General features: G+C 29.9%; 66 protein-coding genes and 1 tRNA gene (2 of these 67 only partly in view). 53 read left to right on the forward strand and 14 right to left on the reverse strand.

Features of this window, described 5'->3' with window-relative positions; genetic code table 11:
- The 34 genes from rplJ to ACTTAY_RS02270 form a co-directional block, all read left to right on the forward strand.
- Positions 1-357, forward strand: the 3' portion of a protein-coding gene (gene rplJ / locus ACTTAY_RS02105) for a 50S ribosomal protein L10 (RefSeq protein WP_428081222.1). 162 nt of this gene lie to the left of the window's left edge; only the last 357 of its 519 coding nucleotides appear in the window; the start codon falls outside the window, past its left edge; the stop codon is at positions 355-357.
- 6 nt (positions 358-363) lie between these two features.
- Entirely contained in the window at positions 364-729 is a 366-nt protein-coding gene (gene rplL, locus ACTTAY_RS02110; protein WP_262589092.1) for a 50S ribosomal protein L7/L12, read from the forward strand.
- 56 nt (positions 730-785) lie between these two features.
- Positions 786-4,871 carry a DNA-directed RNA polymerase subunit beta gene (rpoB, locus tag ACTTAY_RS02115; protein WP_440672189.1) on the forward strand — a complete coding sequence of 1,362 codons (4,086 nt, stop codon included), beginning with the start codon at positions 786-788 and terminating at the stop codon, positions 4,869-4,871.
- Positions 4,871-9,043, forward strand: a complete 4,173-nt coding sequence (rpoC, locus tag ACTTAY_RS02120; protein ID WP_440672190.1) for a DNA-directed RNA polymerase subunit beta' — start codon at positions 4,871-4,873, stop codon at positions 9,041-9,043. The genes rpoB and rpoC overlap by 1 nt, the downstream gene beginning before the upstream one ends.
- Positions 9,044-9,212: 169 nt before the next feature.
- The gene (gene rpsL / locus ACTTAY_RS02125; protein WP_075506813.1) at positions 9,213-9,584 is read left to right on the forward strand and encodes a 30S ribosomal protein S12; all 372 of its coding nucleotides are present in this window, start codon (positions 9,213-9,215) and stop codon (positions 9,582-9,584) included.
- The gene (gene rpsG / locus ACTTAY_RS02130; protein ID WP_075506812.1) at positions 9,584-10,054 is read left to right on the forward strand and encodes a 30S ribosomal protein S7; all 471 of its coding nucleotides are present in this window, start codon (positions 9,584-9,586) and stop codon (positions 10,052-10,054) included. The genes rpsL and rpsG overlap by 1 nt, the downstream gene beginning before the upstream one ends.
- A gap of 6 nt (positions 10,055-10,060) precedes the next feature.
- Entirely contained in the window at positions 10,061-12,139 is a 2,079-nt protein-coding gene (gene fusA, locus ACTTAY_RS02135; protein ID WP_440672191.1) for an elongation factor G, read from the forward strand.
- The gene (gene rpsJ, locus ACTTAY_RS02140; protein WP_023853699.1) at positions 12,139-12,447 is read left to right on the forward strand and encodes a 30S ribosomal protein S10; all 309 of its coding nucleotides are present in this window, start codon (positions 12,139-12,141) and stop codon (positions 12,445-12,447) included. The genes fusA and rpsJ overlap by 1 nt, the downstream gene beginning before the upstream one ends.
- A 2-nt stretch (positions 12,448-12,449) precedes the next feature.
- Complete coding sequence (gene rplC, locus ACTTAY_RS02145) at positions 12,450-13,160, forward strand: 50S ribosomal protein L3 (protein WP_440614291.1); 711 nt, start codon at positions 12,450-12,452, stop codon at positions 13,158-13,160.
- Entirely contained in the window at positions 13,160-13,783 is a 624-nt protein-coding gene (gene rplD / locus ACTTAY_RS02150; RefSeq protein ID WP_262589100.1) for a 50S ribosomal protein L4, read from the forward strand. Before rplC ends, rplD begins: the two co-directional genes overlap by 1 nt.
- Position 13,784: 1 nt before the next feature.
- Complete coding sequence (gene rplW, locus ACTTAY_RS02155) at positions 13,785-14,078, forward strand: 50S ribosomal protein L23 (protein WP_262589101.1); 294 nt, start codon at positions 13,785-13,787, stop codon at positions 14,076-14,078.
- 4 nt (positions 14,079-14,082) lie between these two features.
- Positions 14,083-14,922: a 50S ribosomal protein L2 gene (rplB, locus tag ACTTAY_RS02160; RefSeq protein WP_075506807.1), complete on the forward strand. Its 840-nt coding sequence runs from the start codon at positions 14,083-14,085 to the stop codon at positions 14,920-14,922.
- Positions 14,922-15,212, forward strand: coding sequence for a 30S ribosomal protein S19 (gene rpsS / locus ACTTAY_RS02165; protein WP_075506806.1), 291 nt, complete (start codon positions 14,922-14,924; stop codon positions 15,210-15,212). The genes rplB and rpsS overlap by 1 nt, the downstream gene beginning before the upstream one ends.
- A gap of 2 nt (positions 15,213-15,214) precedes the next feature.
- Positions 15,215-15,613, forward strand: coding sequence for a 50S ribosomal protein L22 (gene rplV, locus ACTTAY_RS02170; RefSeq protein ID WP_440672192.1), 399 nt, complete (start codon positions 15,215-15,217; stop codon positions 15,611-15,613).
- Complete coding sequence (gene rpsC / locus ACTTAY_RS02175) at positions 15,597-16,277, forward strand: 30S ribosomal protein S3 (RefSeq protein ID WP_075506804.1); 681 nt, start codon at positions 15,597-15,599, stop codon at positions 16,275-16,277. The genes rplV and rpsC overlap by 17 nt, the downstream gene beginning before the upstream one ends.
- Positions 16,277-16,687, forward strand: coding sequence for a 50S ribosomal protein L16 (rplP, locus tag ACTTAY_RS02180; protein WP_075506803.1), 411 nt, complete (start codon positions 16,277-16,279; stop codon positions 16,685-16,687). Before rpsC ends, rplP begins: the two co-directional genes overlap by 1 nt.
- Positions 16,688-16,879, forward strand: a complete 192-nt coding sequence (rpmC, locus tag ACTTAY_RS02185) for a 50S ribosomal protein L29 (RefSeq protein WP_440672193.1) — start codon at positions 16,688-16,690, stop codon at positions 16,877-16,879. It abuts the gene before it with no gap.
- Positions 16,872-17,108 (forward strand): 30S ribosomal protein S17, encoded by a 237-nt coding sequence (gene rpsQ, locus ACTTAY_RS02190; RefSeq protein ID WP_428080011.1) that lies wholly within the window; start codon positions 16,872-16,874, stop codon positions 17,106-17,108. The genes rpmC and rpsQ overlap by 8 nt, the downstream gene beginning before the upstream one ends.
- The gene (gene rplN, locus ACTTAY_RS02195) at positions 17,108-17,476 is read left to right on the forward strand and encodes a 50S ribosomal protein L14 (protein ID WP_008544079.1); all 369 of its coding nucleotides are present in this window, start codon (positions 17,108-17,110) and stop codon (positions 17,474-17,476) included. Before rpsQ ends, rplN begins: the two co-directional genes overlap by 1 nt.
- Before the next feature lies 1 nt (position 17,477).
- Positions 17,478-17,723 carry a 50S ribosomal protein L24 gene (gene rplX / locus ACTTAY_RS02200; protein WP_262589105.1) on the forward strand — a complete coding sequence of 82 codons (246 nt, stop codon included), beginning with the start codon at positions 17,478-17,480 and terminating at the stop codon, positions 17,721-17,723.
- Positions 17,723-18,277, forward strand: a complete 555-nt coding sequence (gene rplE / locus ACTTAY_RS02205) for a 50S ribosomal protein L5 (RefSeq protein WP_440672194.1) — start codon at positions 17,723-17,725, stop codon at positions 18,275-18,277. Before rplX ends, rplE begins: the two co-directional genes overlap by 1 nt.
- A gap of 2 nt (positions 18,278-18,279) precedes the next feature.
- The gene (rpsN, locus tag ACTTAY_RS02210; RefSeq protein WP_075506797.1) at positions 18,280-18,585 is read left to right on the forward strand and encodes a 30S ribosomal protein S14; all 306 of its coding nucleotides are present in this window, start codon (positions 18,280-18,282) and stop codon (positions 18,583-18,585) included.
- An 11-nt stretch (positions 18,586-18,596) separates the two neighbouring features.
- A complete protein-coding gene (gene rpsH, locus ACTTAY_RS02215) occupies positions 18,597-18,992 on the forward strand; it encodes a 30S ribosomal protein S8 (RefSeq protein WP_428080012.1) in 396 nt (131 codons plus the stop codon).
- Positions 18,992-19,531: a 50S ribosomal protein L6 gene (gene rplF / locus ACTTAY_RS02220; protein WP_262589108.1), complete on the forward strand. Its 540-nt coding sequence runs from the start codon at positions 18,992-18,994 to the stop codon at positions 19,529-19,531. The genes rpsH and rplF overlap by 1 nt, the downstream gene beginning before the upstream one ends.
- Entirely contained in the window at positions 19,531-19,887 is a 357-nt protein-coding gene (rplR, locus tag ACTTAY_RS02225; RefSeq protein ID WP_440614295.1) for a 50S ribosomal protein L18, read from the forward strand. Before rplF ends, rplR begins: the two co-directional genes overlap by 1 nt.
- A 2-nt stretch (positions 19,888-19,889) precedes the next feature.
- Complete coding sequence (gene rpsE / locus ACTTAY_RS02230) at positions 19,890-20,405, forward strand: 30S ribosomal protein S5 (RefSeq protein WP_440672195.1); 516 nt, start codon at positions 19,890-19,892, stop codon at positions 20,403-20,405.
- Positions 20,405-20,857: a 50S ribosomal protein L15 gene (gene rplO, locus ACTTAY_RS02235; RefSeq protein ID WP_440672196.1), complete on the forward strand. Its 453-nt coding sequence runs from the start codon at positions 20,405-20,407 to the stop codon at positions 20,855-20,857. The genes rpsE and rplO overlap by 1 nt, the downstream gene beginning before the upstream one ends.
- A gap of 9 nt (positions 20,858-20,866) precedes the next feature.
- Entirely contained in the window at positions 20,867-22,147 is a 1,281-nt protein-coding gene (gene secY / locus ACTTAY_RS02240; protein ID WP_075506791.1) for a preprotein translocase subunit SecY, read from the forward strand.
- The gene (locus tag ACTTAY_RS02245; RefSeq protein WP_440648593.1) at positions 22,148-22,711 is read left to right on the forward strand and encodes an adenylate kinase; all 564 of its coding nucleotides are present in this window, start codon (positions 22,148-22,150) and stop codon (positions 22,709-22,711) included.
- A 55-nt stretch (positions 22,712-22,766) separates the two neighbouring features.
- A complete protein-coding gene (gene rpsM / locus ACTTAY_RS02250) occupies positions 22,767-23,150 on the forward strand; it encodes a 30S ribosomal protein S13 (RefSeq protein ID WP_075506789.1) in 384 nt (127 codons plus the stop codon).
- 2 nt (positions 23,151-23,152) lie between these two features.
- Positions 23,153-23,602: a 30S ribosomal protein S11 gene (rpsK, locus tag ACTTAY_RS02255; RefSeq protein ID WP_075506788.1), complete on the forward strand. Its 450-nt coding sequence runs from the start codon at positions 23,153-23,155 to the stop codon at positions 23,600-23,602.
- Positions 23,602-24,630 carry a DNA-directed RNA polymerase subunit alpha gene (locus tag ACTTAY_RS02260; RefSeq protein ID WP_075506787.1) on the forward strand — a complete coding sequence of 343 codons (1,029 nt, stop codon included), beginning with the start codon at positions 23,602-23,604 and terminating at the stop codon, positions 24,628-24,630. The genes rpsK and ACTTAY_RS02260 overlap by 1 nt, the downstream gene beginning before the upstream one ends.
- Complete coding sequence (gene rplQ / locus ACTTAY_RS02265) at positions 24,630-25,073, forward strand: 50S ribosomal protein L17 (protein ID WP_440672197.1); 444 nt, start codon at positions 24,630-24,632, stop codon at positions 25,071-25,073. The genes ACTTAY_RS02260 and rplQ overlap by 1 nt, the downstream gene beginning before the upstream one ends.
- Before the next feature lie 10 nt (positions 25,074-25,083).
- The gene (locus ACTTAY_RS02270; RefSeq protein ID WP_440651479.1) at positions 25,084-26,001 is read left to right on the forward strand and encodes an RluA family pseudouridine synthase; all 918 of its coding nucleotides are present in this window, start codon (positions 25,084-25,086) and stop codon (positions 25,999-26,001) included.
- Here the strand turns inward: ACTTAY_RS02270 and lipB are convergent.
- Positions 25,979-26,596: a lipoyl(octanoyl) transferase LipB gene (gene lipB, locus ACTTAY_RS02275; RefSeq protein WP_440672198.1), complete on the reverse strand. Its 618-nt coding sequence runs from the start codon at positions 26,594-26,596 to the stop codon at positions 25,979-25,981. The genes ACTTAY_RS02270 and lipB overlap by 23 nt on opposite strands.
- A 61-nt stretch (positions 26,597-26,657) precedes the next feature.
- Between lipB and mgtE the strand changes: the two genes are divergently transcribed.
- Entirely contained in the window at positions 26,658-28,031 is a 1,374-nt protein-coding gene (gene mgtE, locus ACTTAY_RS02280) for a magnesium transporter (RefSeq protein ID WP_440672199.1), read from the forward strand.
- Here mgtE and panC read toward each other — a convergent pair.
- Complete coding sequence (gene panC, locus ACTTAY_RS02285) at positions 28,028-28,873, reverse strand: pantoate--beta-alanine ligase (protein WP_440672200.1); 846 nt, start codon at positions 28,871-28,873, stop codon at positions 28,028-28,030. The genes mgtE and panC overlap by 4 nt on opposite strands.
- A gap of 4 nt (positions 28,874-28,877) precedes the next feature.
- Between panC and ACTTAY_RS02290 the strand changes: the two genes are divergently transcribed.
- Both ACTTAY_RS02290 and ACTTAY_RS02295 read left to right on the forward strand, forming a co-directional pair.
- Complete coding sequence (locus tag ACTTAY_RS02290) at positions 28,878-29,693, forward strand: sugar phosphate nucleotidyltransferase (protein WP_440672201.1); 816 nt, start codon at positions 28,878-28,880, stop codon at positions 29,691-29,693.
- Entirely contained in the window at positions 29,690-30,985 is a 1,296-nt protein-coding gene (locus ACTTAY_RS02295) for a UDP-glucose dehydrogenase family protein (RefSeq protein ID WP_440672202.1), read from the forward strand. The genes ACTTAY_RS02290 and ACTTAY_RS02295 overlap by 4 nt, the downstream gene beginning before the upstream one ends.
- Before the next feature lies 1 nt (position 30,986).
- Here the strand turns inward: ACTTAY_RS02295 and ACTTAY_RS02300 are convergent, their stop codons facing one another.
- From ACTTAY_RS02300 to ruvX, 7 genes are read right to left on the reverse strand one after another with little or no spacing between them, the layout of a single operon-like run.
- On the reverse strand, positions 30,987-31,448 hold the full coding sequence (locus ACTTAY_RS02300) for a RidA family protein (protein ID WP_440672203.1): 462 nt from the start codon (positions 31,446-31,448) through the stop codon (positions 30,987-30,989).
- 3 nt (positions 31,449-31,451) lie between these two features.
- Positions 31,452-31,739: a hypothetical protein gene (locus ACTTAY_RS02305; protein ID WP_440672204.1), complete on the reverse strand. Its 288-nt coding sequence runs from the start codon at positions 31,737-31,739 to the stop codon at positions 31,452-31,454.
- The gene (gene topA, locus ACTTAY_RS02310; protein WP_440672205.1) at positions 31,736-34,321 is read right to left on the reverse strand and encodes a type I DNA topoisomerase; all 2,586 of its coding nucleotides are present in this window, start codon (positions 34,319-34,321) and stop codon (positions 31,736-31,738) included. The genes ACTTAY_RS02305 and topA overlap by 4 nt, the downstream gene beginning before the upstream one ends.
- Positions 34,322-34,358: 37 nt before the next feature.
- Complete coding sequence (plsY, locus tag ACTTAY_RS02315) at positions 34,359-34,937, reverse strand: glycerol-3-phosphate 1-O-acyltransferase PlsY (RefSeq protein WP_440672206.1); 579 nt, start codon at positions 34,935-34,937, stop codon at positions 34,359-34,361.
- Between the two features lie 2 nt (positions 34,938-34,939).
- A complete protein-coding gene (pyrC, locus tag ACTTAY_RS02320) occupies positions 34,940-36,226 on the reverse strand; it encodes a dihydroorotase (protein WP_440672207.1) in 1,287 nt (428 codons plus the stop codon).
- Positions 36,227-37,165 carry an aspartate carbamoyltransferase catalytic subunit gene (locus tag ACTTAY_RS02325; protein ID WP_440672208.1) on the reverse strand — a complete coding sequence of 313 codons (939 nt, stop codon included), beginning with the start codon at positions 37,163-37,165 and terminating at the stop codon, positions 36,227-36,229. It abuts the gene before it with no gap.
- A 42-nt stretch (positions 37,166-37,207) separates the two neighbouring features.
- Complete coding sequence (ruvX, locus tag ACTTAY_RS02330; protein WP_440672209.1) at positions 37,208-37,663, reverse strand: Holliday junction resolvase RuvX; 456 nt, start codon at positions 37,661-37,663, stop codon at positions 37,208-37,210.
- Between the two features lie 50 nt (positions 37,664-37,713).
- On the opposite strand from ruvX, the gene gatC reads away from it, so the two are divergent.
- From gatC to ACTTAY_RS02365, 7 genes are read left to right on the forward strand one after another with little or no spacing between them, the layout of a single operon-like run.
- Positions 37,714-38,001 (forward strand): Asp-tRNA(Asn)/Glu-tRNA(Gln) amidotransferase subunit GatC, encoded by a 288-nt coding sequence (gene gatC, locus ACTTAY_RS02335; protein ID WP_075506772.1) that lies wholly within the window; start codon positions 37,714-37,716, stop codon positions 37,999-38,001.
- Positions 38,001-39,458, forward strand: coding sequence for an Asp-tRNA(Asn)/Glu-tRNA(Gln) amidotransferase subunit GatA (gene gatA, locus ACTTAY_RS02340; protein ID WP_440672210.1), 1,458 nt, complete (start codon positions 38,001-38,003; stop codon positions 39,456-39,458). Before gatC ends, gatA begins: the two co-directional genes overlap by 1 nt.
- A complete protein-coding gene (gatB, locus tag ACTTAY_RS02345) occupies positions 39,455-40,918 on the forward strand; it encodes an Asp-tRNA(Asn)/Glu-tRNA(Gln) amidotransferase subunit GatB (protein ID WP_440672211.1) in 1,464 nt (487 codons plus the stop codon). Before gatA ends, gatB begins: the two co-directional genes overlap by 4 nt.
- 4 nt (positions 40,919-40,922) lie before the next feature.
- Entirely contained in the window at positions 40,923-41,573 is a 651-nt protein-coding gene (locus ACTTAY_RS02350; protein WP_440672212.1) for an O-methyltransferase, read from the forward strand.
- On the forward strand, positions 41,573-42,478 hold the full coding sequence (gene trhO / locus ACTTAY_RS02355) for an oxygen-dependent tRNA uridine(34) hydroxylase TrhO (RefSeq protein WP_440672213.1): 906 nt from the start codon (positions 41,573-41,575) through the stop codon (positions 42,476-42,478). The genes ACTTAY_RS02350 and trhO overlap by 1 nt, the downstream gene beginning before the upstream one ends.
- A gap of 20 nt (positions 42,479-42,498) precedes the next feature.
- Positions 42,499-43,836, forward strand: a complete 1,338-nt coding sequence (locus tag ACTTAY_RS02360) for an MATE family efflux transporter (protein ID WP_440672214.1) — start codon at positions 42,499-42,501, stop codon at positions 43,834-43,836.
- A complete protein-coding gene (locus ACTTAY_RS02365) occupies positions 43,836-44,363 on the forward strand; it encodes a thermonuclease family protein (RefSeq protein WP_440672215.1) in 528 nt (175 codons plus the stop codon). Before ACTTAY_RS02360 ends, ACTTAY_RS02365 begins: the two co-directional genes overlap by 1 nt.
- Positions 44,364-44,366: 3 nt before the next feature.
- Here ACTTAY_RS02365 and ACTTAY_RS02370 read toward each other — a convergent pair whose 3' ends face one another.
- From ACTTAY_RS02370 to ACTTAY_RS02385, 4 genes are read right to left on the reverse strand one after another with little or no spacing between them, the layout of a single operon-like run.
- Positions 44,367-44,930, reverse strand: coding sequence for a sarcosine oxidase subunit gamma (locus ACTTAY_RS02370; protein WP_440672216.1), 564 nt, complete (start codon positions 44,928-44,930; stop codon positions 44,367-44,369).
- Positions 44,923-47,928 carry a sarcosine oxidase subunit alpha family protein gene (locus ACTTAY_RS02375; protein ID WP_440672217.1) on the reverse strand — a complete coding sequence of 1,002 codons (3,006 nt, stop codon included), beginning with the start codon at positions 47,926-47,928 and terminating at the stop codon, positions 44,923-44,925. Before ACTTAY_RS02375 ends, ACTTAY_RS02370 begins: the two co-directional genes overlap by 8 nt.
- 5 nt (positions 47,929-47,933) lie before the next feature.
- On the reverse strand, positions 47,934-48,209 hold the full coding sequence (locus tag ACTTAY_RS02380; RefSeq protein ID WP_440672218.1) for a sarcosine oxidase subunit delta: 276 nt from the start codon (positions 48,207-48,209) through the stop codon (positions 47,934-47,936).
- Positions 48,209-49,462 carry a sarcosine oxidase subunit beta family protein gene (locus tag ACTTAY_RS02385; RefSeq protein WP_440634575.1) on the reverse strand — a complete coding sequence of 418 codons (1,254 nt, stop codon included), beginning with the start codon at positions 49,460-49,462 and terminating at the stop codon, positions 48,209-48,211. Before ACTTAY_RS02385 ends, ACTTAY_RS02380 begins: the two co-directional genes overlap by 1 nt.
- A gap of 67 nt (positions 49,463-49,529) precedes the next feature.
- Between ACTTAY_RS02385 and ACTTAY_RS02390 the strand changes: the two genes are divergently transcribed.
- Positions 49,530-49,621, forward strand: a tRNA-Ser gene (locus ACTTAY_RS02390).
- Here the strand turns inward: ACTTAY_RS02390 and ACTTAY_RS02395 are convergent.
- Positions 49,622-51,808, reverse strand: coding sequence for a lytic transglycosylase domain-containing protein (locus ACTTAY_RS02395; protein WP_440672219.1), 2,187 nt, complete (start codon positions 51,806-51,808; stop codon positions 49,622-49,624). It lies immediately after the preceding tRNA gene.
- A gap of 43 nt (positions 51,809-51,851) precedes the next feature.
- Here ACTTAY_RS02395 and dapA point away from each other — a divergent pair, with 43 nt between their 5' ends.
- The 8 genes in view from dapA to lepB are tightly spaced (at most 20 nt apart) and all read left to right on the forward strand, a layout consistent with a single transcriptional unit that may run on beyond the window.
- On the forward strand, positions 51,852-52,727 hold the full coding sequence (dapA, locus tag ACTTAY_RS02400; RefSeq protein ID WP_075506760.1) for a 4-hydroxy-tetrahydrodipicolinate synthase: 876 nt from the start codon (positions 51,852-51,854) through the stop codon (positions 52,725-52,727).
- On the forward strand, positions 52,727-53,197 hold the full coding sequence (gene smpB, locus ACTTAY_RS02405) for an SsrA-binding protein SmpB (protein WP_075506759.1): 471 nt from the start codon (positions 52,727-52,729) through the stop codon (positions 53,195-53,197). The genes dapA and smpB overlap by 1 nt, the downstream gene beginning before the upstream one ends.
- Entirely contained in the window at positions 53,163-53,681 is a 519-nt protein-coding gene (gene folK, locus ACTTAY_RS02410; RefSeq protein ID WP_440672220.1) for a 2-amino-4-hydroxy-6-hydroxymethyldihydropteridine diphosphokinase, read from the forward strand. The genes smpB and folK overlap by 35 nt, the downstream gene beginning before the upstream one ends.
- 20 nt (positions 53,682-53,701) lie before the next feature.
- On the forward strand, positions 53,702-55,447 hold the full coding sequence (locus tag ACTTAY_RS02415) for a RelA/SpoT family protein (protein WP_440672221.1): 1,746 nt from the start codon (positions 53,702-53,704) through the stop codon (positions 55,445-55,447).
- A complete protein-coding gene (pyrE, locus tag ACTTAY_RS02420; protein WP_440672222.1) occupies positions 55,404-55,991 on the forward strand; it encodes an orotate phosphoribosyltransferase in 588 nt (195 codons plus the stop codon). Before ACTTAY_RS02415 ends, pyrE begins: the two co-directional genes overlap by 44 nt.
- Positions 55,988-56,707, forward strand: a complete 720-nt coding sequence (locus tag ACTTAY_RS02425; RefSeq protein ID WP_440672223.1) for a pyridoxine 5'-phosphate synthase — start codon at positions 55,988-55,990, stop codon at positions 56,705-56,707. Before pyrE ends, ACTTAY_RS02425 begins: the two co-directional genes overlap by 4 nt.
- Entirely contained in the window at positions 56,707-57,090 is a 384-nt protein-coding gene (gene acpS, locus ACTTAY_RS02430; RefSeq protein WP_440672224.1) for a holo-ACP synthase, read from the forward strand. Before ACTTAY_RS02425 ends, acpS begins: the two co-directional genes overlap by 1 nt.
- A protein-coding gene (gene lepB, locus ACTTAY_RS02435; protein WP_440672225.1) for a signal peptidase I crosses the window boundary here: on the forward strand, positions 57,090-57,214 show its beginning. Its footprint extends 613 nt past the window's final position; the window shows 125 of its 738 coding nt (coding positions 1-125); it begins with the start codon at positions 57,090-57,092; its stop codon lies beyond the right edge, outside the window. The genes acpS and lepB overlap by 1 nt, the downstream gene beginning before the upstream one ends.

Below are 57,214 nucleotides of genomic sequence, written 5' to 3' on the forward strand. Positions count from 1 at the left end.
AACAGAATTACAAAATTAGCGTTAGAAAAGACTAAGTGTAAAGATTTATCTAATCTTTTCACAGGTCCAACGGCAGTTGCATTTGGTGAAGATGCAATAATGTCTGCAAGAATATTATCTAAATTTGCTAAAGATAATGAGAATCTTAAATTAATTGGTGGAATAATGGATGATGAGGTCTTGGATCAGGCCGGTGTCCAAAATGTTGCTAGTTTACCTACACTAGATGAAGCAAGAGCCAATATTGTAGGTATTTTAAACGCTCCAGCATCAAAATTAATTAGTATTTTGCTTGCACATTCGGAAAAAATGAGTAGTTTGTCCGCAGAAAATTCTGAAACACAACCCAAAGAGTAGAAAAATATGCCTGACCTAAATAAAATTATTGAAGACTTATCAAGTTTGACTGTCGCTGAAGCAGCCGAACTTTCAAAACAATTAGAAGAAAAGTGGGGTGTAACTCCAATGGCAGCAGCAGCTCCAGCAGCAGCAGGTGGTGCAGCTCCAGCAGAAGAAAAAGATGATTTCACTATCATGTTAGTTTCTGCAGGTGATAAAAAAATTAATGTTATCAAAGAAGTAAGAGCAGCTACTTCATTAGGTTTAAAAGAAGCAAAAGATCTTGTAGAGGGAGCACCAAAAGAAGTTAAATCTGGTGTTAACAAAAAAGATGCCGAAGAGATCAAGGCTAAGTTAGAAGCTGCTGGCGCAAAAGTAGAACTTAAATAAATTAATTAGAAAGAATTCAAATACTGATTATTTTTAATCAGTGTTAATAAATATAGATGCAATTATCTTTTACTGAAAAGAAAAACATTAGAAAAAGTTTTGGTAAACTAAAAGAAAGCTTATCAATTCCAAATCTTATTGAAGTTCAAAAAAATTCTTACAAAGAATTAACAGAATTCTATGCTGAAACCGAATTAACAAAAGGTTTTGATAGAGTTTTTAAAAGTATTTTTCCAATTGAAGATTTAAATGACAAAGCAACTCTTGAATATGTTTCATACAGGTTAGAAAAACCTAAATTTGATGTTGAAGAATGTATAACAAGAGGTCTAACTTATTCTTCAGCTCTTAAATGTACTTTAAGATTAGTTGTTTACGAAATAGATCAAGAAAACAACACTAAAGATATTTTATCAGCAAAAGAACAAGAAGTTTACATGGGTGAAGTACCTATGATGACTAATAGTGGAACGTTTATTACCAATGGTGTTCAACGTGTTGTTGTAAACCAAATGCATAGAAGTCCAGGAGTTTTCTTTGACCATGATAAAGGAAAAACTCATGCAAGTGGAAAATTATTATTTAATTGTAGAGTGATACCTAACAGGGGATCATGGTTAGATTTTGAATATGATGTTAAAGATTTTTTATATTTTAAAATTGATAGAAAGAAAAAAATATTTGCTTCAACGTTACTTTTAGCTTTAGGTTTTTCTAAATCAGAAATTGTTGATGAGTTTTATGATAGTGAGCAATATACTTTTGATCCTAAGACAGAAAAATGGAAAACTAAATTTAATCCTGAGAATTACAAGGCTAAAAATTTTTCTGAAGAAGTAATTGATGCAAAAACTGGTGAAGTAGTAATCAAATTAGGTGATAAAATTAATTTTTTAAATGCTAAAAAATTAGCTAATGACGGACTTAAAGATATTTTAGTTTCAAGAGAATCTCTTTATGGAAAATTCTTACATAGAGATGTTAAAGTAAGTGATGAAGAAGAAGGTACTTTTAAAATTGGTACCGAACTTAATGATACAATTATTCAACAAATACTGGATGCAAATGTTCACTCTTTACAAATATCCGTAACAAATTCCATAAATAAAGGACCATATTTATTAACAACAGTTTTAGCTGACAAAAATAACTCTAAAGATGAAGCTATAACTGAAATATATAAAATGCTAAGACCTGGAGAGCCACCTACAATAGAGATAGCCACTCAAATATTTAACAATCTTTTCTTTAGCTCAGACAGATACGATCTATCTGATGTTGGTAGAGTGAAAATGAATTCAAGACTAAACCAAGAGTGTTCTGATAAAATTACGATCTTAAGAAATGATGACATCATTGCAATTATTCACAAAATGTTAGATTTGCGTGATGGTAAGGATGATGTTGATGACATTGATCATTTAGGAAATAGAAGAGTACGTTCTGTAGGTGAGTTAGTTGAAAACCAAGCAAGAATTGGTGTTTACAGAATGGAAAGGGCTATTAAAGAAAAAATGACTACTCTAGATGTTGAGTCTGCGATGCCACAAGACTTAATTAACGCAAAACCACTAACTGTTTCATTGAAAGATTTTTTTGCTAGCTCTCAACTTTCACAGTTTATGGATCAAACGAACCCATTATCTGAAATTACACATAAAAGAAGAGTTTCTGCTCTTGGACCAGGTGGACTAACTAGAGAAAGAGCAGGATTTGAAGTTCGAGACGTTCACCCAACCCATTATGGAAGAATTTGTCCAATTGAGACTCCAGAGGGACCAAACATCGGTTTGATAAATAGTTTATCAACTTATGCAAAAATAAATAAATATGGCTTTATTGAAAGCCCATATAAGAAGGTAAAAGATGGGGTTGTGCAAGATAAAGTTGAGTATTTATCTGCAATGGAAGAAACCAAATTTACAATTGCTCAAGCAAATACAAAGTTAGATAAAAATGGAAAGATAGTTGAGGAACTTGTTTCTTGCAGACAAAATTTAAACTTCCTTTTATCAAAACCAGATGCAATTGATTATATCGACGTTTCACCAAAACAACTTGTTTCTGTTGCAGCATCTTTAATACCTTTCTTGGAAAATGATGATGCTAACAGAGCTCTAATGGGTTCTAACATGATGAGACAAGCAGTTCCTCTTTTAAAACCAGAATCTCCATTGGTTGGTACTGGAATTGAAAGTGATGTGGCTTTAGACTCTGGTGTAACTATTGTTGCTAAGAGAGATGGAGTTGTTGATAAAATTGACGGTAAGAGAATTGTTATTAAAGTTACAGAAGAAACTGATTTTAGTGAATCAGGTGTAGATATTTATAATTTACAAAAATTTAAAAGATCAAACCAAAATACGTGTATTAACCAAAGACCACTTGTTAGAGTTGGTGATAAAGTTAAATCCGGTGATATTATTGCAGATGGTCCTTCAACAAAATTAGGTGAATTAGCACTTGGAAAAAATGTAACAGTAGCATTTATGCCATGGCAAGGTTACAACTTTGAAGACTCAATTTTGATTTCAGAAAGATGTGTAACTGACGATGTATTTACTTCAGTACATATTGAAGAATATGAAATAATGGCAAGAGACACAAAACTTGGAGAAGAAGAAATTACCAGAGATATTCCTAATGTTAACGAGGAAGCTTTAAAAAATCTTGATGAATCAGGAATAGTTTACATTGGAGCTGAAGTAAACGCTGGCGATATTTTAGTTGGAAAAGTTACACCAAAAGGTGATTCAGCATCAGGACCAGAAGAAAAACTATTAAGATCAATTTTTGGAGAAAAAGCTATTGATGTTACTGATACATCTTTGAGAATGTCACGAGGTGCTAGTGGTACAGTTGTCGATGTAAGAGTATTTAACAGACATGGTATTGAAAAAGACGAAAGATCAATAACTATTGAAAGAGCTGAAATTGAACAAGTTCAGCAAGATAAATTAGTAGAGGAAGAAATTTTAGAGAGAAGTATTAAACAAAGAGCTTCACAAATTTTATCAGGATCATCATTAACTAAAAAAGTAAAAGATTTATCTGAAGGAACAAAACTTGATTTTGATGCAATTAATAATCTATCTATAAATGATGTATTTAAAATAACAGTTGGAAATGTAAATGATGAAGCGACTTTGGCACAACTTAAAGATCAATACAACAAAGCAAAACAAGACATTACAGAAAGATTTGAAGATAAAGTTTTAAAAATTAGAAGTGGTGATGATTTATTACCAAGTGTTATGAAAATGGTAAAAGTTTTTGTAGCTATTAAGAGAAGATTAAGACCAGGTGATAAAATGTCAGGAAGACATGGTAATAAGGGCGTCGTTAGTAAAATAGTACCAGTTGAAGATATGCCATACAGAGAAGATGGTAGACCAGTTGATATTGTTTTAAACCCTCTAGGTGTTCCAAGTAGGATGAATGTAGGTCAAATTTTAGAAACTCACCTTGGTTGGGCTTGTAAAGAATTTGGTGAACAGATTAAAAATTTAGTTAACGAAAATAATAAAAAGATCGAAAGAACTGAAAAAATAGAAAAATTTTTAAAATCTGTTTATGGAGAAGATACTTTCAATGAAAAAGTAGACAAATTAAGTAAGAACGAATTTAAAGACCTGTGTGAAAATTTACAAAATGGGATTGCAATATCCACTCCTGTTTTTGATGGCGCTAAAGAGAAAAATGTAACTGACATGTTAGAGTTAGCGAACTTACCAGGATCTGGACAAACTTATTTATGGGATGGAAGAACTGGAGAAAAATTTGATAGACCAGTTACAGTTGGAATAATTTATATGCTGAAACTTCATCATTTAGTTGAAGATAAAATTCATGCAAGATCTACAGGTCCTTACAGTTTGGTTACACAACAACCTCTTGGTGGTAAAGCACAATTAGGTGGTCAAAGATTTGGAGAAATGGAAGTATGGGCTCTTGAAGCTTACGGAGCTTCTTATACTTTGCAAGAAATTTTGACTGTAAAATCTGATGATGTTGCAGGAAGAGTTAAAGTTTACGAAACTATAGTTAAAGGTGAAGAAAATTTCGAGTCTGGTATTCCAGAGTCATTTAACGTCTTAGTTAAAGAAATTAAATCATTAGCATTAAACGTGGAGCTTAATTAATGAAAAAAGAATTAACTGATTTATTTAAAGGAAGCGAAATTTCAGAAGCGCAAAATTTTAATAGTATTAAAATTTCTTTAGCTAGTCCTGAGAAAATTAAATCTTGGACATTTGGTGAAATTAAAAAACCAGAAACTATAAATTATAGAACATTTAGACCAGAGAAAGATGGTCTATTCTGTGCAAGAATTTTTGGACCAATCAAAGATTATGAATGTTTGTGCGGAAAGTATAAACGAATGAAATTTAGAGGTATTATTTGTGAAAAATGTGGAGTTGAGGTAACAAAATCTAATGTAAGAAGAGAGAGAATGGGCCACATTAATCTCGCAACTCCTGTGGCACATATTTGGTTTTTGAAATCATTACCAAGTAGAATTGCACTTGCGGTAGATATGAAATTGAAAGAAATCGAGAGAGTTCTTTATTTTGAAAACTTTATAGTAATCGAACCGGGATTAACTGGTTTGCAAAAAAACCAACTTTTAAATGAAGAAGAATTAGCAAAATATCAAGATGAATTTGGAGAAGAAAGCTTCACTGCAGGTATTGGAGCAGAAGCTGTTCTTGAGATGTTAAAAAATCTTGACTTAGAATTAGAGAGAAAAAATCTTGTTAGCTTTATTAAAGAGACTAAATCTAAAGTTAATGAAGAAAGAGCAATTAAGAGATTAAAATTAATAGAGTCATTTATCGAAACTGGTCAAAAACCAGAATGGATGATTATGACTGTGGTTCCTGTTATTCCACCTGAATTAAGACCATTGGTTCCGCTAGATGGTGGTAGATTTGCTACTTCAGATCTTAACGATTTATATAGAAGAGTTATTAACAGAAATAATAGATTAAAAAGATTAATGGATCTTAAAGCTCCAGACATCATTGTTAGAAATGAAAAAAGAATGCTTCAAGAATCTGTTGATGCTCTTTTCGATAATGGAAGAAGAGGTCGTGTTATTACTGGAACAGGTAAAAGACCACTTAAATCACTTGCAGAAATGCTTAAAGGTAAGCAGGGTAGATTTAGACAAAACTTATTAGGAAAAAGGGTAGATTACTCTGGAAGATCAGTAATTGTTGTAGGTCCAGATTTAAAATTACATGAGTGTGGATTACCAAAAAAAATGGCTTTGGAGTTATTTAAACCATTTTTATACGCAAGATTAAACAAATTAGGTTTAGCATCGACAATTAAACAAGCTAAAAAATTAGTAGAGAAAGAAACTAATGCTGTATGGGATGCACTAGAGTTAATCGTAAGAGAGCACCCTGTTTTATTAAATAGAGCACCAACACTTCATAGACTTGGTGTTCAAGCTTTTGAACCAAAATTAATTGAAGGTGATGCAATTGAGCTACACCCTTTAACTTGTGCGGCTTTCAATGCTGATTTTGATGGTGACCAAATGGCTGTTCATGTACCTTTAAGTTTGGAAGCTCAGTTGGAAGCAAGAATATTAATGCTATCAACAAACAACATTCTATCTCCTTCAAATGGTAAACCAATAATCGTTCCAAGTCAGGATATGATTTTAGGAATATATTATCTTTCTCAGGAACCAGTATCGGATAAACCATCTGGATATTTTACTAATTCTGATCAAATAGAGTTTGCATTATCTTCAGGTGAAATTAACGTTCATAGCACTATTATTTCAAGATATGAAACTGTTGATGAACAAGGAAATAAGAAGATTGAAAAATACACATCAACTGCAGGAAGATTTTTATTAGCCAACCTATTACCAAAAAATAGCAATATTAAATTTTCATTAGTTGATAGATTGCTACCAAAAAAAGTTGTTTCTGAAATAATTGATATTGTTTTCAGATTCTGTGGTCAGAAAACGACAGTTATTTTCTGTGATAAACTTAAAGATTTAGGATTTAAGCATGCATTTAAAGCAGGAATTTCATTTGGAAAAGATGATTTAATTATTCCTGAAAATAAAACTCAATTAATTGATGATACTAAAAAATTAATTGCTGATTATGAAACTCAATATGCTGAAGGTTTGATTACAAGAGGCGAGAAGTACAACAAGGTTGTCGACGCATGGTCTAAATGTACTGATAAAGTTGCTGGTGAAATGATGAAAAGAATTTCTGCAACTGAAAAAACAGAAGAGGGCTTAAAAATAAACTCTGTATTTATGATGGCTGATAGCGGTGCCAGAGGTTCAGCAGCGCAAATGAAACAATTAGCTGGTATGAGAGGATTAATTGCAAAACCTTCAGGTGAAATTATTGAAAGTCCAATTATCTCTAACTTTAAAGAAGGTTTAACAGCTTTAGAGTATTTTAATTCTACACACGGAGCAAGAAAAGGATTAGCAGATACTGCGCTTAAAACAGCAAGCTCTGGTTATTTAACAAGAAGATTGTGTGATGTTGCTCAAGATTTAACAGTAACAAAAATTAAATGTGAAGAACCAGGTTTTATTGAACTATCAGAGATCTTAGAGGGTGGTAATGTAGTTGTTAGTTTAGCAGAAAGAGCACTAGGTAGAGTTACAGCTGCTGAAGTGAAAAATCCTTTAAGTGGTGAGGTAATAATCAAAAAGTCTGAAATGATCGATGAGGCAGGCTGTGATAAAATTGATGCAGCAGGTGTTAAATCTATAAAAGTTTATTCAGTAATGACTTGTAGTTCTAAAGAGGGTGTTTGTGCTACTTGTTACGGAAGAGATTTATCTAGAGGTAAAATGGTGCATGTGGGTGAAGCAATTGGTATGATTTCAGCTCAATCTATTGGAGAACCAGGTACGCAGTTAACGATGAGAACATTCCACGTTGGGGGAACAGCTTCGGTTAAACAAGATAACCAAATTATCAGCAAAAGCGATGGAACATTAAAAATTATTAATTCAAATATTCTAGAAGATTCTAAAAAGAATTTAATTGTTATGGGAAGAAATACTCAACTTTCTATTGAGGATGATAAAGGAGTTCAAATAGCAGTATATAAAGTTGCTTATGGATCAAGATTATTTTTTAATAATGGAGATAAAGTTAAAGCAAATACAAAAATTTGTGAGTGGGATCCATATACAACTCCAGTTATTGCTGAAAAGAGTGGTATTGCAAGTTATGTTGATTTGATAGATGGTGTTTCAATTCAAGAAACTACTGATGATGCAACTGGTATTTCATCAAAATCTGTGATTGATTGGAGAGGTCAATCTAAGAGTACAGATTTAAAACCAAGGATTACTTTAAGAGATGAAAAAGGAAATGTAATTAAAAAAGCTGATGACAATGAAGCTAGATATTACTTAGTACCAGATTCGATTTTATCAATTAAAGATGGTCAAAAAGTTTATGCTGGCGATGTTATTGCAAGATTACCTAAAGAAACAACAAAAACTAAAGATATTACCGGAGGTCTTCCAAGAGTAGCTGAACTTTTCGAAGCTAGAAAAGCTAAGGACAGTGCTATTATTGCTGAAAACGATGGAAGTGTTGTTTTTGGAAAAGAAGTTAGAGGTAAACAAAGAATTTCGATTGTTCCTGAAGACGGATCAGAACCATCAAATTATTTAATTCCAAAAGGAAAACACATTAACTTTAATCCTGGTGAAAAAATTCAAAAAGGTGAATATCTTTTAGATGGACAGCCATTACCGCATGATATTTTAAGAATTTTAGGCATTAAAGAATTAACAGAATATTTTGTTAATCAAGTTCAAGAAGTATATCGATTACAAGGTGTAATAATTAACGATAAACATATTGAAACAATTTTAAGACAAATGCTTAAGAAAGTTGAAGTTAAGGTATCTGGAGATTCAAGCTATTTACCGGGTGAAGTAGTTGATAGAATCAAGTTTGATAATACTAATGAAAAATTAGTTGCTGAAGGCAAAACTCCTGCAGTTGGAGAAAGAGTTTTAATGGGTATTACTAAAGCTTCACTTCAAACAGAATCATTCATTTCTGCTGCATCTTTCCAAGAGACAACAAGAGTATTAACAGACGCTGCAATTAAAGGGAAAGTTGATCCGTTAAACGGTTTAAAAGAGAACGTAATAGTTGGAAGATTAGTTCCTGCTGGAACGGGTAATATCAAGAACAGATGGAACAACAAGGCCTTAGAAGATGATAATAGCTTCTTAGCAGAACAAGATAAACTTGAAGCTTCTGAGCCTGAAGAAACACAAGTAAATCAATAAAAAAATCACCTAAAAATTGCAGTTTTAGTTTGACAATAGCTGATTAATAAGTATTTTGGCGATGTTTTTGGTTGGAATGTAGTGCTCTTGAGGTACTAAACGCTGCCACAAAATAACCTGTCAGTTATTTTCATCTCAAAAATAAATTAATTAATTTTAAAAATAAATTATGCCAACTATTAATCAGTTGTTAAGAAAAAAAAGAGTTAAACAAGTTTCTAGGAACAAAGTTCCTGCTTTACAGAAGCAACCTTTGAAAAGAGGTGTTTGTGTTAAAGTTTATACAACTACTCCAAAAAAACCAAACTCTGCATTAAGAAAAGTTGCTAGAGTTAGATTGTCAAACGGTTTTGAAGTAACTGCTTATATTCCAGGCGAAGGTCATAACTTACAAGAACACTCAGTAGTACTAATTAGAGGTGGAAGGGTTAAAGATTTACCTGGTGTTAGATATCATATCTTAAGAGGAAATTTAGATACACAAGGTGTTGCAAATAGAAAACAGAGAAGATCTTTATACGGAACAAAAAAAGGTAAATAATGTCTAGAAAAAAAACTCAACCCAAAAAAAATGTAGTTCCTGATCCAAAATTTAATTCAACTATAATTCCAAAATTAATAAATAACATCATGTATGATGGTAAAAGAGGAATTGCTGCAAAAATAGTTTATGAAGCAATAGAGAAAATTAAAACAAAAACTAAAGACGAGCCTATAAATATTTTCAATGAAGCGATTAACAATATCAAACCAACAGTAGAAGTTAGATCACGAAGAGTAGGTGGTGCAACTTACCAAGTGCCTGTTGAGGTAAAAAGTAAAAGAGCCCAAGCGCTTGCAATAAGATGGTTAGTTGATTCAGCTAGAAAAAGAAAAGATAAACACATGGCAGATAAAATTTTTAACGAACTGTATGATGCTTATGAAAAAAAAGGTGCTGCAGTAAAAAAACGAGAGGATGTTCATAAAATGGCAGAGTCTAATAAGGCATTTGCTCATTTTAGATGGTAAAAAATTATGGCTAGAACTCATACATTAGATAAATATAGAAACATTGGGATCATGGCCCACATAGACGCTGGTAAAACAACTACTACAGAAAGAATTTTATATTATACAGGAAAAAGTCATAAAATTGGTGAAGTACATGATGGTGCTGCAACAATGGATTGGATGGAGCAAGAACAAGAGAGAGGTATCACAATTACTTCTGCAGCAACAACTTGTTTCTGGAATGACCACAGAGTTAATATAATTGATACTCCGGGCCACGTCGATTTTACAATTGAAGTAGAAAGATCTTTAAAAGTACTAGACGGTGCTGTGGCTGTATTTGATGGAGTTGCTGGTGTGGAGCCTCAATCTGAGACAGTATGGAGACAGGCAGACAAATACAAAGTTCCGAGAATTTGTTTTGTAAATAAACTTGATAGAACTGGTGCTGATTTCTTTAGATGTGTTGATATGATCAGAGATAGATTGGGTGCTAAACCATTAGTTTTACAAGTACCTATTGGAATTGAAGCTTCATTAACTGGTGTTGTTGATCTAGTTAAAATGAAAGCCCAAGTATGGAAAAATGAAGCACTAGGCGCAGAGTGGGAATATAAAGATATACCTGATGATTTAAAAGAAATTTCAGAAAAATACAGAACCGAACTAATTGAGTCTGCAGTTGAGCAAGACGAAAAGTTAATGGAAGCGTATTTAAACGGCGATGAAATTAAAGAGAAAGATTTAGTTAAATGTATCAGAAAAGGAACTTTAAATTTTAGCTTTGTTCCTGTTTTAACTGGTTCAGCTTTTAAAAATAAAGGTGTTCAACCTTTATTAGATGCTGTTATTAATTACCTTCCAAGTCCAGTAGATATTGGGTCTATTAAGGGAACTAAAGTTGGTTCAGATGATGAAATTGAAATGAAGTTTGAGGATGGATCATCTTTTTCAGGTTTAGCATTTAAAGTTGCAAATGATCCTTTTGTTGGTTCATTAACATTTGTTAGAATTTATTCTGGTACAATTAAATCTGGTACAGCTGTGTACAATTCTTCATCAGATAAAGAAGAAAGAGTTGGTCGTATGCTTTTAATGCATGCAAACTCTAGAGAAGATATTAAAGAAGCAAATGCAGGTGATATTGTTTCTTTGGCAGGTTTAAAAAATACTATGACAGGTCATACTTTGTGTGACAAAGAAAATCCTGTTTTATTAGAGCCAATGGAATTCCCTGAACCAGTAATTGAAATTGCTGTTGAGCCTAAAACAAAAGGTGACCAAGAAAAAATGGGTGAAGCTTTAGCAAGATTAGCTAAAGAAGATCCATCATTTAGAGTATCATCTGACGAGGAATCTGGTCAAACAATCATCAAAGGTATGGGTGAGTTACACTTAGATATTATTGTTGATCGTATGAAAAGAGAATTTAAAGTTGAAGCAAATGTTGGAGCTCCACAAGTTGCTTACAGGGAGACAATAGAAAAATCAGCTGAATTTGAATATATACATAAAAAACAAAGTGGTGGTGCTGGTCAATTTGCTAAAGTAAAATTATTTGTTGAACCTCAAGAACCAGGTAAGGGTAGAGAGGTTGAAAGTGCCATTAAAGGTGGAGCTATTCCAAAAGAATTTATCCCTGGTGTTGAAAAAGGTATTGAGACAGTTTCTGATAGTGGAATATTAGCAGGTTTTCCTATGATTGATTACAAAGTAACGATTGTTGATGGTTTGCATCATGATGTAGACTCAAGTGTTCTAGCATTTGAACTAGCCAGCAGAGCATGTTTTAAAGAAGCTTGCACTCAAGGTGGATTAAAGCTTTTAGAGCCCATTATGAGAGTGGAAGTTGTTACTCCAGAAGATTATATGGGTGATGTAATTGGTGATCTAAACAGTAGAAGAGGCCAAATTAGCACTCAAGAGCAAAGAGGTAATGCAACTGTAATCACGGCAATGGTTCCTTTAGCAAATATGTTTGGCTACATAAACAATCTAAGATCAATGTCTCAAGGAAGAGCGCAATATTCAATGTTTTTTGATCATTATTCTAAAGTTCCACAAAACGTTCAAGATGAAGTAACTAAAAAGGTAGCAGGTTAATGGAAAAACAAAATATTAGAATTAAACTAAGAGCATACGATAATAAAGTTTTGGATGCTTCTACCGAAGAAATAGTTAATACAGTTAAAAGAACTGGAGCTACTATAAAAGGTCCAATACCACTTCCTACTAGAATTGAAAGATATACAGTTTTAAGATCTCCACACATTGATAAAAAAAGTAGAGAGCAATTTGAGTCTAGAACTCACAAAAGATTAATAGATATTATAGAACCAACACCACAAACAGTAGAAGCTTTAATGAAATTAGACTTAGCTTCAGGTGTAGATGTGGAGATAAAAATTTAATTATGAGCGAGATAGCTTTATTAGGTAAGAAAATTGGCATGACTAGAGAATTTTATAAATCTGGTCAGTTGGTGCCTGTTACAGTTCTTAAAGTTGAAAAAGCTAGAGTTATTCAAGTAATTGAAGAAGAAAAAAGAGGTTACAAAGCTGTTCAACTTGGATATGGAAAAATTAAAAATTCAAAATTAACAAAAGCAATGAAAGGTGTTTTTGCAAAGAAAAACACTGAAGCTAAGAAAAAATTAAAAGAATTTAGAGTAAACGATACTTCTGCTTACAAAGAAGGAAATGAATTTGGTTTAGAAATTTTCAAAGATATAAAATTTGTAGACACAAGATCAAAAACGATTGGTAAAGGTTTTGCTGGTGCAATGAAGAGACATAATTTTGGAGGCTTAAGAGCTAGCCACGGTGTTTCTATTTCTCATAGAGCTCATGGTTCAACAGGACATAGTCAAGATCCAGGTAAAGTTTTTAAAGGAAAAAAAATGGCTGGTCATATGGGTGATAAGTTAAGAACAATGCAAAATATCGAAATAATAAAAACAGATTTAGAAAATGAGTTACTTTATTTAAAGGGATCCATTCCAGGATCAAAAAATGCTGAAGTGATGGTTAAAAAATCAGTAAAAAATATAAACAAAATGACAATCAGTGAAAAGCAAGCTGCTGCTGAGGAAGCAAAAAAAACACCAGATAAAAAGAAAAAATAATGAAATTAGATAAAATTAGCATAGACGGAAAAAAAGATACTATTGAAGTCTTAGATAAAATATTTTCTGCAAAAATTAATCAAAAGTTAGTTGCTAGTGTTTTATACAAAACAAATGCCAACTACAAAGGTAGACACGCTAAAACTAAACAACAAAATGAAGTAAAAGGTCCAACATCAAAAATTTATGCACAAAAAGGAACTGGTGGAGCAAGACACGCTAGTAGAAAAGCTCCTATTTTTGTTGGTGGTGGTATAGCTCATGGTCCAAAAGGTGAATTAGCTTACAAAAAAAGAAAGTTAAATAAAAATGAAAAGAAACAAAGTGTTGCTTCTTTAATTACTGAAAAAAATAATAATAAGAATTTATTAATTTTAAATGATTTTAATTCTGAAATTAAAAAAACAAAAGAAATGAATTCAATAATTAATAAACTAGAGATTTCTAATTCATTAATTATACTTGATAAAAACTCTAAAGATAAGATAGAAAAATCTGTAAGAAATATTCCTAACGTAAAAGTTACTGACGTAAATCATTTTAGTGCTTACGATATTATAAAATTTAAGAAAGTAGTTTTTACTGAAAGCTCAGTAAAAGAATTGGAGAAAAGGTATTCTTAATATGGATAAAATTCATTTATACGACAAAATTCTTTTTCCAGTTGTTACTGAGAAATCAACAAATCTATCAGAATTGAACAAAATTACCTTTAAGGTTCCTGATGGTGCTAATAAAAAAAACCTAAAAAAAAATATTGAAAAAATTTTTAAAGTTAATGTCACTAAAATTAACATCATCAATAAACAAAATAGAACTAAACTCACTAGAGGTAAAAAAGTCAAAGTTTCAGGATACAAAAAAGCAATTATAACTCTAAAAAAAGGTCAAAGCATTGATCTAACAACAGGAATTTAAGAAAATGGCATTAAAAACTTTTAAACCATACACAAAATCTACCAGAGGTACTATTTTAGTAGATAGAACAGGTCTATGGAAAGGCAAACCTTTTAAAACTCTTGTTTCTCCAAAAAATGCTATGAAGGGTCGAAATAATAATGGACACATCACTTCAATTAACAGAGCAGGTGGTCATAAGAAGATGTATAGACATGTTGATTTTTATAGAAAAAAATTTGACATGGAGGCTACAGTTGAAAGAATAGAATATGATCCGAATAGATCTTGCTACATAATGTTGGTTAAATTTGAGGATGGAACACATTCGTATTTTTTAGCTCCTCAAAAAATTAAAGTCGGAGATAAGATTGAGAGTGGATCGAAAAAAGAAATTAAAATTGGAAATTGCATGCCGTTACAAGATATACCTGTTGGTATCAATATTCATAACGTTGAAATTCAACCAGGTGGTGGAGGTAAAATAGCTAGAGCCGCTGGTTCTTCAGTTACAATTAGTGGATTAGATGGAAATTATAGTTTAATTAAATTAGCGTCAGGTGAAGTACGTAAAATAGACTCTAGAGCTTTAGCTACTATTGGAATTTTAAGTAATCCTGATCAAAAAAATATTAAAATTGGAAAAGCTGGTAGATCAAGATGGTTAGGAAGAAGACCTCATACTAGAGGTGTTGTTAAAAATCCAGTTGATCACCCACATGGAGGTGGTGAAGGTAAGTCAGCAGGAGGAAGGCATCCAGTGTCTCCAACAGGACAATCAGCAAAAGGTTTAAAAACTAGAGATAATAAGAGAACAGATAAATTTATAGTTAAGAGAAGAAATAAAAGGAAGGATACTAAGTAATGGCTAGAGCTGTATGGAAAGGACCATTTGTTGAAGAAAGCTTGATGAAAAAAGTAGACAAGTACAAAGATGATCCAAAGAAAATTCCAATTAAAACTTGGTCTAGAAAATCTACTATTCTTCCAGATTTTGTAGGGGTAGCTTTTCAAATATATAATGGTAAAAAATTTATTCCAATAACAGTATCAGAGGATATGGTTGGTCATAAATTAGGAGAGTTTGCTCCAACAAGAACTTTTTTTGGACACACACCAGCCGATAAGAAAGCTAAACCAGCAGAGAAAAAATAATTATGGGAAAGAATAAGAAAATTGATAAAAACAACAATAAGACTGTAAAGTCTATAAACAATGGAATTAGATCTAGCGTAAGAAAGATTAATCCAATTCTAAAAAGTATTGTTGGTAAAAAGGTTGATGTAGCTATTAGAGACCTGCAGTTTTCAGAAAAAAGAGTTACAAGAGATATTAGAAAGACAATTAGCTCAGCTGTTGCAAACGCTGAAAATAACTTTCAATATGATATTGACAATTTAATTGTCAAAGAAGCGTATTGTGGAAAAAAAATTGTTATGAAAAGATTTAGACCAAGAGCAAAAGGTAGAGCGGCACCAATTTTAAAACCTTGGTCAACAGTAACTATAATTTTATCAGAGGCAAAACAAATGGAGAAACATGGGACAAAAGGTTAATCCTGTAGGTTTTAGATTAGGTGTAAACAGAGGTTGGGACTCTGTTTGGTATGCTAAGAAAAAAGATTTTGGCAACTATCTAATTGAAGATTTTAAAATAAGAGAATACATCAAGAAGAATGTAATTAATTCAGGTGTATCTAAAGTGATGATAGAGAGAACGTCAAACAAATGTTACGTTACAATTTACACATCTAGACCTGGATTTGTAATTGGTAAAAAAGGTAGTGATATTGATAAAATTAAAAATAACTTATCAAAATTTACGACAAATGAAGTCAACTTAAATATCAAAGAGGTTAAAAAACCTGAAACAAATGCATATTTAGTTGCTGAAAACATTGCACAACAGTTAGTAAAAAGGATTTCATACAGAAGAGCCATGAAAAGAGCTATGCAATCATGTATTAGACTAGGTGCAAAAGGCATTAAAGTTTCGGTAAGTGGAAGATTAGGTGGTAATGAGATCGCTAGAACTGAATGGTTAAGAGATGGTAGTATACCATCACACACTTTAAGAGCAGATATAGATTATGCAGAAGCGGAAGCTCTTACAACATATGGAATTATTGGAATTAAGGTTTGGATCTATAAGGGTGAAGTTTTTGCAAGAGAATTTAGCCAGGAAACAAACAAAGTCACTCCAAAGGAAGGTAAACAATAATGCTTCAGCCTGTAAGAACTAAATGGAGAAAAGCTCATAAAGGAAGAATTCATGGTAATGCTACTAGAGCAAGTACTATTAATTACGGTGCATATGCCTTGAAAGCATTACAGCCTGAAAGAGTTACTGGAAAACAAATTGAAGCTGCTAGGGTTGCTTTAACTAGACATATGAAAAGACAAGGCAGAGTATGGACAAGAGTTTTTCCAAATATTCCAGTTTCTAAAAAACCAATAGAAGTTAGAATGGGTAAAGGAAAAGGATCACCAGAATATTTTGCTTGTAGAGTAAAACCTGGAAGAATTTTATTTGAAGTTGATGGTGTTTCTGAACAAATTGCCAAAGAGGCACTTTACAAAGCTTCAGCAAAGCTACCAATAAAAACAAAGACAATAAAGAGATTTGCATAAATGAAAAAACAAGAAATTAAAAAATTAAGCAAAGATGAAGTTATCAAAAATATTGATAAGCTTAAAAAAGACTTATTTAATTTTCGATTTCAAAAAATGAATTCTCAAATAACTAATCCTGCAAAAATTAGAGAAACAAGAAAAACAATTGCAAGATTGAAAACAATTTTAAAAGGAAAATCAAATGCCTAAAAAAATATTAACAGGAGTGGTGATAAGCGACAAACCTAATAAAACAATTACAGTTATGGTAGAGAGAAAATATTCACACCCTGTATTAAAAAAAGTCATTAGAGTCAGAAAAAATTACAATGCTCATGATGAAAATAATACATTTAAAACAGGTGATAAAGTTTCAATTATTGAAAGCAAACCATTTTCAAAAAATAAAAAATTTCAAGTTATGGAGAATAATAAATAATGATTGGTGTACAGACAGAATTACAAGTTGCTGACAACACTGGTGCAAAAAGAATAGAGTGCATCAAAGTATTGGGTGGATCTAAGAGAAGATATGCCAGCATTGGAGATACAATTGTAATTGCTGTGAAAGAGGCTATCCCTAAGGGCAAAGTAAAGAAAGGAACCGTTCATAAAGCTGTAGTAGTAAGAGTTAAAAAAGGAATTCATAGAAACGATGGATCAAAAGTAAAATTTGATAATAATGCAGCAGTATTAGTTGACGATAAGGGTGAACCAGTTGGTACTAGAATATTTGGCCCTGTTACCAGAGAATTAAGAAGTAGAGGGCAAATGAAAATAATTTCATTAGCGCCGGAGGTTTTATAAGATGATTAAAAAAGGTCTAAAAGTAAGAGTGCTAACTGGAAAAGACAAAAAAAAAGAGGGTGAAGTTATCGAAATCGACAGAGCAAATAATAGAGCCAAAGTAAAAGAAATTAATATGGTTAAAAAACACGTTAAAACAACAAAAGAGAAAAAAGGTGGTATTTTTTCAAAAGAAGGTTTTATTCATTTATCAAATTTAAAATTAATAGATGAAAAAGCAGAAAAGAAAAAAGAGGCTAAGAAATAATGACTCCAAGATTAAAAGAAATTTTTAATAAAGAAATACAACCAGCTTTAAAAGACCAATTTGGCTTCAAAAATATTTACATGGCGCCAAGAATTGAAAAAATTGTTTTAAATATGGGTCTTGGTTTAGATGGTTCAGACTCTAAAATTCTTAAATCGTGTGAAGAGGATATGGCTAAGATAACAGGCCAAAAACCTGTAACTACAAAATTTAAAAAATCTGTAGCTAATTTTAAGACAAGAAAAGGATCTAATGCAGGCTTAAAAGTAACTTTAAGAAAAAATAAAATGTATGAATTTTTAGATAGATTAGTAAATATTGCTCTTCCTAGAATTAAAGATTTTAGAGGATTGTCGGCAAAAGGTTTTGATAAATTCGGAAATTATACTTTTGGCATAAAGGAACACATCATTTTTCCAGAAGTTAGTTTTGATAGAGCTGATAAAGTTAGAGGCTTAGATATCGTTATTGTTATAAAAGCTATTAACAAAGAGCACAGCTTTGCATTGTTAGAAAAAATGAATTTTCCGTTTATTAAAAAAGGAGACAATTAAAAATGGCTAAACTTAGTGCTGTAAATAAAAACAAAAAAAGAATTAAACTTTCAGACAAGATGTTCAAGAAAAGACAAAATTTAAAAAAAATAATAATGGATAAAAAACTTCCATTAGAGGAAAGATTTAAGGCGCAGCAGAAATTATCAAAATTGCCAAGAAATTCAGCTAAAACAAGAGTGATGAATAGATGTGAGATAACAGGTAGACCACATGGTGTTTATAGAAAATTGAAAATATCTAGAATTGCTCTTCGACAATTAGGTTTACAAGGAAAAATACCTGGCTTAGTTAAGTCGAGCTGGTAGGAAGGAAAATTATGAGTTTAAGTGACCCAATAGGAGATATGATAGCTAGAGTTAAGAACGCTCAAGCAAGAAATCATAAAAAAGTAGATCTGCCATCATCAAACTTTAAATCAAAAATTGCAGATATACTAAAAAATGAAGGTTTTATAAAAGATTTTAAAATTAGTTCAGAGGATAATAAACCAACATTGTCTTTAGAACTTAAATATCATTCTGGTAACCCAGTAATTAGTGCATTTGAAAGAGTTTCTAAACCAGGAAGAAGAATTTTTTCTAGTGCTGAAGGTTTACCTAAAATTAATAACGGTCTAGGTATTGCAATAGTTTCTACACCAAAAGGTGTAATGACTGATATTGACGCCAGAAAACAACGTGTTGGTGGTGAAATTATTTGTAAGGTATTTTAATGTCTAAAATTGGAAAAATAAATATATCAATCCCAGAAAAGGTTAAAGTTGCTTTAGCTGGCAACATTATAAATATAGAAGGGCCACTAGGAAAGAAATCAATAAATATTGATTTAGATATGTTTAATTTGGATATCAAAGAAGGAAAAGAGATTTCAATTAAACCAAAAAAAATTGACCAAAATTCAAAAAGACTTTGGGGCATGAACAGAAGTTTAATTAATAATGCCGTGATTGGCTCGAGTACTGGCTACGAAAAAGTGTTAGAGCTTGTAGGTGTTGGTTATAGAGCGGCATTAAAAGGAAATCAGCTAAATTTACAATTAGGCTACAGTCATGATATTGATTTTGACATTCCAGAAGGAATTAAAATTGCTGTAGAAAAACAAACTACACTTAAGATCACTGGATCTGACAAACAATTAGTTGGTGAAGTTGCATCAAAAATTAAAACATTTAGAAAAATTGAGCCATATAAGGGTAAAGGTGTTAGAGAAAAAGGCCAATATGTTCTTAAAAAAGAAGGTAAGAAAAAATAATGAAACTAAACACTAGTATTAGAAAAAGATTTAGAGTTAGCAACAAAGTAAAAAAAGTTGCTCCAAAAGATAGATTTAGATTAAGTATTTCAAGATCTGCCAAAAATATTTCAGCTCAAATCATTGATGATACAAAAAAAGTAACTTTGTTATCAGCTTCATCCATTGAGAAAGATGTAAAATCATCTGATAAAATTAACAAAACAGAGCTTTCAAAATTAGTTGCCCAAAAGCTTGCAAAAAAAGCTCAGGAAAAAAATATTACAAAAATTTATTTTGATAGAGGATCTTATAAATATCATGGTAGAATTAAAGCATTTGCAGACACGTTAAGAGAAAATGGGATGGAATTTTAATTATGGAAAATAACAAAGACAAAAAAACAGACGATATTTTAGAAAAGTTAGTTCATATCAACAGAATTACAAAAGTTGTAAAAGGTGGAAGAAGATTTGGTTTTTCAGCTCTTGTAGTAGTAGGCAATCAGGCTGGAAAAATTGGAATAGCACACGCGAAAGCAAAACAAGTTCCAGATGCAATTAAAAAAGCTAATGAAATGGCGAGAAGAAAATTAACACATATACCTTTGAGAGAAGGAAGAACAATTCATCATGATGTAAAAGCTAAAGATGGCTCTGGTAGAATAGTTTTAAGAGCAGCATCAAAAGGTACAGGTATTATTGCAGGTGGTCCAGTTAGAGCAGTATGCGAGGTATTGGGTGTAAGAGATATTGTTGCTAAATCAATGGGCACATCAAATGCACACAATGTGATTAGAGCTACTATGAAAGCTTTAATGAAACAAAATTCACCAAAACAAATTTCAGCAATAAGAAATAAAAAAATATCAGAAATTATTGAAAAAAGAGGATAATGATTACATTAAATACAAGACAGAAAATTAATAAACCTAAAATTAGAGTAGGAAGAGGTATTGGTTCTGGAAAAGGTAAGACATCTGGGAGAGGTGTTAAAGGTCAAAAATCTAGATCTGGTGTTGCAATAAAAAGTTTTGAAGGTGGTCAAATGCCTTTATACAGAAGATTACCTAAAAGAGGTTTTAATCCAATTTCAAAAGAAAACATTGCAATTTTAAACTTGGAAAAAATTCAGTCTTATATTGATAAAAAAAATATTAATCCAAATGAAGTGCTTAATTCTTCATCTCTAAAAAAATTAAAATTAATAAACAAAAACTCTACAAAATTAAAAATATTAGGTACTGGAGAGTTAAAAGATAAAATTAATATTGAGGCTGACTTGGCATCAAAATCAGCAATAGAAAAACTAGAAAAAATTGGTGGATCTATTCAATTAAAAAAATAATTTGTTTAAATGAGCGCATCATCTTCAACAAATGATCTAAGAAATAGAATAATTTTTACCATAGCAATCCTTGCGGTATATAGATTTGGTACGTTTGTTCCTTTACCAGGAATTGACCCAGAACAATTAAAAATCATGATGGACGGTAATCAAAAAGGGTTACTTGGTATGTTCAATGTTTTTGCTGGCGGTGCCGTCAGTAGAATGGCAATTTTTGCTCTTGGTATAATGCCATACATATCATCAGCTATTATAGTTCAGTTGTTAACAGGGGTTTCTGATTATTTTAAGAATTTAAAGGCTCAGGGAGAAACTGGCAGAGCAAAGATTACTCAAATTACAAGATATGGAACAGTTTTACTCGCTACAGTTCAAGGTTATGGTTTATCGGTAGGTTTAGAGTCTTCTGCCGATTTAGTAATTAATCCAGGAGCATTTTTTAAAATTACAACAGTAACAACTATTGTTGCTGGTACAATTTTTCTTATGTGGTTAGGAGAACAAATCACTCAAAGAGGAATTGGAAATGGAATTTCTTTAATTATTTTTGCAGGTATCGTTGCAGAAATACCTAGAGCTTTAGTTACAACTTTTGAATTAGGTAGAACAGGTGCTGTATCAACTTTCATGATCTTAGCAATTTTTGTTCTTTTAATATTAACTATTTTATTTGTTGTTTTTATGGAGAGAGCTTTAAGAAAAATTCTTATCAATTATCCTAAAAGACAAATGGGAAACAAAATGTACGGTGGAGAGTCTTCTCATTTGCCACTGAAAATTAATCAAGCAGGAGTAATACCAGCAATTTTTGCGTCTGCTTTATTATTATTACCAGTTACTTTTTCTAATTTTTCTTTTTCGAACAATGAAACTTTTTTAAATTTAAGTTCTTATTTCACTCAAGGTCAGCCTTTGTACATGTTGCTATATGCATCTGGTATAATATTTTTCACATTTTTCTATACTTCAATTACATTTAACCCAACTGAAACTGCAGAAAACTTAAGAAAATATGGTGGCTTTGTACCAGGAATTAGACCTGGTGAGAGTACAGCATTATATATTGAAAATATTTTAACTAAACTTACTACAATAGGTGCTCTATATTTGACACTTGTATGTTTAATGCCAGAATTTTTAATAGCTAATTACCCAATTCCTTTTTATTTGGGTGGTGCATCTATTCTTATTGTTGTTGTTGTAGCCATTGATACTGTAACTCAAATTCAAACAAGATTAATGAGCTCTCAATACGAACAATTAATTAAGAAAACTAAATTTGGAAAGTAAGTGAATATAGTTTTGTTTGGACCGCCTGGTGCTGGTAAAGGTACTCAAGCTAAATATTTAGTAAAGAAATTAAATTCCTTTCAAATCTCAACTGGTGAACTTTTAAGAGAAGAAATATATAAAAATTCAGACATTGGTAAGACAATAACTAATGACATGAAAAATGGTAAATTTGTAAGTGACGAAATTGTAAATAAACTTATTGAAAATTTAGTTTCTGACCCTCAAAAAAAAAACAGATTAATATTTGATGGATACCCTAGATCTTTGAGCCAAGCAAAAAATTTAGATATCTTACTCGAGGCATCAAATCAAAAAATAGATTTAATTTTGTATCTTAAAGTTGATAAAGATACAGTGGTAAAAAGACTAGAGAAAAGAAAAATTATTGAAAATAGATCAGACGATGAAACAAGTACTATTCTAAAACGTTTTGATACATACATGAACACAACAGAGCCAGTGCTTAATTACTACTCAGAGAATCCTAAATTTAAGGAAATTGATGGAAGCTTAGAAATAGACGAAATAACAAGGAAAATAGACACTTTTATAAATGTTTAAGACGTTGACTTTGATTAATCTTCTTATATAAAAGGCACAATTTATCACAAAAATTATGGCTCGTATCGCAGGTATAAACATTCCACAAAATAAACTTGTCCACATTGGACTGACATATATTTATGGAATTGGAGATAAATTCTCACAACAAATTTGTTCTTCTCTAGAAATTCCAAGAGCTAAAAGAGTGAATGAGTTAACTGATGATGAAATTTTAAAAATAAGAGAATACATCGATCAAAATTTTAAAGTCGAAGGAGATCTTAGAAGAGATTATTCTTTAAGTATTAAAAGATTGATAGATCTTGCATGTTATAGAGGAACAAGACATAGAAAAAAATTACCTGTAAGAGGTCAAAGAACAAGATGTAATGCAAGAACAAGAAAAGGAAAAGCAATCGCTATTGCAGGGAAGAAATTAACACCAACTAAAAAATAATAATGGCAAAAACAGAAAAAACTGACAATAAAGATCAGAAGGTAGAAAAATCTTCTAAAAAAAGTGCAAAGAGCTCCTATTCAAAAAAGAAAAAGATAAAAAAGAATATTTTAAATGGAATTGCTTATGTGCAGTCAACATTTAATAACACAATAATTTCAATTGCTGATACAAATGGAAATGTAATATCCTGGGCATCTGCTGGACAGAAAGGATTTAAAGGATCAAGAAAATCTACACCTTATGCAGCTCAAATAGCAGCGGACTCCGCAGCATCAAAAGCATTAGAGTATGGAATGAAAACTTTATCTGTTGAAGTAAAAGGGCCTGGTTCAGGAAGAGAAACAGCATTAAGAGCTTTACAAGCAAGAGGTTTTAAAATTTTGTCAATTAAAGACACAACACCGATGCCTCATAACGGAACTAGACCACCAAAAAAAAGGAGAGTTTAATGGAAGTAGAAAACGTTAATGTTAAAAATTGGAAATCTTTGATTAAACCATCTAAATTAGATGTTCAAATTAGTGATGACTTAACACATGCTAAGATTATAGCTGAGCCTTTAGAAAAAGGTTACGGATTAACTTTAGGAAACTCCTTAAGAAGAATTTTGCTTTCTTCAATCAGAGGAGCTGCAGTTACTTCGATACAAATAGATGGTGTTCTACATGAATTTACATCAATTAAAGGTGTAAGAGAAGATGTAACGGACATAGTATTAAATGTTAAATCACTAGCTTTAAAATGTAATTCTGAAGGTACAAAAAAATTAGTTTTAGACGCAAAAGGTCCGGGTGAAATAAAAGCTTCAGACATTGCTCCTGTGACGGATGTAGAAATATTAAATCCTGAGTTAGTAATTTGTAACTTAGATGAAAACACTACTTTTCACATGGAAATGAATGTAAACACTGGAAAAGGTTATGTTCCAGCTGAGCTAAATAAACCAGAGGAGCCACCACTAGGTTTAATTGCCATTGACTCTTTGTATAGTCCTGTAAAAAAAGTTTCTTATTCTGTTAGCACAGCAAGAGAAGGTAAGGCTCTTGATTATGATAAATTAACAATGGAAGTAGAGACTAACGGTTCAATTTCTGCAGAAGATGCCGTTGCGTATTCTGCTAGAATTTTTCAAGACCAGTTGAAAATGTTTGTTAATTTTGATGAGCCAGTTGAAGCTCCAGTAAAAGAAGTTTCATCTGAACCTGAGTTTAATAAGAATTTATTAAGAAAAGTTGATGAATTAGAGCTATCAGTTAGATCAATGAATTGCTTAAAAAATGACAACATAATTTATATTGGTGATTTGGTTCAAAAATCTGAGGGTGAAATGTTAAGAACACCAAATTTTGGAAGAAAATCTTTAAATGAGATTAAAGAAGTTTTAACTGGAATGTCTCTGTATTTAGGTATGGAAATACCAAACTGGCCACCAGATAATATTGCAGAAATGTCTAAAAAATTAGAGGAAGCAATTTAATGAGACACGGCTTAGCCAACAAAAAGTTAAATAGAACTTCTGAGCATAGAAAAGCTCTGTTAAAGAATATGTTAAATTCTTTAATAAAATATGAACAGATTAAAACTACATTGCCAAAAGCAAAGTTTTTAAGACCTCAAGCTGATAAAATTATTACTTTAGGTAAAAAAGATACATTACAAACAACTAAGAAGCTTGTGTCTCAACTGCAGGATATTAAATCAGCTAATAAAGTAAAAAAAACCCTTTCTAAAAGGTATTCAAATAGAAAAGGTGGCTATACTAGAATTATTAAAGCGGGTTTCAGATATGGTGATAATGCTCCAATGGCAATTATAGAATTTGTAGATAGAGATGTTGAAGCAAAAAGAGTATATAAGAAGAAAAAAGATACGTCAAAAGAAGCTCCAAAAATAGAAGAAAATAAACAAGCTACAGCTTAAATCCTAAGTTATGAACAAGTCATACATCGTTGATTCAACGTGTAATGATATGCGTATTGATAGATGGATGAGATTAAATATTGGAAAAATACCTCAAGGTTTAATTGAAAAATATCTTAGGACAGGAAAAATTAAAATTAACAAAAAAAAAGTTAAAAGTTCTCACAAAATAAAAAAAGGAGATCAGATAAATATATTTAATATTGAATTTAAAGAAAGAGTAGAACAAAAAAAAATAAAATTTTTACCAACTAAAGAAATAATAAAATCAAACGAAGATCAAATTATTGATGATAATGATAATTTTGTTGTATTAAATAAAGCAGCAGGAATATCAGTACAAGGTGGTACAAAATCTAAAAAAAACTTAGTTGATATTTTTGCAAAGAGTGAAATTTTTAAAGGAACAAAACCTTATTCTGTTCATAGATTAGACAAAGATACATCTGGCGTATTTATAATGGCAAAAAATAGAGAGAGTGCGCAGCTACTAACATCATTATTCAGATTAAGAAAAGTACATAAAACTTATCTTGCCATATGCCAAGGAGAAATTAATAAAAACACAGGTGTTTGGGATGATGACTTAATAAGATATGATGGTGATAAAAAGTTAGTAGAAAAAGCAAAAACTATATTCAAAGTAATAGATAAAAATTCTGAAGCATCTTTATTAGAGTTAAAACCAATAACTGGAAGAAAACATCAGTTACGTAAACAACTTTTTGCAGTTGGTAATCCTATATTTGGAGATACGAAATATAAACTATCTAAGTCAGATAAAGGTATAAATAAAAATCTTATGCTGCACTCATATCAAATTAAATTTAAAATAAATGATATGAAGCATACTTATTCAGCTTTATTGCCAGAATATTTCAAAAAGTTGTTAAAATCAAAAAGACTTAGTTTTTCAAATTTGAAATAAAATTTTCAATAATTTCATTATTCAAGTTAGAATAATCTTGATTTAAAATTTTTTTTAAATTTGTAACACCTTTATCGGAAATTCCACAAGGTATTATTTTTTTATAATTTTCTAAGTTGTTATCAACATTTATTGCAAATCCGTGATATGCAATCCATTTTCTCACCCTAATACCTATAGCAGCAATTTTTTGAGTTTCATTTTTGTTTTTATACCATATTCCAATATTTTCTTTATCAGGAAACGTTTCAACATTATATTTTTTTAAACTTTGAATAATTGTATTTTCAATAGTTGTAATAAATTTTCTAATGTCTTTTTTTTCTCTTAGATCAATAACAAAATAACAAATTAATTGACCAGGACCATGATACGTAATTTTTCCACCTCTGTTTGTTTTTAATAGATCAATTGATTTATCAATTATTTCATTTTCTTTATATGATGTACCTGCAGTAAAAACTTCAGGATGTTCTAAAATCCAAATTAATTCTTTTTCTTTATTAGCTGCAATATTTTTTAATCTAGACTCTAATAGATCAATTGCCTCAAAATAATTTACTGGTTTTATTGACTTTTTGATCTCTATATCCATTTAAAATTTGTAATATTTTAATTATGTATTAATAGTGCACAACTAAATTATAGGTACATTTATGTCTTTAAATAAAAAAACTAAAGATAAAAAAGTAAATTTTGAATTCAATAAAGAATATTTGAGAGTTGTTACCTCTAAAATAGCTGACAATGATGCAAAATTTATTAACGATTCATTCAATGAAATGCACCCTGCTGATGCAGCAGACATAATTGAACACTTAAGTATAAGCGATAGAGAAAGTTTAATTAAACTAAATAATTTTAATATTGATGCAGAGGTTTTTGTAGAATTAAATGAGTCTATACAAACTGAAATAATTAAATATTTATCTTCAGATTCAATTGTAACTATTCTTACCAATTTAGAGTCAGATGACGCTATTTCGATTTTAGAAAATGTACCTGAGGAAGACAAGAACACTATATTAAGCTCATTACCACCTAAAGACAGATTTGCTTTGTTAGAAAGCTTAAGCTATCCAGAAGATACTGCTGCTAGACTAATGCAGCGTGAGTTTACAGCTATACCAAGCAACTGGTCTGTAGGTCAAACAATTGACTATTTAAGAGAAAATAAAGATCTGCCTGAAGAATTTTTGGAAATTTTTATTGTTAATGAAGAATTTAAACCTATTGGAACAGTTCCATCATCAAGAGTACTTACTTCACCAAGAGATACAAAAATGGCAAGCATCATGTCAGAATCTCAACTATTAGTGCCTGTTGATATGGACAAAGAAGAGGTGGCCAATCTATTTGAAAATTACAATCTAAATTCAGCAGCCGTAATTGATAAAAATAATAAATTGGTAGGAATGATTATGAACGATGATGTTCTTACAGTCCTAAAAGAAGAGGCTGAAGAAGATGCATTAAGACTTGCAGGTGTAGGTGATGAGGAAATTACTGATGGTGTTGTTACAAAAACTAAAAGAAGATTTAATTGGCTTTTATTGAATTTATTTACAGCCTTTTTGGCAACTTGGTGTATTAGTTTGTTTGGAGCAACTATTGAGCAAATGGTTGTTCTTGCTTTCCTGATGCCAATTGTTGCTTCAATGGGTGGAAATGCAGGAATGCAAACATTAGCTGTTACAGTCAGAACAATTGCTACAAATGATTTAACTCAAAATAATTTTTCATCAAATGTTTTTAAAGAATTTTCAATTGGTATATTAAATGGAATTATATTTGCTGCCATAAGTGCTTTAATAGTTCAAATTTGGTTTCAAGATAGTGTTCTTTCAATAATCATTTCAATATCAATGGTACTTACGATGATTATAGCTGGACTGTTTGGTATACTTGTTCCTTTTACTTTAAAAAAAATGAATATTGATCCCGCAATTGCATCTAGTGTTTTTGTTACCACCATTACTGATGTTATAGGTTTTGTCTCATTTTTAGGTGTTGGGGCTTACTTTCTCTAAAAATTATCAATCAATCTTACGTTATCAATATAATACGCAACAAATAAACGTGAGCCTTTAACAGTATTAGATATTTTAAGATTTTTAATTGATCTTAATTCCAAGTATTCAATATTAATTTTTAAAAATTTCTCAAAATATTTCATTTGAATTTTTAAATTTTGTTTTATTTTTTTACTATTTGCTAAATTTTTTTTAAATTTAATTAGACTTTTACTTAAAACACTTGCTTTTTTAATTCCATTTAAATCCAAATGATTATTTCTTGAAGACAACGCTATTCTGTTTTTATTTCTAATCGTTTTGCATGGAATAATAGAAGCTTTATATTTATTTTTTAGATAATTTTTTATTAAGAAATATTGTTGATAATCTTTTTTGCCCATAAATATTTTTTTCGGATTTACTAAATTAGTTAATCTTCCCATTACATCTAGCACCCCTTCAAAATGGCCTTTTCTAAATTTGGCGCATAAAATTTTATCTTTTTTTGAGATTTTTATGTTTGATTTTCTATTATTATTATAAACATCTTTGAATTTTGGAATGTATAAGAAATCTACCTTTTTAGTTTTTTTTAAAATTTTAATATCTTCTTTAATATTTGTAGGATAGTTTTTGAAATCTTTTTTGTTGTTAAATTGTTTGGGATTAACAAAAATACTTACTATTGTCTTTTCGCAAGTTCGATTTGATCTTTCTATAAGTGATAAATGACCTTCATGTATACTCCCCATTGTGGGAACAAAGCCAATATCATTAAATGGCCTTAAAACTTTAAATAATGAATTATTATTTAATATAATTTTCATTTGTATTAGAAATCTAGATAAGTAAAACATTTATATGATTAAACAAGCAATTATTCCTCTAGCAGGTCAAGGAACTAGACTTTTGCCTTTAACAAGTGTTTTTGCAAAAGAACTGCTCCCAATAAATGGAAAGCCAGGTATTGAGTATATTTTAGATGAATGTATTGAGGCTGGTATAAAGGAAGTTGTTTTCATCATATCAAATAAAAAAAAAATGATTAAAAATTATTTTTATAGTGACACTTTTTATAAAAAAATTATTAAAAAGAAAAAAGATCCTAGAATAATTGCTGAATATAAAAAAATATTAAAATATAAAAAACTAATAAAATTTGTATATCAAAATATACCAAAAGGTACAGGTGACGCTGTATTTAAAACGAGAAAATATATAAAAGATAAATATTTTTTAATGTTGCTACCAGATGATTTAATAATAAAAAAAAACTGTTCTAAAGATATGATTAAAGTACATCAAAAGCACAAATCTTCTGTAATGGCTAGTATGAAAGTTAATTCTAAAACAGTTTCAAGATGGGGCATCTATAGTTTAAACAAAAAAATTTCCAAAAATGATTATTTTATTGATGGTGTAGTTGAAAAACCCTTAATTAAAAATGCTCCTTCTAATAAAGCAGTAATAGGAAGATATATCCTTCCCAAAACTATATTTAATAAATTAGCCAAGCAAAAACCTGGTAACGGTGGTGAAATACATATAACAGATGCTATTCAAACTTTAATAAAAGAAGGTGAAAAATTTATTGCTCATAATTTTTCAGGTAAATATTTAGATTGTGGGACAATGCAAGGATTTATTAATTCTAACAAAGAAATAGGAAAACTATGAAACTTTGTATGATAGGTACTGGTTATGTTGGTTTGGTGAGTGGCGTTTGTTTTTCAGACTTAGGTAATGATGTTATTTGTGTAGATAAAGATAATAATAAAATTAATAATTTAAAAAATGGTAAAATACCTATCTATGAGCCAGGTTTAGAAGAATTAGTCAAAAAAAATATAAAAAATGAAAGATTAAATTTTTCAACAAATTTAAAAGAATCTGTGAGAAAATCTGACATAGTTTTTATATGCGTTGGAACACCAACTAAAAAAAATAGTAGCAGTGCTGACCTTTCTCAAGTTTATTCAGTTGGAAAAGAAATATCTAAATCAATTAATAAATTTAAAATAATTATAACAAAATCAACTGTTCCTGTTACTACAGGTGATGAACTAGAAAAGATTATTTCAAAAAAAGTAAATAAAAAGTTGTTTTCAGTAGTATCTAATCCTGAATTTTTAAGAGAAGGTGAGGCAATTCGAGATTTTATTTATCCTGATAGAGTAGTTGTTGGTTCAAACGAAGAAAAATCAAAAAAAATAATTAAAAATTTATATTCTCCATTAATTTCCAAGGGTGCAAAATATGTTTCTACAAATAGACGAGCCGCTGAGTTAATTAAATATGCTTCTAATGCTTTTTTAGCAACTAAAATTACATTTATAAATGAAATTGCCAATTTATGTGAAAAAACTGGTATAGATGTTGAAGATATATCTATAGGAATTGGACTTGATAACAGAATAGGAAGTAGATTTTTAAGAGCTGGTCCTGCATATGGAGGCTCTTGTTTTCCAAAAGATACTAAAGCTATTGTATCTACAGCTGATAAATTTAAATCTAATTTATCTGTAATTAAAAGTGTTATTAAATCTAATCAGAATAGATCAAGTTTATTACTTAAAAGGCTTCATTCAATAATTAAAAAATTTAATAATAAAAATGTTTCATTTTTGGGAGTTACATTTAAAGCAAACACTGATGATATGAGAGACTCCTCAAGTTTAAAATTAATTCCTTATCTATCTAAAAAAGGAGCAAAGATTAAATATTATGATCCTACTGGTTCAAAAAAAGAATTCAACAATTTAAAAAATGTTGAATATGCTAATTCAATTCAAAACTGTATTTCTGGTTCAGACCTTATAATTATTCATACTGAATGGAATGATTTTAAATCAATTAATTTTAAAAAACTTTCTAAGAATAAAAAACTTATTATTTACGATATGAGAAATATATTCTCACCAACTAAAATAAAGAAACTAGGTATAAAATATTTCGGTATAGGAAGATAGTTTAGTTTAACTCAAATATAGCATCAACTTCTACAGAAACGCCAAGTGGTAAACTATTGGTACTTACTGCAGCTCTTGTATGCATGCCAGCATCCCCAAATATTGATGCAATTAAATCTGAAGCTCCATTAATTACTTTTGGCTGTTCAGTAAAGTCATTTGTTGAATTAACAAATCCAGTTAATTTGATACATGATTTTATTTTAGATAAATCTCCATCACAAGCAGCTTTCGCTTGAGCAACTAAGCTTAATCCACATCTTTTTGCAGCTTCATAAGCTTGTTCTGTACTTAAATCTTTTCCAACTTTTCCCTTAATTAATTCTCCATTTTCATCTATCGAAATTTGACCAGAAATAAAAAGTAAATTTCCAAATTTTTTTGTTGCAACATAAGATCCAACAGGAGGCTTCGCCTCTGGAAGTTCTATTTTTAATTCTTCTATATTTTTATCAAAATTCATTAACTATTCTTTTTTTTTAATCTTACTTTTAACTTTATCTCCAATTTCTACAAGATTTTCTTTCAGTTCTTTGGCTTTTTTAGATGTCCTTTCTTTTAATTCTTGAGTTTTTTTTGATGTTCCATCCTTTAATTTTTTAGCTTTTTTTGAACTTGCTTCTTTTAATTTTTTTGCATTACATTCCAAGTACTCTTTCGATAATTTTTTAAATTCATTACATTTATTTTCTTCTGCAAATGAAAAGGTACTTTTGAAAAAAAAAACTATGAAAATTATAAATAGTTTTCTCATTTTTTCTTTTTATTTTTGCCTTTTTTGTTTTTGTCGTATTCTCTTCTTTTTTCAATTAAGATTAAAGCCTCTTCCATTGTAAGCTCTGTTGGATCTTTTTCTTCAGGAATTGTTGCATTTAAAGATTTATATTTAATGTAAGGACCATATTGTCCCTTCATAACTCTAACTGGTTTTTTATCTTCTGGGTGTTCTCCTAAATCCTTAATAATTGAAGAAGACATTCTTCCTGGTTTTGCTTCAGCAATAAGAGTAATTGCTCGATTTAATCCTATAGAGAAAATTTCATCAATATTCTCTATTCTAGCGGATTTGTTTTCACACTTAAGATAAGGACCAAATCTTCCAGTATTTAAAATTATTTCTTTTTGATTATCAGGGTTAACACCAATTGATTTTGGAAGAGAACATAAAAACTGAGCTTTTTCTAAATCTATACTTTCTAACTCTAAACCTTTTGGTATAGAAACATTTTTAATTAATTCATTAACATCCGGTTTAGATTTTTTGGTTTTTTTCTTTTTTTTAGTTTTTGTCTCCTCTAATTTTTCTTCCTCAAGTTTTTCATATTGAAGATAGGGACCAAATCTTCCATTTTTCAGATATATATCATTACCATTTTCATGTTTTCCTAAAAATTTAGGTTCTGCTAACTTTGATTGAGCCGCTGCTTTTGCCTTAGACAAGGGCCTAGTAAATTTACACTCTGGATAATTTGAACATCCTATAAAAGCCCCACCTCTAAAACTATTTTTAAGACTTAGTGAACCTGTTTCACATAGCTGACATTTTCGAACAATATTTCCGTCCTTATCAGTATTAAAAATTAAAGCTCCTAAACTTTCATTTAAAAGATCTAAAACTTCTCTAGTTCTTTTCTCCTTAACTTCAGAAACATTATTATTAAAATCTTTCCAAAACATCTCTAAAACTTTTATCCAGCTTTCTTTACCAGTTGTAATTTCATCTAATTGATCTTCTAAACCTGCTGTAAAGTTATAATCAACATATTTGGAAAATAACTTTTCTAAAAAAGCTGAGATAAGTTTGCCACGATCTGTTGGAAAAAACCTTTTATTTACTATTTCTGCATAACCTCGATTAGCTATAGTTGAAATTATACTTGCATATGTAGAAGGTCTGCCAATTCCCAGTTCTTCTAATTTTTTTACTAAACTTGCTTCAGAATATCTTGGAGGTGGCTGTGTAAAATGTTGTTCATCCATTAATGCTTCAATATTAATTGGCCCTTTAGACATTTCTGGTAAAATTTCTTCATCATCATCTTTACTTGTATTTGAGTAAACTTTTAAAAAACCATCAAATTTAAGTACAGAGCCACTTGCCTTACATATTGTTTGATTATCTTCAGATTCTATTGTTATGGTATTTCTATCAAATTGAGCGACCTCCATTTGTGAGGACAAAGCTCTGGACCAAATTAAGTTATATAGTTTTTGTTGATCATTGCTTAAATATTTTTTTAAAGTATCTGGTACTCTATTTATATCTGTTGGCCTAATAGCTTCATGAGCTTCTTGTGCGTTCTTAGCTTTTTTACCAGAATAATTATTTGCAGATGCAGGCAAATATTCATTACCATACTCACTTTTAATAAAATTTCTAAAATCATTTACTGCATCAGCTGATAAATTAGTTCCATCAGTTCTCATATAAGTAATCAATCCAACAGTATCTCCATCAATCTCAACACCTTGATATAATTTTTGTGCAATTTGCATTGTTCTTGAAGCTCCAAAACCTAATCTACTAGATGCAACTTGTTGTAATGTTGAGGTTGTAAATGGACCAGAGGGGTTTCTTTTTACAACTTTTGATGAAATATCTGTTATTTGAAATTTTTTATCTTTTATTTCTTTGATTGCTTTTTCAATGCTATTCTTGTCTCTAAAAGTAAATTTTTCTATTTTGTTACCATTTAATTGTGAGATGCTTGCAGTAATAGTATTTTTATTATCATCTCCAAATTTAAGAGTAAGTGTCCAAAATTCCTCTGGATTAAATAATTCTATTTCATGCTCTCTTTCAGTGATTAATTTTAAAGCTACAGACTGAACTCTTCCAGCTGATTTTGACCCAGGTAGTTTAGTCCAAAGTATTGGAGAAATATTAAAACCAACCAAGTAATCAAGAGCTCTTCTTGCCATGTAGGCATCCACTAACAAAGGTTCAATTTGTCGTGGATTTTCAATACCATGAATTACAGCTTTTTTGGTTATCTCATTAAAAACAACTCTTTCAATTTCTTTATCTTTTAAAAGTTTTTTTTCATCAAGATATTCTTTAACATGCCATGCTATAGCTTCTCCTTCACGGTCAGGGTCAGTAGCCAGTATTATTTTAGAGGATTCTTTTGCAGCATCAGTTATTTCTTTTAAATATTTTTTTGAAAAACTATCAACTTCCCATTCCATTTTAAAATTATGATCAGGATCAACCGATCCATTTTTCGATGGTAAATCTCTTATATGACCATAACTAGCTAAAACAGTATAATTATCACCAAGATATTTGTTGATGGTTTTAGCTTTTGCAGGACTTTCAACTATGACTAGATTCATAATTTAACAAACTACTTAAAAGTGTTTGATAGTCAAATTAATAAATTTTGGTCTTGTTTTCTTCTTTATTTATCAGTCGTTTAATATTTTCCCTATGAGTATAAAATATTAAAACAAACATTATTCCAAAAAATAATTCATTTTCTGTTAAATCAAATAGAAATAAATAAACAGGAACTGAAAAGGATCCAATCAATGATGCTAATGACGAAAATTTAGAAATAAAAAAAGTTACAATCCAACAAATACCAAAAACTATTCCAAACATTATGTTTATACTGCACAATATACCAATATAAGTTGCTACTCCTTTACCACCTTTAAACTTTAACCAAACTGGAAAAACATGACCCAGAAAAGCACATAAAGCTGATACATAAATTAGATCTGGAAAATTTACCTTTACATATAAAACCGGGATAACTGCTTTAACGATATCTAGTATTAAAGTTGAATAACCAATAAATTTATTTCCAGTTCTTAGCGCATTTGTTGCACCTATGTTACCTGATCCAATTTCTCGAATATCTTTTTTTAAAAATATTTTTGTTAATATTAATCCAAAAGGGATAGAACCCATTAGGTACGAGACAATACCTATTGTTAATAATTCCATTTTTATATCTTAAATAATTCTTTACCTTTTACAAATGTATTGGTTGCTTTTCCTTGAAGTTTTTTGTCCTCAATAGACGTATTTTTGGACTTAGAAATTAAATTTTCTTTTTTTACAATCCAAGGTTTATTTATATCAACTATACAAAAGTCAGCATCATTACCAATTGAAAGATTTCCTTTATTGATATTTAAAATTTTAGCTGGATTGGATGTTAGTGCTTGGATTATTGTTTCAAGTTTTACAGATCCATTGTGAAATAGTTCTAAACTTAAAGACAACAATGTTTCAATACCGGAAGCACCTGTTGCTGCTTGAGAAAATGTCAATCGTTTTGATTCTTCATCTTCAGGTTTATGATCTGAAACAATGACATCAATTGTTTTATCTTTTAATCCTTGGACTAACGCCAATCTGTCTTCTTCTTTTCTTAGTGGCGGAGATAATTTTAAAAATGTTTTAAAATCTCCGATATCATTTTCATTTAATGAAAGGTTATTTATTGAAACTCCACAAGAGAATTTAATATCATTCTTTCTTTCTTTAATGATTTCTACCGATTTACCTGATGATAGTTGAGATATATGATATCGACACTTTATTTTTTCTAATAATGTTAAATCTCTCTCAATAATTATTCTCTCAGCTACGTCTGGTATACTTGATAACCCAAGTTTTGTAGCGATTATACCCGAATTTATCATACCGTTTTTTGCCAACTCATAATCCTCAGCATGTTGCATTATTAGGCATCCTAAATCCTTTGCTGAATTCATTATTCTTGACATTAATCTAGTATTTTGAATTGTCTTTACACCATCTGTAAAAGCTACAATCCCTTTACTAGCTAATAATCCAAATTCCGTCATATTTGTTCCCTCTACATTTTGCGTAAGAGATGCGCATGGAAATATATTAATCTTAGATTTATCTCGTCCTCTTCGTTTTAAAAAATCTACTATTGAAACATTATCAATTACAGGATCTGTATTAGGCATTGTTACCACAGATGTTACTCCTCCAGATAGAGCTGCATTACTTAAAGTTCTAAAATTTTCTTTATACTCATACCCAGGTTCTCCAACAAAAACTCTCATATCGACTAAACCAGGGAATATATATTTTTCTTTTAAATCAATTGGTTTTTCTCTGGACGGTAAATTATTTTTATTTACTTTTTTTCCTATTGCTTCAATTTTACCTTCTTCACTAACAATAAGTCCTCCATTTTCATTAATTGAATTTTGAGGATCAATTATATTTGCGTTAATAAAGTATTGTTTTTTCATTTATTCACAAAATATTTTTAAACAAGCCATCCTTACAGCAACTCCAAGTTCAACTTGCTCTTTGATTACACTTTTATTTATATCGTCTGCCAATCTTGTATCTATTTCGATACCTCTATTCATTGGGCCAGGATGCATTATTAGTGCATCAGATTTAGCATGATCTAATTTATCAGGTGTTAAACCATAATATTCATAATACTCTCTATTTGATGACAAATAAGAACTTGTCATTCTCTCATTTTGTAATCTTAACATCATTACAATATCACAATCTTTCAATCCTTTTTTCATATCGGTAAAAGTATTAACACCAAACTTTTCAATTTCTTTTGGCATTAAATTTGTTGGAGCAACAATATTAACTTCAGCACCAAGCATCGTTAGTAAATAAATATTTGATCTTGCGACTCTAGAGTGAAGAATATCTCCACATATAGCAATTTTTAATCCTTCAATTTTTTTCTTTCTATTTCTTATTGTTAAAGCATCCAGTAATGCTTGTGTAGGGTGCTCACGTCTGCCATCGCCAGCATTTAATACCACACAATTTACTTTCTGAGATAATAAATTGCATGCTCCAGAGTCTTGATGTCTTATTACAATAATGTCAGGATGCATCGCATTTAGAGTCATTGCTGTATCAATTAAAGTTTCACCTTTTTTAATTGCTGAATTATTCATATTCATTGACATCACATCAGCACCAAGTCTTTTTCCAGCTAACTCAAATGAACTTTGTGTTCTTGTTGATGGTTCAAAAAATAGATTAATTTGAGTTTTGCCTCTAAGAACATCCACTTTTTTGTTCTTACTCTGATTTAATTTAATGAAAGTTTCAGATTCATCTAAAATGTAGTTAATATCACTAACTGATAGATCTTGGATACCTAACAAATGTTTTTGAGAAATTTTAATAGCCTTGATGTTTTTTGCCATTAAAATTAACTCTATAACTATAAAGCCAATTAATGGCAAGGATTAATTATTTAGATAATCTATGGCTCCCTGAAGAATAAAAGCTGCTGCGTTCTGATCTATATTCTTTTCTCTCTTAGACACATTAACATTTAATTGGCTTGATAAATTAAAAGCCCCAACAGTTGATAGTCTTTCATCCCAAAGGCACACATCAACATCTATCTCTTTATCTATATTTTTAGACACATCATTGACTGACTGTGCTGAAGAGCCAGAAGATCCATCCATATTTAAAGGATAACCAATGATAATTGCCTTGATGTCATTCTCCTGAATAATGTTTTTTAACTCTTCAATTAATTCATTATTTTTGGATTTATGTATAGTTTTATAAGGGGTAGCGATTAATTGCTTTTCATCACAAATTGATACACCAATTCTTTTTGAGCCCAAATCTAAACCTATCAAACGACATTTTTCTGACTGTTTTTTTTTAAATTCTTCTATTGTGATCATGTTGTATATTTTAAACTATAGTGATAGTTTGCGTCATATTTAAATATCATATGAGCATCGATCTTAAAACCATAAAGCATATATCTAAATTATCAAGAATTTCAGTAGATGAGAAAAAAGCTGAAAAACTTGCTAGTGATTTGAATTCAATTTTTGATTTCATTGAAAAACTCAATGAACTTAAAACTGAAAATGTTGAACCACTTACATCAGTGGCTGAAACGACTTTAAAATTAAGACCTGATGAAGTTAAAAGTAAAAATTTAAGAGAACAAATAATAAAAAATTCTCCAAAAGATAATGAAGATTATTTTGTTGTACCAAAAGTTATAGAATAATGTCTGATATAACCAAGCAAACACTTTCTGAATTAGTTAATAATATTAAAGAAAAAAAACTTTCTTCTTCAGAAATTACCCAAGCTTTTGTTGATAGATCAGAAAAATCAAAAGAATTAAACACTTATATTACTGAAGATTTTAGTAATGCTTTAGAAAAAGCTAAAAAATTTGATGACAACCCAAAATTGGATTTAAAATTACCAGGAATACCAATGGCTGTAAAAGATTTATTTTGCACAGTTAATGTAAGAACAACAGCTGGTAGCAAAATATTAAACAATTTTGTACCTACTTATGAATCTACTGTTACTCAGAATATCTGGAATGAGGGAGCAATTCTTATTGGTAAATTAAATTGCGATGAATTTGCAATGGGATCATCAAATGAAACAAGTTTTTTTGGCAATGTTCAAAATCCGATTGATAAAAATTTAGTTCCAGGTGGTTCATCTGGCGGTTCATCTTCTGCTGTAGCAGCACAATTAACTCCAATTACAATTGGAACTGATACAGGTGGATCTATTAGACAGCCGGCGTCATTTACAGGGACAGTGGGTTTAAAACCAACTTATGGTAGTTGCTCAAGATACGGAATAGTTGCTTTTGCATCTTCTCTTGATCAAGCTGGTCCAATGGCTCAAAATGTTCAAGATTGTGCTTTGTTGCAAGAGGTAATTAGCTCATATGATCAAAAAGACTCAACTTCTATTGATTTTAAAAGAAACCAGTACAGCAAAGAATTAACAAAAGACATTAAAGGAAAAAAAATAGGTATACCAAAAGAATATAGAGTTGTTGGAATGCCAAAAGAAATTGATGATCTTTGGCAAAAAGGTATTGAGTATGCTAAAGATTGTGGTGCGGAAATAATTGATATTTCTCTTCCACACACAAATTATGCTTTACCAACTTACTATATAGTGGCACCAGCTGAAGCATCTTCTAATCTTGCAAGATATGATGGTGTTAAATATGGCTTTAGAGCTGATGGAGAAAACCTTATTGATATGTATGAAAAAACTAGATCAGAGGGATTTGGAGCTGAAGTTCAAAGAAGAATAATGATAGGCACATATGTTTTATCTTCAGGTTATTACGATGCATATTATTTGAAAGCTCAAAAAGTTAGAAAGCTAATTAAAAATGATTTTGATGAAGCGTACAAAAAAGTAGATGCAATATTAACTCCATCAACCCCAAGTTCTGCTTTTAAAATTGGTGAAAAAACAAATGACCCAGTTTCAATGTACTTAAACGATATTTTTACTGTTCCTGTAAATTTAGCAGGTTTACCAGGAATTTCTATTCCAGCTGGTCATGATAGCAAAGGCTACCCTTTAGGTTTACAAATTATTGGAAAAGCATTTGATGAACAAAATATCTTAAACATTGCTTATGCAATGGAAGAAAAAATTAATTTTAAAAATAAAATTACTGATTGGTGGATTAAGTGAGTAAAGAAAAGTCAGAATATTTAATTAATAGAAACGACAATCAATACGAAGTTGTCATTGGTTTAGAGGTTCATGCTCAAGTGCTTTCCCAATCAAAGTTATTTTCTACGTCAGCTACTAAATTTGGCGCTGAACCAAACACACAGGTAAGTTTAGTAGACGCTGCTTTTCCTGGAATGCTTCCAGTGATTAATGAATTTTGTGTTAAGCAAGCAATAAAAACTGGAATAGGATTAAAAGCTAAAATTAACAAAAGATCAGTATTCGATAGAAAAAATTACTTTTATGCTGATTTGCCACAAGGATACCAAATCTCTCAATTTAAGGACCCAATAGTTGGTGAAGGTAAAGTTATTTTGGATATGCCGGATGGTCAAAAAGAGATTGGTATCGAAAGATTACACTTAGAACAAGATGCAGGTAAAAGTATCCATGATTTAGATCCAAAAAACACCTTTGTTGATTTGAATAGGTCGGGAGTAGCTTTAATGGAAATCGTTAGCAAACCTGATTTAAGATCACCAGAGGAAGTTAATGCTTATATTAAGAAATTAAGATCAATAATGAGATATTTAGGAACTTGTGATGGTAATATGCAGGAAGGATCTTTGAGAGCAGATGTTAATGTTTCTGTAAGAAAAAAAGGAACAAAAGATTTTGGTACAAGATGTGAAATTAAAAACGTTAATTCTATTAAATTCATGCAAATGGCAATTGAATATGAAGCAAATAGACAAGTTGATTTAATTGAAGATGGACAAACTATTGATCAAGAAACAAGACTTTTTGATACTAAAAAAAATGAAACAAGATCCATGAGATCAAAAGAAGATGCTCATGATTATAGGTATTTTCCAGATCCTGATTTATTACCGCTAGAAGTTTCTGATGAATTCATAAATCAATTGCAATCAGAAATACCAGAGTTACCTGATGAAAAGAAAAAGAGATTTATAGATCAATTTAAATTAACTCCATATGAAGCAAATATCATGGTTTCAGATATAGAAACCTCAAATTATTTTGAAGATGTTGTTAAAAAATCTGACGTTAAATTAGCAACAAACTGGATCATAGGTGAATTATTTGCTGCACTTAATGAAAAAAATTTAGAAATAACTGATAGTCCAATTAGTGCTGGTAATTTATCAAAATTAATTAATTTAATTAAAGATGGAACAATTTCTGGAAAAATTGCAAAAACTGTTTTTGAACAAATGATGGAAGGCGACAAGGATCCTAAAAAAATTGTTGAAGAAAAAGGTTTAAAACAAGAAAGCGATCCAAAAGCTTTAGAGGCTTTAATTGATAAAGTAATTGATAGCAATAGAGATAAAGCTACTGAATATAAATCTGGTAAAGTTAAATTATTTGGCTTCTTTGTTGGACAAGTAATGAAAGTTTCAGGTGGAAAAGCTAACCCTCAGCTAGTAAATGAGATTTTAAAGAAAAAACTTTAGGTTCATGGGCTCAGACCTAAAAATTAGCAACAAAATTCAAGAGTACATTTTAAATAATGGACTAGATCTTCATCCAGTTCAAAAAGAGATTATTTCTTATAATGAGTCTCTGGGAGATATTAAAAGGATGCAAATATCTATCTCACAATCTCAATTTTTACACTTAATAATAAAAACATCTAATCTTAAAAAAATACTAGAGATCGGAACTTTTACTGGCTTAAGTACTTTGTCAATGTCTCTTGCTTTACCAGAAGATGGTAGAATTATTGCTTTAGACAAAAATCAAGAAACTAACGAAATTGCAATAAAATTTTTTGAAAAAGCAAAACAAAGTCATAAAATTCAAACAGTAATCAAACCTGCCTTAGAAAGTTTGAATGAAATAAAAGAAAATGATTTTGATTTAATTTTTATTGATGCTGATAAAAAAAATTATAAAGAATATTACGAAAAATCTTTAATTTTATTGAAGAAAAATGGCCTAATAATAATTGATAATGTTCTATGGTATGGTCAGGTTGTTGATGACGATAGCGATGATAAAATCACTTTAACCATTAAAGATTTTAATAATTATGTTTCTAAAGATAAACGAGTTGAAAAAATTATAGTCCCATTAGGTGATGGCATGACAGTTTGTAGAAAATTATAATGTTTGATGTTTTTGGATTTTATAAGTTTATTAAAATTTCTTATTTAAAGAAGAATCAAAAAATACTTCATAATCACTTATTAAATAAAAATATACGTGGAACAATTATTATTTCTAAAGAAGGTTTAAATGGAACAATTTCTGGAAAAAATAAAGATATTAAATTGATCAAAGATTATTTGCACAAATTATTTAAATTTGAAAAATTTGATAGCATTAATAATTCAAAAAGCTCTTTTCAGCCGTTTCATAAACCGAAAGTAAAAATTAAAAAAGAAGTGGTTCCAATGAATTTAAGTTTAAAAAAGAGAATTAAAAAAAAAGATAGTCATGTTAATCCTCAAAAATGGAACTCATTAATTAAAGACAAAAAAACAGTTTTAATTGATGCGAGAAAACCTTTTGAATATAAAGTTGGAACTTTTAAAGGTTCAATTAATCCAGATGTAGATAATTTTCGTGATTTTCCAAAATATCTTAAAAAATTAAAAAAAAATCAACCCATTGCTATGTTTTGTACTGGAGGTATTAGGTGTGAAAAAGCGTCAGTTTTTTTGGAAAATAAAGGCTACAATAATGTTTACCAATTAAAGGGTGGGATTTTAAACTATTTAAAAAAAATAGACCCAAAAAAAAGTTTATGGAAAGGTGAGTGCTTCGTATTTGATAACAGAATTAGTTTAAAGCATGGTTTAAAAATAGGTTCTTACTCAATGTGTAGTGGTTGCAGAAAACCTATTTCTCTAAAAGATAAAAAATCTAAAAAATATGAAGAAGGTGTTTCTTGTCCAAATTGTCACGATAATTTAACAAATGATCAAAAATCAAGATTTAGAATGAGACAAAAACAAATTAACCTTGCCAAAAAAACTGGAAAAAGTCATATCTTTCAAAAAGAATATTAAAATATTTTTAATTTAAAGAAATGAATTTATTAAAAGATGACGTCTCTCAACTTATAAAAAAACTTGCAATTCCAGCAAGTGTTGGGACATTATTTCAAACATTATACACTTTAGTTGATACTTTTTATGCTGGGAAAATTTCGCCTGAAGCTTTATCTGCATTAAGTAAATCCTTTCCAATCTACTTTCTAATTATTGCCACGTCTATTGGTGTAACTGTTGCTGGGACTTCATTAATTGGTAGTAGTATTGGGGAAAAAAATGAAAAAAATGTATTAGGTTATTTTACAAATATCATTCTTTATTCAGTAATAATTTCAATAATTGTATCAATAATTGGATTTAGTTTTTCTGAAAAATTATTTTTAACCATGAATTCATCAAGAGAGGTAATTACTCTTGGCCTTGAGTATACTAATGTAATATTTTATGGAACTATTCTCTTTATTCTGGTTGTTGCTTTAAATTCATTTCTTCATGCTGAGGGAGATACAGTTACATATAGAAATGCTCTTATATTATCTTTTTTTTTAAACATTTTATTAAATCCAATATTTATATTTGGATTTTTATTTATCCCAGCTTTTGGTGTTGCGGGCATAGGTTATGCAACTTTGATTGCCCAATTTCTTTCTCTAATAATCGTTTTAATTAAATTGTTAAAAAATAAACGTATTAAAGAAATCACTTTTCAAAATTTTAAGATCAAATTCTTCTACATTAAAAATATTTTTTTCCAATCAATGCCAATTACAATAGCTATTCTTGGTTACTCAATTGCTGCAACGATTGTATTTACTTATGTTGCATTTACAGGAGAATATGCCGTAGCTGGTTATGGAGCAGCAACAAGGATAGAGCAGGTTGTCTTACTGCCTGTATTGGGGATAAATACAGCAATAATATCAATTATTGCACAGAATATAGGTGCGAAATATTATGAAAGAGTAAAACAATCTTATTTTACATCAGTAAAATACAGCTTGATTATAATGTTAGCGTCTGGAGTTTTAGTATTTGTAACTGCAGATCTAATGCCAAAATTTTTCTCATCTAATGCGAAAGTTATTGATTATGGGTCAATGTATTTAAAAATTTCTGCATTTATCTTACCAGCGTACCCAATTTTTTTTCTATCAAATGGTTTTTTTATGGCTTTAAAAAAATCTGAGAAAGCAATGATTAACAATATATTAAGGAACGTTTTGGTTCCATTTTTATCTTATTATATAGCACGTTCTATTGATGCAGACTTTAAAACTTTTTTTTATATCTGGGCAATATTGCAATGGTTAATATCAATCTTACTATTCTTTTATGTTAAATATTATATTAACAATAAATTAACTACTGGTTAATGTTTTATACAAAAAAGAAATTGATAATTTTGATAATTATTTCATCTATATTTTTTATACTTACATACAACGATGTAAGATCTGAAAATATAAATAAAATATCAGGTTTTGCTAAAGTTGTTGATGGAGATACAATTAAAATCAATTCAAAAAAAATTAGATTATACGGTATTGATGCCCCTGAAAAAAAACAAAAATGTAAAAAAACTTATTTAACAATATCTTTTATGTCTTTTACTAAAGATTATATGTGTGGAGAAGTATCTACTCAAAAGTTAATTAAAAAAATTAATAAACAAAAATTAAATTGTAATATTTTAGATGTTGACAGGTATAAAAGGTTAATAGGAGAGTGTTTTAAAACAAATATAAATTTAAATTCTTGGATGGTTTCAAATGGTTATGCAGTAGCATATAGAAAGTATTCTAAAAAATATGTTTCTGATGAAATTAATGCCAAAAAAAACAAATTAGGTATTTGGCAAGGTAAATTTGAAATGCCATGGGATTATAGGCGTAAAAATTAGTATTTATAATCTTGAAGAACTGTCTTCCATCCATTCCCAAAGGTGTTTAGCAAATGATCTTCTGACAAATAAATTAACAAAATCTTTGTCTTTATTGTGAATAATAACATCTATGTGATTTAGCAAAGTTTGAGTTGTCGACCCTTTTTTTTCACGAAATAAGTTAAAATTAAAAGGACTTCCTGAAGAAAAAAGTTCATATATTTTATCACCTTTTATCTCTAATTGAACAAATTGGTCAGTTACATCGGTTACTGCTCCTAATGATGTTTTTGAAATATTGTTAAATAATATATCATTTAATTCGTATGTATTGGTTTCTTTGCTGGTAGTCTCATTTGATACAATCATCCATTCATCTGGACTTAACCATATCGCAGTAAGTTTATCACTAGATGAAGATGTATTCGCTTCAGTTGGCAAAATCATATTTAAAGTTTTTCCTACATTTGTAAAAAATTCTCTTGTTTTACCTCTTAAATTTAATTTCATTATTGGTGCAATTTCTTTTATGGACACACCGTTGTTGTTAATTTCACTATTTGTTACTTGATTATAACTAAGCATTTAATCTTTCATTAGTTTGATCAAAAAATACTGGATTTGAAACAGTTACATTAATTGTTTTATCTTCCATAGGGATAAATAGTTTTTTACCCATCATATCTTTCCCACCTCTGACAACAGCTAGGGCTATAGATTTATTTAAATTAGGACTAAAGTAACTTGATGTAACATGACCAAGCATTTCAACAGGTTTTTTATCTAGTTCAGAAACAATTTGTGCTCCTTCTTCTAATACAACCTCAGGGTCATCTGTTAATAATCCCACTAATTGTTTTCTGTCTTCTCTCATAGTATCTGATCTATAAAGAGATCTTTTGCCAATAAAATCATATTTCTTTTTACTAACAATCCAATCCATCTGTAAATCTATTGGTGTCATTGTTCCATCTGTATCTTGGCCAACAATAATAAAACCTTTTTCAGCTCTCAGTAAGTGCATCGTTTCTGTACCATAAGGAGTAATATTAAATTCTTTACCAGCCTCAATACATTTCTCCCATAGATCTTTTCCATAACTTGCTTGCACGTTAATTTCAAAACTTTGCTCACCAGTGAAACTTATTCTCATAATTCTGCAAACAATGCTTCCGATTTTTGCTTCTTTAAAAGACATGTGTGGAAAATTTTCATCAGACAAATCTAAATCAGGAATAATTTTTTTAAGAATTTTTTTACTATTTGGGCCACACAAACTTGCTGTAGCAAATTGATCTGTAACTGAAGTTAAATATACATCTAATTCTGGCCATTCAGTTTGAAGGTAATCCTCTAATTTTCCAAGAACATTTGCTGCACCACCAGTTGTTGTTGTCATTAGATAGTGATTTTCACCTAATCTTGTAGTAACACCATCGTCATATACCATACCATCTTCATTTAACATTAAACCATATCTACATTTGCCAATGCCAAGTTTTGACCATGCATTTGTATAAACTCTATTTAAAAACTCAGAGGCATCACTTCCTTGTATATCAATCTTACCAAGAGTGGACGCATCCAATATTCCTGAACTTTCTCTTGCAGCTTTGCTTTCTCTTTGAACTGCTTGGTGCATAGTTTCACCATCGATAGGGTAGTACCAAGCTCTTTTCCATTGACCAACATTTTCAAATTCTGCTTTTTGTTCAACATGCCAATCATTCATAGGTGTCCTTCTAAAAATATCAAAAAACTTACCAACATTACGTCCTACAATTGTTCCAAATGTTAAAGGAGTATAAGGAGGTCTAAAAGTAGTCGTTCCAAGTTCTCCCATCTTAACACCTGCTGTATCTGCTATTATTCCCAAAGCATGCATATTTCCTAATTTTCCCTGATCAGTTCCCATCCCAGTTGTTGTATATCTTTTGACATGTTCAATAGATCTGAAACCCTCTCTTAGTGCTAATTTTATATCCTTTGCAGTTGCATCATTTTGATAATCAACAAAAGGCTTAGTTTTGCCTAAAACTTTATCAGACGGTAATAGCCATATGTTTCTTTTTGAAATCTCTTGGTCGTTATTAACAGTAATATTTTCAAAATCTGTTTTATTTATATCTAAAAAATCTTTTAGTTTTTCATTTAAGTTTTTAAGTATTTCATCAAGTTTAAAATCACCACAACAGGATCCAACACTTATTTGATCTGAATTATTTTTATTTGGAATAAATATTTTTTTATCTTCATCAAAAGTAAGTTTGCTACCTGACTGAGTATATAGGTGAACAGCCGGAGTCCATCCACCAGCAACCCCTAAACAATCACATGAAATAGAAATTTTATTTCCAGTTACTGAAGTTCCATCATTTGATAGTTTCATTATTGAGATACTGTTTAATCTTTTATAACCAGAAGTATCAACAACTGTATGTTCCCAGTATATTTTTACACCTGCATCAATAACTCTTTTTTCTAAATTTGTTTCGGATTGCTTTCTAATATCAACTATTGCTTCAACTTTGATACCTTTATCGTTTAATGAAAGTGCACTTTCATATGCACTGTCATTATTTGTAAAAAATACAATCTTCCTTCCACAGGCAACGCCATAAAAATCACTATATTTTTTAATTGCAGAAGAAAGCATTATTCCAGGTCTATCATTATTATTAAATACCATCGGTCTTTCCAAAGCACCTGTTGCTAAAATTACCTTCTTTGCTCTTATTTTAAGTAACCTTTGTCTAATTTTATTTGTCTTATCTTTTTTTTCTAAATGATCTGTTAAGTTCTCTCTTGCTAGCAAATAATTATATTGATGGTACGCAGCAACACTTGTTCTAGTTTTTATTTCTAAATTTTTAATATTTTTAAGTTCTTCAATTTCTTTTTTTAACCATTCAGATGAAATTTTGTTATCAATTTTATTATTTTCATTGTTTTCATAAATAGTTGATCCTCCTAATTCATTTTTTTCATCTAAAAGTAAAGTTTTGTAGTTATTCTTTGCAGCATTTTTAGCTGCTAGAATTCCAGATATACCTGCGCCAACTACAAGAACATCACAATGAATATTTCTGTGATCGTAAATGTCAGGATCGTTTGATGTTGGTGATTTCCCCAGTCCAGCTGAGTGTCTTATAAAGTATTCATATTTTTCCCAGAAGCTTGCAGGCCACATAAATGTTTTGTAATAAAATCCTGCAGGAAGTAGTGGTGATAAAAAATTATTTATTCCACCAATATCAAAGTTTACACTTGGCCAGCAATTTTGACTTGATGCCTCCATTCCTTCATATATTTCAACTTCAGTTGCCCTAACATTTGGTTCTGTTCTACTAGTATTGGGATTAATTTGAACAATAGCATTGGGTTCCTCAGAACCTGATGTCATTATACCTCTTGGTCTATGGTATTTAAAACTCCTACCTACTAAATGAACATTATTTGCCAATAAAGCAGAAGCAAGTGTGTCTCCTTTAAATCCATAATAAGTTGTACCATTAAATTTAAATGAAACCCTTGTCGTTTCATCAATATATTCGCTAGATTTAACTCTTAAATTTTCTGACATTTATTTTATATCGAAGGGGGTTTTTCTCCCATCTTATAGACTGCTTTAATCTCATCATTCGAAGTGTCTCTAACCATATTAAACCATTTACGACAACCATGAGCATGGTTCCATCTTTCATATTGAACACCTTTAATATTTTTTCTCATAAATAAATATTCTGCCCATTCATCATCACTAAGTTCTGTCGGTTGTTTTGGTCTTTCAATATGAGCTTCGCCACCAGCTTTAAATTCTTGCTGATCTCTCTCACCACAATATGGACAATTAATAACAAACATTAGTGAGCAACTGCTGCAGCACCATGTTCATCAACAAGGTCTCCACTTACAAATCTATTTAAATTGAATGCTGCATTAAGTTTATGTGGCTCATCATTAGCAATTGTGTGTGCAAACAAATCTCCTGATCCAGGTGTAGCTTTAAAGCCTCCTGTACCCCAACCACAATTAAAGTAAAGTCCTTTGATAGAAGTTTTACTTAATATTGGACTTGCATCAGGACATATATCCACAATTCCTCCCCATTGTCTTAACATTCTCATACGACTAAAAATTGGATACAATTCTAAAATAGCATTTAAAGTACCTTCAACTATTTGATGACTTCCTTTTTGAGTATATGAGACATAATCATCTGTTCCAGCACCAATAACTAATTCACCTTTATCAGATTGACTTACATAAGCGTGTACAGCGTTTGACATAACGACTGTATCTATAATTGGTTTCACCGGTTCCGACACTAGTGCTTGAAGAGGTTTGCTTTCTAAAGGAAGTCTTATGCCAGCCATATTAGCGATCACACTTGAATGTCCAGCTGCCACAACTCCAATTTTTTTTGTTTTAATAAATCCTTTTGTTGTTTCTATGCCTTCAACACTATCACCATTTCTTTTTATACCTTTTACTTCACAATTTTGAATTATATCAACACCCATCTCATCAGCGCCTCTAGCATAACCCCAGGCAACAGCATCATGTCTTGCTGTACCAGCTCTTCTTTGTAATGTACCACCAAGTACCGGATATCTTATATCTTGAGATGTATTTATAATTGGACAAAACTTTTTAACTTCTTCTGTACTCAAATAAACGGCATCAATGCCATTTAGTCTATTTGCGTGTGTTCTTCTTTTTAAATCTCTTACATCTTGCAAATTGTGAGCAAGATTCATTACACCTCTTTGACTAAACATTACATTGTAGTTTAACTCTTGAGATAATCCTTCCCAAATTTTTAGCGCGTGATCATAAAGTCCAGCACTAGCGTCCCATAAATAATTCGATCTAATAATTGTTGTGTTACGACCAGTGTTTCCTCCACCAATCCATCCTTTTTCAACAACGGCAATATTTTTCATATTGTGTTTTTTTGCTAAATAGTATGCTGTCGCTAAACCATGACCACCTCCACCAACTATGACAGCATCATACTCTTTTTTTGGAGTAGGGTCTTTCCATGCTCTTTGCCAATTCTCATGGTATGAAAGAGCGTTCTTGATTAATGAAAATACTGAGTATTTATTTCCCATAATAATTGAATAATTACTTTATAAATATTGAATTTTCAATAAAATCACTTATTACACAATGTCATACGGAGAGATGGGTGAGAGGCTGAAACCAGTCGTTTGCTAAATGACCGTGCGAGGAAACTTGTACCGAGGGTTCGAATCCCTCTCTCTCCGCCACTAATATAAAGGCTGATCTTTAAAAAAATCTTTCATTACTATTGGATTTTGTTCAAGTACATATCTGTACACATTATAATTTTCTAATACACGCTGAACATAGTTCCTAGTTTCTCTAAATTTAATTAACTCAACCCAATCAACATAATTTATTTGTTTTTTTTGTGGATCCTTATTTAATTTTTTCCAATATTTAACTCTATTTGGACCAGCATTGTACGCAGCTATTGCAAATGGATAAGCACCATCATATTGCTGAATTAAACCAGCAATATAATGAGACCCTAAATTTATATTGTACTCTGGATCGGTTGTTAATCGAGATTTTGCATAAGGAAGCTTTGCTTGTTTAGCAACTAATTTTGCTGTGTAAGGCATTAATTGCATTAAACCTTTTGCACCAGCATGACTATTTGCTTTTAAATCAAATTCACTTTCTTGTCTTATAATTGATAAAATTAATGCACTTTCAGGAATCTTTCTTCCATTAATGTATTTAGGTGTACTTATTAATGGATAATTGTATTTGTTATGAAATCTTTTTTGATAAGAGGCAATTTTTGATACTTGTATTGCAAAATCATATCTACTGATACTTGTAGCAAGTTCAGCAGCTAAAAGTTCACTGCCTTCAGAAACGTTATCATTAGCAAGATGTCTTAAGATAAATTTTGTATACTTGTCTTTATCTAATTCATGCAAAAGATGTGTAATTTTTACTAACTCTTTATTAAAAAAAATTTTTCTATATTCATCTTTAACCAACATTGTTTTATCAAGTTCAAATTTTCCATTAGGATTAATTTTTAAAAATGCTAGTTGTCCGTAATATGTAGTTAAATATTTTGTAGCCTCTTTATACCATTTTTCCGATTGATCTTTATCTTTTAGTTTTTCATATGATCTACCTAACCAGTATGCGCCCCTAGAAACACTTATTGGATAATTAACATTGTCAAAAAAGTTTTTAAAATGATCTTTAGCAAGAAGTGGATCATTTAAAAAACTTAGTGCTATCCAACCACTCATCCATTCTGCCTCTGCAAATTCAGACCCTTCAGACATTCCGTGATTGCTACTAATTTTATAAGCTAGTTCATATTGTTTTTTATAAATTAACTTTCGAGATATAATTTCTCTTTCTTTCCACCATTTGTCAGGTCTAACTAAATAATCTTTATCATTTCTTATCTTGAGTAAAATTTCAGTAGAAGACTCCAATCGTCCTTTTTTTCTCCTCCACTTTAAACGATCATAGTTTAATCCAGCATCATTTTTAAATTTATTTGGAACATTTTTGATTGCTTGATCTACTCCATATCCTTTGGTCATCAAAATATGTCTTGCATTATAGAGCAATTCATAGTCTTTAGGTAAATATCTGATTAATCTTTTTAAATCCCAATGATCACTATTCCATGCTAGATGATCAGCTCTTTTAATATAGTCATTTGCATCAAGATATTTTTTGTATTTTTTCCTGAAAAACCTTAACTCACTTTTTGACAAATCTGCGGAAATCCATCCATTTTTAATCAGAGCAATACCTTTTGCTTTATCTCCTGATAAAATATGACTTTCACCTAAAATCATCTTACCATATCCACTTAAAGGTTCATTTTTTGAAAACCAATTGATTATTTTTCTTGGAGAAACTCTTTCTGTCGAAAGTTTATGCTCAGCCAAATATCTCAATCTATCTATTCTTGGATAATCTGAATTTTCCTCGATAAAGACTTGGTAATCAAAAAATGACTCTTGATTACCTGTTGTTAATAAATGTCTCCACTTTATAAAATTATATATAGATCTATCTTTAGCTTTTTTTGAGATATTAATTGCAGATTTCCACTGACCTTTTTGCATTTCGCCAATAGCTTTTTTTGCAATCCCAAAATCTTTTTTATTATAAAATTTAGAAATTTTTACTGTTCCTGAATTTATTAACCCTCTTATAACTGGCTTTTTTTTAGGTAAAAGAAAACTAAGTTTAGTCTCTTTTTTAGTAACCTTTTTCTCAACTTTAACTTTTGACGGTTTTTTTAGAGGTTTGATTGTATTTAATATTATTTTTTTGTTTAATTCTTCAGAGGATAGCGATGGTTTTTTTAAAGGTACAATCTGTGCCCAACTGAAATTAAAGCTAATCAAGGAAGTTATTATTAAAAATAATAATTTTTTAATCATAATCTTTTGGTATATGAATCTTTAAACTATGTTATAAGTATTTATGTTCAAAGGATCAAATGTTGCTTTAATTACGCCGTTTAAAAACAATCTCTTAGATGAGGAGGCGTATATTAAATTAATACATTTTCATATTGAAAATGGAACTAGTGGGCTTGTACCTGCTGGTACAACAGGAGAATCCCCAACATTAAGTCATGATGAACATCAAAAAGTAATTGATCTCTGCATAAAGGAAAGTAATGGAAAAATTCCAGTTATAGCTGGAACAGGTTCAAATTCTACTGAGGAAGCTATTTCTTTAACTTCACACGCTGAAAAGGCAGGTGCAAATGGTGCTCTAATCGTAACACCTTATTATAATAAACCTACTCAAGAAGGTTTGTACCAGCATTATAAAGCTATAAATGACAAATGCGGGATACCAATAATAATTTACAATATACCAGGTAGATCAGTTATTGATATGAATGTTGATACAATGGCAAGACTGTTCGAGTTAAAAAATATAGTTGGTGTAAAAGATGCCACTGGAGATTTGGATAGGGTTGATCAACAGTTATCAAAAATGGGTAAAGAATTTGTTCAATTGACTGGTAATGATGACAATGCGCTAGAATTTAATAAAAGAGGTGGAGTAGGTGCAATAAGTGTAACAGCAAACATAGCACCAAAACTTTGTTCAGATTTTCAAAAATTTTCTAAATCTGAAAATGATATTGGTGAAGCTGAAAAATTAGATAAAATTTTACAGCCAATTCATCATTCAATGTTTGTTGAAAGCAATCCTAGTCCAGTAAAATATGCTGCTAAATTATTAAATCTATGCGAAGATGATGTTAGATTACCTCTGGTAAAAGTTACCGAACAAACTAAGGAAATTGTTAAAAAGTCTCTTCAGTCAGCAAAGTTGATTTAATGAACAAAAAAACCAATTCTGGTTTAAAAATAATTTGTTTAAATAGGAAAGCTAGTTTTAATTATTTTTTTGAGGATATTTTAGAAGCAGGAATTGTTCTTAAAGGTTCTGAAATTAAATCAGTAAGAGATGGAAAAGTTAATATAGCAGACTCTTATGCAGTTGAAAAAAATGGAGAAATAATTTTAATTAATTCTCATATTTCACCTTACAAACAAGCAAGTTATTCCAATCATAACCCAACCGATGAAAGAAAGTTGCTACTAAATAAAAGAGAAATAAACAAATTGATTGGAAAAATGCAAAGAGATGGCTTTACTATTGTTCCAACAAAAATGTATTTTAAAAAAGGAAAGGCCAAAATTGAATTAGCAGTTGCTAAAGGAAAGAAGCAATACGATAAAAGAGCAACAAAAAAGAGCAGAGACTGGAACCGTGAAAAGGCAAGATATATCAGAAAATCAAGCTAAAATTGTTTACTTAGGTATTGGCTCTAATTTGGGTGATAGAAAAAAAAATATAGAAATTGCAAAATCTCATTTAAGCGAAAATAATTTGGATTTTTTATCTATCTCAAGTTTTTATGAAACACCTTCTTGGCCGGACCCCAAAAAACCTAAATTTTTAAATGTAGTTATCAAGGCAAAGTTTTGTTTTGATCCAGAAAGTCTCCTTAAAATATGTAAGAAAATTGAAATTTTATTAGGAAGAAAAAAAGGTAAAAAAAATGACCCACGTATTTGTGATATTGACATTATTGATTTTAATAAAAAGGTTTTAAAAGTAAAAAACAAATTAACTTTGCCTCATAAACTTATGCATAAAAGAAATTTTGTACTTATCCCTTTTTTTGAAATTCAAAAAAAATGGCATCATCCAATTATTAAAAAAGATCTTAAAAGCTTGATTTCTTCACTCTCTGAAGCAGACATTAGGTCTATTAAACAAATTTAAATTAATGTTATAATAGGGTTATGCTAAATTCTAATGAACTAATTAATAAAGTTAAAAATTATAATAAATTTTTAAATCCTGAAAAATTAGATAAAGCTTATAATTTTGCTGTAAAGGCACATAAGAGTCAAAAGAGAGCTTCCGGTGATCCTTATTCTGTACATCCAATTGAGGTTGCGAATATTTTGACAGAGTTAAAATTAGATAGTGCTACAATTGCCACTGGCTTGTTGCATGACACTATTGAAGATACTTTTGCAACTTATGAAACAATAAAAGCTGAATTTGGTGATGAGGTTGCCGATCTAGTAGATGGTGTTACTAAAATATCTGTTTTTGAAAATACAGCTGGATCAAATTCCAAAGTAGAAAACTTTCGAAAATTAATTTTAGCAACATCAAAAGATATAAGAGTTTTGTTAGTAAAAATTGCAGACAGATTGCATAATATGAGAACAATTAAAGCAATTACGAAAGAGGAAAAAAGACAAAGGATTGCTCAAGAAACGATGGAAATTTATGCGCCATTGGCAGACAGAATGGGTATGCACAGAATACGTGATGAACTTGAAGATTTATCGTTTGAAATTTTAAATTACGATGCAAGAAAATTAATAAAAAAAAGACTTGATGAAATAAAATTAGATAGAAAAGATATTTTTGAAGAACAATCATATGAACTCAGTGAAATATTGAATGATCACGAAATTAATGCTGAAATTTATGGAAGAGAAAAAACTCCATTTTCAATATGGAGAAAAGTTCAAAAAAAAAGAGTTTCATTAGAGCAGATAACAGACATCATTGGCTTTAGAATTATATTAGATACTATTGATGACTGTTATAAAACTCTTGGTATATTTCATAAGAAATGGAACTGTATTCCTGGTAAATTTAAAGATTACATCTCTTCGCCTAAAATAAATGGATATAAGTCAATTCATACTTCGGTTATTGGTTCAAATAAAAAGCCTATAGAGATTCAAATTAGAACAAAAGAAATGCATGACTTTGCACAAAGAGGTGTTGCATCGCATTGGCAATATAAATCTTCTGAAAAATTTAATTCATTAAGTTGGAAAGAGTATGATTGGTTAAAAGATTTAGTGGAGATTATTGAAAAAAATGAAAATCCTGAGGACTCTTATGAATATACAAAGCTTCAAATGTTTCAGGAAAATGTCTTTTGCTTCACACCAAAAGGATCTGTAATTAAATTACCAAAAGATGCAACAGCAATTGATTTTGCTTATGCTGTTCACACTAAAATTGGTAATTCCGCAATTGGATGTGAAGTAAATGGAAATAACAGTGAATTACAATCAATATTAAGAAATGGTGATAGGGTTAATATTCTTACATCTAAAAATAGCTCACCATCATTACATTGGATACCTACTACTAAAACAGGTAAAGCAAGAGCTGCTATTAGAAGATATTGGCATGACAAAGGTGAACAAAAAGAGGAAAAAACAAAAAAATATAACACTACACTATGGATTTCATTACCTGACAAACCCGGTCAACTTGGTGATATAAGTTCTTTAATTGGAAGTCATAAACTTAACATTTCTAATTTAGAGATGGCAGGTAAAAATCCAAACTACATTAATTTTAAATTTAGATTAATAATTAGAAATCTTAAGAATTTTACAAATTTTATTGCAGAGCTAAAGCAAAAAGGTATAAAATTTAAGATAATTAGACACGAAGAAAAAAGAAATGCTTTCACTCAAAAAATCCTTAAATATTTTAAAAAAGACTGATGCGTTATTAGAAGGACATTTTGTTTTATCCTCAGGATTACACTCTCCAAAGTACATTCAATGCGCTAAACTTTTAAGCTTTCCTAATTTAGCTGACAAAATTTGTAAATCATTAGCAAATAAAATTAAAAAAAATTTTAAAAAAATAGATTTAATACTTGCTCCTGCAATGGGTGGCGTGATCATAGGTTATGAAATTGGTAAAATTTTAAAAAAAGAAACAATTTTTTGTGAAAGGGTGAATGGAAAATTCACTCTCAGAAGAGGCTTTAGTATAAAGAAGGGAACGAGAGTTTTAATTATAGAAGATGTGATTACGACAGGTAAATCTAGTTTGGAATGCGTAAAACTTATAAAAAAATCAAATGCAAAACTTGTTGGATTTGCCTCTATAATTGATAGATCAACAAAAAAATCTCTGAAAATTAAAAATAAAATTGTTTCTCATTTAAAAATAGACGTGCCTAGCTATAACCTTAAAAATATACCTAAATCTCTAAAATCAATTCCCATTACTACTCCAGGAAGTAGATTTATTAAGTGAAAAGACTAGGCGTAAATATAGATCACATTGCAACACTGCGTAATGCACGTGGTGAAAAACATCCCAATCCTGTTTTTGCAGCAAAAGAAGTTATAAAGTTGGGTGCAGACTCAGTAACTATTCATTTAAGAGAAGATAGAAGGCACATAAATGATTTAGATACTAAAGAGATTTGTGCTTTGAATAAAGTGTTAGTGAATCTCGAAGTCTCAATGAATAGTGAAATAATTAAAAAAGCTTTAAAATATAAACCAAATTACATTTGTATTGTTCCAGAAAATAGAAAAGAAATAACTACAGAAGGTGGTTTAAATCTAAAAGACAATTATAAAAAGTTAAAAGAAATAATTTTTAAATTTAAAAAGTCAAATATTAGAACCAGTTTATTTATCAACCCCAATTTAAATGATATTAAACTTTCAAGAAAATTAAATGTTGATTGTGTTGAAATTCATACTGGAAAACTAGCTAATTATGTTAAGTCGCATAAAAATTTTTCAAGCGAATTAAATAGAATTAAAAAAAGCTCAAAACTTGCATCTAAATTAGATATAGAAGTACATGCAGGTCATGGATTAGATTACAAAACTACTAAAATTTTAACAAAAATTAAAGAAATAGAGGAATTTAACATAGGACATTTTATTATTGGAGAGGCGATATTTTATGGTCTACCCAAAGTAATTAAAGATTTTAAAAAAATTATTAAAAATTAATGAAAATTTTAGGTATTGGAATTGATATAATTGAAAATAAAAGAATTAAAGAAGCTATAAAAAGTAAATCTTTTATTAATCGAGTTTATAGTGTTAGGGAACAAAGACAATCAAACTTAACAAAGAATAAAGTGGCTTTTTTTTCAAAAAGATTTGCAGCAAAAGAGGCATTTTCAAAAGCTTTGGGTAGCGGATTTAGAATGAAATTGAACTTTAAGGATATAGAAGTAGTTAACGATAAAATGGGTAAACCAAATTATGTTACAAACAAAAAAATCACCAAAATGATCCAAAATAAATTTAAAATTAAAAAATATAATTGTTTTCTATCCATTTCTGATGAAAAAAAATATTCAACAGCATTTGCTATTATTCAATCATAATGAAACTAGATAAAAACTTTTTTTCAGAAAATATAAAAACTTTATTTTATGCTTTGATAATTGCAGTAATAATTAGATCACTTTTCGTGCAACCTTTTTATATACCTTCTTCTTCGATGGAACC

The organism is Candidatus Pelagibacter sp. HIMB1715, from assembly GCF_052047595.1.
GTDB lineage: Bacteria > Pseudomonadota > Alphaproteobacteria > Pelagibacterales > Pelagibacteraceae > Pelagibacter.

Bases quoted from the DNA above. Each gene is read 5' to 3' on its own strand.
- rplL (WP_262589092.1), top strand. From the start codon at position 364: ATGCCTGACCTAAATAAAATTATTGAAGACTTATCAAGTTTGACTGTC.
- rpoB (WP_440672189.1), top strand. From the start codon at position 786: ATGCAATTATCTTTTACTGAAAAGAAAAACATTAGAAAAAGTTTTGGT.
- rpoC (WP_440672190.1), top strand. From the start codon at position 4,871: ATGAAAAAAGAATTAACTGATTTATTTAAAGGAAGCGAAATTTCAGAA.
- rpsL (WP_075506813.1), top strand. From the start codon at position 9,213: ATGCCAACTATTAATCAGTTGTTAAGAAAAAAAAGAGTTAAACAAGTT.
- rpsG (WP_075506812.1), top strand. From the start codon at position 9,584: ATGTCTAGAAAAAAAACTCAACCCAAAAAAAATGTAGTTCCTGATCCA.
- fusA (WP_440672191.1), top strand. From the start codon at position 10,061: ATGGCTAGAACTCATACATTAGATAAATATAGAAACATTGGGATCATG.
- rpsJ (WP_023853699.1), top strand. From the start codon at position 12,139: ATGGAAAAACAAAATATTAGAATTAAACTAAGAGCATACGATAATAAA.
- rplC (WP_440614291.1), top strand. From the start codon at position 12,450: ATGAGCGAGATAGCTTTATTAGGTAAGAAAATTGGCATGACTAGAGAA.
- rplD (WP_262589100.1), top strand. From the start codon at position 13,160: ATGAAATTAGATAAAATTAGCATAGACGGAAAAAAAGATACTATTGAA.
- rplW (WP_262589101.1), top strand. From the start codon at position 13,785: ATGGATAAAATTCATTTATACGACAAAATTCTTTTTCCAGTTGTTACT.
- rplB (WP_075506807.1), top strand. From the start codon at position 14,083: ATGGCATTAAAAACTTTTAAACCATACACAAAATCTACCAGAGGTACT.
- rpsS (WP_075506806.1), top strand. From the start codon at position 14,922: ATGGCTAGAGCTGTATGGAAAGGACCATTTGTTGAAGAAAGCTTGATG.
- rplV (WP_440672192.1), top strand. From the start codon at position 15,215: ATGGGAAAGAATAAGAAAATTGATAAAAACAACAATAAGACTGTAAAG.
- rpsC (WP_075506804.1), top strand. From the start codon at position 15,597: ATGGGACAAAAGGTTAATCCTGTAGGTTTTAGATTAGGTGTAAACAGA.
- rplP (WP_075506803.1), top strand. From the start codon at position 16,277: ATGCTTCAGCCTGTAAGAACTAAATGGAGAAAAGCTCATAAAGGAAGA.
- rpmC (WP_440672193.1), top strand. From the start codon at position 16,688: ATGAAAAAACAAGAAATTAAAAAATTAAGCAAAGATGAAGTTATCAAA.
- rpsQ (WP_428080011.1), top strand. From the start codon at position 16,872: ATGCCTAAAAAAATATTAACAGGAGTGGTGATAAGCGACAAACCTAAT.
- rplN (WP_008544079.1), top strand. From the start codon at position 17,108: ATGATTGGTGTACAGACAGAATTACAAGTTGCTGACAACACTGGTGCA.
- rplX (WP_262589105.1), top strand. From the start codon at position 17,478: ATGATTAAAAAAGGTCTAAAAGTAAGAGTGCTAACTGGAAAAGACAAA.
- rplE (WP_440672194.1), top strand. From the start codon at position 17,723: ATGACTCCAAGATTAAAAGAAATTTTTAATAAAGAAATACAACCAGCT.
- rpsN (WP_075506797.1), top strand. From the start codon at position 18,280: ATGGCTAAACTTAGTGCTGTAAATAAAAACAAAAAAAGAATTAAACTT.
- rpsH (WP_428080012.1), top strand. From the start codon at position 18,597: ATGAGTTTAAGTGACCCAATAGGAGATATGATAGCTAGAGTTAAGAAC.
- rplF (WP_262589108.1), top strand. From the start codon at position 18,992: ATGTCTAAAATTGGAAAAATAAATATATCAATCCCAGAAAAGGTTAAA.
- rplR (WP_440614295.1), top strand. From the start codon at position 19,531: ATGAAACTAAACACTAGTATTAGAAAAAGATTTAGAGTTAGCAACAAA.
- rpsE (WP_440672195.1), top strand. From the start codon at position 19,890: ATGGAAAATAACAAAGACAAAAAAACAGACGATATTTTAGAAAAGTTA.
- rplO (WP_440672196.1), top strand. From the start codon at position 20,405: ATGATTACATTAAATACAAGACAGAAAATTAATAAACCTAAAATTAGA.
- secY (WP_075506791.1), top strand. From the start codon at position 20,867: ATGAGCGCATCATCTTCAACAAATGATCTAAGAAATAGAATAATTTTT.
- rpsM (WP_075506789.1), top strand. From the start codon at position 22,767: ATGGCTCGTATCGCAGGTATAAACATTCCACAAAATAAACTTGTCCAC.
- rpsK (WP_075506788.1), top strand. From the start codon at position 23,153: ATGGCAAAAACAGAAAAAACTGACAATAAAGATCAGAAGGTAGAAAAA.
- ACTTAY_RS02260 (WP_075506787.1), top strand. From the start codon at position 23,602: ATGGAAGTAGAAAACGTTAATGTTAAAAATTGGAAATCTTTGATTAAA.
- rplQ (WP_440672197.1), top strand. From the start codon at position 24,630: ATGAGACACGGCTTAGCCAACAAAAAGTTAAATAGAACTTCTGAGCAT.
- ACTTAY_RS02270 (WP_440651479.1), top strand. From the start codon at position 25,084: ATGAACAAGTCATACATCGTTGATTCAACGTGTAATGATATGCGTATT.
- lipB (WP_440672198.1), bottom strand. From the start codon at position 26,596: ATGGATATAGAGATCAAAAAGTCAATAAAACCAGTAAATTATTTTGAG.
- mgtE (WP_440672199.1), top strand. From the start codon at position 26,658: ATGTCTTTAAATAAAAAAACTAAAGATAAAAAAGTAAATTTTGAATTC.
- panC (WP_440672200.1), bottom strand. From the start codon at position 28,873: ATGTTTTACTTATCTAGATTTCTAATACAAATGAAAATTATATTAAAT.
- ACTTAY_RS02290 (WP_440672201.1), top strand. From the start codon at position 28,878: ATGATTAAACAAGCAATTATTCCTCTAGCAGGTCAAGGAACTAGACTT.
- ACTTAY_RS02295 (WP_440672202.1), top strand. From the start codon at position 29,690: ATGAAACTTTGTATGATAGGTACTGGTTATGTTGGTTTGGTGAGTGGC.
- ACTTAY_RS02300 (WP_440672203.1), bottom strand. From the start codon at position 31,448: ATGAATTTTGATAAAAATATAGAAGAATTAAAAATAGAACTTCCAGAG.
- ACTTAY_RS02305 (WP_440672204.1), bottom strand. From the start codon at position 31,739: ATGAGAAAACTATTTATAATTTTCATAGTTTTTTTTTTCAAAAGTACC.
- topA (WP_440672205.1), bottom strand. From the start codon at position 34,321: ATGAATCTAGTCATAGTTGAAAGTCCTGCAAAAGCTAAAACCATCAAC.
- plsY (WP_440672206.1), bottom strand. From the start codon at position 34,937: ATGGAATTATTAACAATAGGTATTGTCTCGTACCTAATGGGTTCTATC.
- pyrC (WP_440672207.1), bottom strand. From the start codon at position 36,226: ATGAAAAAACAATACTTTATTAACGCAAATATAATTGATCCTCAAAAT.
- ACTTAY_RS02325 (WP_440672208.1), bottom strand. From the start codon at position 37,165: ATGGCAAAAAACATCAAGGCTATTAAAATTTCTCAAAAACATTTGTTA.
- ruvX (WP_440672209.1), bottom strand. From the start codon at position 37,663: ATGATCACAATAGAAGAATTTAAAAAAAAACAGTCAGAAAAATGTCGT.
- gatC (WP_075506772.1), top strand. From the start codon at position 37,714: ATGAGCATCGATCTTAAAACCATAAAGCATATATCTAAATTATCAAGA.
- gatA (WP_440672210.1), top strand. From the start codon at position 38,001: ATGTCTGATATAACCAAGCAAACACTTTCTGAATTAGTTAATAATATT.
- ACTTAY_RS02350 (WP_440672212.1), top strand. From the start codon at position 40,923: ATGGGCTCAGACCTAAAAATTAGCAACAAAATTCAAGAGTACATTTTA.
- trhO (WP_440672213.1), top strand. From the start codon at position 41,573: ATGTTTGATGTTTTTGGATTTTATAAGTTTATTAAAATTTCTTATTTA.
- ACTTAY_RS02360 (WP_440672214.1), top strand. From the start codon at position 42,499: ATGAATTTATTAAAAGATGACGTCTCTCAACTTATAAAAAAACTTGCA.
- ACTTAY_RS02365 (WP_440672215.1), top strand. From the start codon at position 43,836: ATGTTTTATACAAAAAAGAAATTGATAATTTTGATAATTATTTCATCT.
- ACTTAY_RS02370 (WP_440672216.1), bottom strand. From the start codon at position 44,930: ATGCTTAGTTATAATCAAGTAACAAATAGTGAAATTAACAACAACGGT.
- ACTTAY_RS02375 (WP_440672217.1), bottom strand. From the start codon at position 47,928: ATGTCAGAAAATTTAAGAGTTAAATCTAGCGAATATATTGATGAAACG.
- ACTTAY_RS02380 (WP_440672218.1), bottom strand. From the start codon at position 48,209: ATGTTTGTTATTAATTGTCCATATTGTGGTGAGAGAGATCAGCAAGAA.
- ACTTAY_RS02385 (WP_440634575.1), bottom strand. From the start codon at position 49,462: ATGGGAAATAAATACTCAGTATTTTCATTAATCAAGAACGCTCTTTCA.
- ACTTAY_RS02395 (WP_440672219.1), bottom strand. From the start codon at position 51,808: ATGATTAAAAAATTATTATTTTTAATAATAACTTCCTTGATTAGCTTT.
- dapA (WP_075506760.1), top strand. From the start codon at position 51,852: ATGTTCAAAGGATCAAATGTTGCTTTAATTACGCCGTTTAAAAACAAT.
- smpB (WP_075506759.1), top strand. From the start codon at position 52,727: ATGAACAAAAAAACCAATTCTGGTTTAAAAATAATTTGTTTAAATAGG.
- ACTTAY_RS02415 (WP_440672221.1), top strand. From the start codon at position 53,702: ATGCTAAATTCTAATGAACTAATTAATAAAGTTAAAAATTATAATAAA.
- pyrE (WP_440672222.1), top strand. From the start codon at position 55,404: ATGCTTTCACTCAAAAAATCCTTAAATATTTTAAAAAAGACTGATGCG.
- acpS (WP_440672224.1), top strand. From the start codon at position 56,707: ATGAAAATTTTAGGTATTGGAATTGATATAATTGAAAATAAAAGAATT.